The organism is Pseudomonas sp. D1HM, from assembly GCF_019266105.1.
Lineage (GTDB): Bacteria > Pseudomonadota > Gammaproteobacteria > Pseudomonadales > Pseudomonadaceae > Aquipseudomonas > Aquipseudomonas taetrolens.
In genome coordinates this window covers 57,296-114,966 of record NZ_LRMN01000011.1, presented here as the reverse complement: position 1 = coordinate 114,966, position 57,671 = coordinate 57,296, and the positions used below count along the sequence as shown (strand labels likewise).

51 protein-coding genes and 1 tRNA gene (2 of these 52 running past the window's edge) are annotated in these 57,671 nt (G+C 58.6%); 29 read left to right on the top strand and 23 right to left on the bottom strand.

Annotated elements, in window-relative coordinates; all coding sequences use genetic code 11:
- The 5 genes from trpD to rpe all read right to left on the bottom strand — a co-directional run.
- On the bottom strand, positions 1-644 hold the 5' portion of the coding sequence (gene trpD / locus AWM69_RS14240) for an anthranilate phosphoribosyltransferase (RefSeq protein ID WP_048380723.1). Its footprint begins 406 nt before the window's first position; 644 of the gene's 1,050 nt are visible here — the first part of the coding sequence; the start codon lies at positions 642-644; its stop codon lies off the left edge, out of view.
- Positions 645-653: 9 nt separating this feature from the next.
- Entirely contained in the window at positions 654-1,247 is a 594-nt protein-coding gene (locus tag AWM69_RS14235; RefSeq protein WP_218727271.1) for an aminodeoxychorismate/anthranilate synthase component II, read from the bottom strand.
- An 11-nt stretch (positions 1,248-1,258) separates the two neighbouring features.
- On the bottom strand, positions 1,259-2,746 hold the full coding sequence (trpE, locus tag AWM69_RS14230; protein ID WP_218727269.1) for an anthranilate synthase component I: 1,488 nt from the start codon (positions 2,744-2,746) through the stop codon (positions 1,259-1,261).
- A gap of 70 nt (positions 2,747-2,816) precedes the next feature.
- A complete protein-coding gene (locus AWM69_RS14225) occupies positions 2,817-3,635 on the bottom strand; it encodes a phosphoglycolate phosphatase (protein WP_218727267.1) in 819 nt (272 codons plus the stop codon).
- Positions 3,632-4,306 (bottom strand): ribulose-phosphate 3-epimerase, encoded by a 675-nt coding sequence (gene rpe, locus AWM69_RS14220; RefSeq protein ID WP_048380730.1) that lies wholly within the window; start codon positions 4,304-4,306, stop codon positions 3,632-3,634. Before rpe ends, AWM69_RS14225 begins: the two co-directional genes overlap by 4 nt.
- Before the next feature lie 276 nt (positions 4,307-4,582).
- Between rpe and AWM69_RS14215 the strand changes: the two genes are divergently transcribed.
- Positions 4,583-5,041 carry a transposase gene (locus AWM69_RS14215; RefSeq protein WP_218727266.1) on the top strand — a complete coding sequence of 153 codons (459 nt, stop codon included), beginning with the start codon at positions 4,583-4,585 and terminating at the stop codon, positions 5,039-5,041.
- A 4-nt stretch (positions 5,042-5,045) separates the two neighbouring features.
- Here AWM69_RS14215 and AWM69_RS14210 read toward each other — a convergent pair whose 3' ends face one another.
- The 6 genes from AWM69_RS14210 to AWM69_RS14185 all read right to left on the bottom strand — a co-directional run bounded on the left by AWM69_RS14210 (position 5,046) and on the right by AWM69_RS14185 (position 12,677).
- A complete protein-coding gene (locus tag AWM69_RS14210; RefSeq protein WP_218727264.1) occupies positions 5,046-5,870 on the bottom strand; it encodes an ABC transporter permease in 825 nt (274 codons plus the stop codon).
- A gap of 10 nt (positions 5,871-5,880) precedes the next feature.
- Positions 5,881-7,128, bottom strand: a complete 1,248-nt coding sequence (locus tag AWM69_RS14205) for an ABC transporter permease (protein WP_218727262.1) — start codon at positions 7,126-7,128, stop codon at positions 5,881-5,883.
- Between the two features lie 67 nt (positions 7,129-7,195).
- On the bottom strand, positions 7,196-8,236 hold the full coding sequence (locus AWM69_RS14200) for an ABC transporter substrate-binding protein (RefSeq protein WP_131653313.1): 1,041 nt from the start codon (positions 8,234-8,236) through the stop codon (positions 7,196-7,198).
- A 35-nt stretch (positions 8,237-8,271) separates the two neighbouring features.
- On the bottom strand, positions 8,272-9,396 hold the full coding sequence (locus AWM69_RS14195; protein WP_218727260.1) for an ABC transporter ATP-binding protein: 1,125 nt from the start codon (positions 9,394-9,396) through the stop codon (positions 8,272-8,274).
- Between the two features lie 237 nt (positions 9,397-9,633).
- Positions 9,634-10,269, bottom strand: coding sequence for a response regulator transcription factor (locus AWM69_RS14190; protein WP_218727258.1), 636 nt, complete (start codon positions 10,267-10,269; stop codon positions 9,634-9,636).
- Positions 10,270-10,283: 14 nt separating this feature from the next.
- Positions 10,284-12,677: a PAS domain S-box protein gene (locus AWM69_RS14185; RefSeq protein ID WP_218727256.1), complete on the bottom strand. Its 2,394-nt coding sequence runs from the start codon at positions 12,675-12,677 to the stop codon at positions 10,284-10,286.
- Between the two features lie 74 nt (positions 12,678-12,751).
- Here AWM69_RS14185 and AWM69_RS14180 point away from each other — a divergent pair, with 74 nt between their 5' ends.
- Positions 12,752-13,744, top strand: a complete 993-nt coding sequence (locus tag AWM69_RS14180) for an alpha/beta hydrolase family protein (RefSeq protein ID WP_218727254.1) — start codon at positions 12,752-12,754, stop codon at positions 13,742-13,744.
- A 14-nt stretch (positions 13,745-13,758) separates the two neighbouring features.
- On the opposite strand, the gene AWM69_RS14175 is transcribed toward AWM69_RS14180, so the two are convergent.
- Genes AWM69_RS14175 through AWM69_RS14165 form a run of 3 tightly spaced genes read right to left on the bottom strand, consistent with a single transcriptional unit; the run spans position 13,759 to position 16,221 of the window.
- On the bottom strand, positions 13,759-14,526 hold the full coding sequence (locus tag AWM69_RS14175; RefSeq protein ID WP_131653317.1) for a DnaJ domain-containing protein: 768 nt from the start codon (positions 14,524-14,526) through the stop codon (positions 13,759-13,761).
- 1 nt (position 14,527) lies between these two features.
- A complete protein-coding gene (gene murU, locus AWM69_RS14170; RefSeq protein ID WP_218727253.1) occupies positions 14,528-15,199 on the bottom strand; it encodes an N-acetylmuramate alpha-1-phosphate uridylyltransferase MurU in 672 nt (223 codons plus the stop codon).
- A complete protein-coding gene (locus AWM69_RS14165) occupies positions 15,196-16,221 on the bottom strand; it encodes an aminoglycoside phosphotransferase family protein (protein WP_218727251.1) in 1,026 nt (341 codons plus the stop codon). Before AWM69_RS14165 ends, murU begins: the two co-directional genes overlap by 4 nt.
- 131 nt (positions 16,222-16,352) lie before the next feature.
- Here AWM69_RS14165 and AWM69_RS14160 point away from each other — a divergent pair, with 131 nt between their 5' ends.
- The 11 genes from AWM69_RS14160 (at position 16,353) to AWM69_RS14110 (ending at position 30,415) form a co-directional block, all read left to right on the top strand.
- Positions 16,353-19,103 carry an LPS-assembly protein LptD gene (locus AWM69_RS14160; protein ID WP_131653320.1) on the top strand — a complete coding sequence of 917 codons (2,751 nt, stop codon included), beginning with the start codon at positions 16,353-16,355 and terminating at the stop codon, positions 19,101-19,103.
- Positions 19,084-20,418, top strand: coding sequence for a peptidylprolyl isomerase SurA (surA, locus tag AWM69_RS14155; protein WP_131653321.1), 1,335 nt, complete (start codon positions 19,084-19,086; stop codon positions 20,416-20,418). Before AWM69_RS14160 ends, surA begins: the two co-directional genes overlap by 20 nt.
- A complete protein-coding gene (gene pdxA, locus AWM69_RS14150) occupies positions 20,415-21,404 on the top strand; it encodes a 4-hydroxythreonine-4-phosphate dehydrogenase PdxA (protein ID WP_048380751.1) in 990 nt (329 codons plus the stop codon). Before surA ends, pdxA begins: the two co-directional genes overlap by 4 nt.
- Complete coding sequence (gene rsmA, locus AWM69_RS14145; RefSeq protein ID WP_218727248.1) at positions 21,401-22,219, top strand: 16S rRNA (adenine(1518)-N(6)/adenine(1519)-N(6))-dimethyltransferase RsmA; 819 nt, start codon at positions 21,401-21,403, stop codon at positions 22,217-22,219. Before pdxA ends, rsmA begins: the two co-directional genes overlap by 4 nt.
- Positions 22,220-22,336: 117 nt before the next feature.
- Complete coding sequence (gene apaG / locus AWM69_RS14140; RefSeq protein ID WP_048380754.1) at positions 22,337-22,717, top strand: Co2+/Mg2+ efflux protein ApaG; 381 nt, start codon at positions 22,337-22,339, stop codon at positions 22,715-22,717.
- A complete protein-coding gene (locus AWM69_RS14135; protein WP_218727246.1) occupies positions 22,717-23,598 on the top strand; it encodes a symmetrical bis(5'-nucleosyl)-tetraphosphatase in 882 nt (293 codons plus the stop codon). The genes apaG and AWM69_RS14135 overlap by 1 nt, the downstream gene beginning before the upstream one ends.
- A gap of 32 nt (positions 23,599-23,630) precedes the next feature.
- On the top strand, positions 23,631-23,960 hold the full coding sequence (glpE, locus tag AWM69_RS14130) for a thiosulfate sulfurtransferase GlpE (RefSeq protein WP_131653324.1): 330 nt from the start codon (positions 23,631-23,633) through the stop codon (positions 23,958-23,960).
- 299 nt (positions 23,961-24,259) lie between these two features.
- Entirely contained in the window at positions 24,260-26,182 is a 1,923-nt protein-coding gene (locus AWM69_RS14125) for a PrkA family serine protein kinase (protein ID WP_048381676.1), read from the top strand.
- 105 nt (positions 26,183-26,287) lie between these two features.
- Positions 26,288-27,562 (top strand): YeaH/YhbH family protein, encoded by a 1,275-nt coding sequence (locus AWM69_RS14120; protein ID WP_131653325.1) that lies wholly within the window; start codon positions 26,288-26,290, stop codon positions 27,560-27,562.
- On the top strand, positions 27,559-29,121 hold the full coding sequence (locus tag AWM69_RS14115; RefSeq protein ID WP_131653326.1) for a SpoVR family protein: 1,563 nt from the start codon (positions 27,559-27,561) through the stop codon (positions 29,119-29,121). Before AWM69_RS14120 ends, AWM69_RS14115 begins: the two co-directional genes overlap by 4 nt.
- 61 nt (positions 29,122-29,182) lie before the next feature.
- Positions 29,183-30,415: a multifunctional CCA addition/repair protein gene (locus tag AWM69_RS14110; protein ID WP_218727244.1), complete on the top strand. Its 1,233-nt coding sequence runs from the start codon at positions 29,183-29,185 to the stop codon at positions 30,413-30,415.
- 53 nt (positions 30,416-30,468) lie between these two features.
- Here AWM69_RS14110 and folK read toward each other — a convergent pair whose 3' ends face one another.
- Entirely contained in the window at positions 30,469-30,993 is a 525-nt protein-coding gene (gene folK, locus AWM69_RS14105) for a 2-amino-4-hydroxy-6-hydroxymethyldihydropteridine diphosphokinase (protein ID WP_131653328.1), read from the bottom strand.
- On the bottom strand, positions 30,984-31,337 hold the full coding sequence (gene folB, locus AWM69_RS14100; protein WP_131653329.1) for a dihydroneopterin aldolase: 354 nt from the start codon (positions 31,335-31,337) through the stop codon (positions 30,984-30,986). Before folB ends, folK begins: the two co-directional genes overlap by 10 nt.
- Before the next feature lie 75 nt (positions 31,338-31,412).
- Between folB and plsY the strand changes: the two genes are divergently transcribed.
- Positions 31,413-31,982 (top strand): glycerol-3-phosphate 1-O-acyltransferase PlsY, encoded by a 570-nt coding sequence (gene plsY, locus AWM69_RS14095; protein ID WP_048380769.1) that lies wholly within the window; start codon positions 31,413-31,415, stop codon positions 31,980-31,982.
- Between the two features lie 55 nt (positions 31,983-32,037).
- Here plsY and tsaD read toward each other — a convergent pair whose 3' ends face one another.
- Positions 32,038-33,063, bottom strand: coding sequence for a tRNA (adenosine(37)-N6)-threonylcarbamoyltransferase complex transferase subunit TsaD (tsaD, locus tag AWM69_RS14090; RefSeq protein WP_218727243.1), 1,026 nt, complete (start codon positions 33,061-33,063; stop codon positions 32,038-32,040).
- Positions 33,064-33,261: 198 nt separating this feature from the next.
- Here tsaD and rpsU point away from each other — a divergent pair, with 198 nt between their 5' ends.
- The 14 genes from rpsU (at position 33,262) to AWM69_RS14020 (ending at position 49,134) form a co-directional block, all read left to right on the top strand.
- The gene (gene rpsU, locus AWM69_RS14085; RefSeq protein ID WP_002551877.1) at positions 33,262-33,477 is read left to right on the top strand and encodes a 30S ribosomal protein S21; all 216 of its coding nucleotides are present in this window, start codon (positions 33,262-33,264) and stop codon (positions 33,475-33,477) included.
- Between the two features lie 474 nt (positions 33,478-33,951).
- Positions 33,952-35,907, top strand: a complete 1,956-nt coding sequence (gene dnaG, locus AWM69_RS14080) for a DNA primase (RefSeq protein WP_218727241.1) — start codon at positions 33,952-33,954, stop codon at positions 35,905-35,907.
- Positions 35,908-35,974: 67 nt separating this feature from the next.
- Positions 35,975-37,828: an RNA polymerase sigma factor RpoD gene (rpoD, locus tag AWM69_RS14075; RefSeq protein WP_048380775.1), complete on the top strand. Its 1,854-nt coding sequence runs from the start codon at positions 35,975-35,977 to the stop codon at positions 37,826-37,828.
- A gap of 168 nt (positions 37,829-37,996) precedes the next feature.
- Positions 37,997-38,073: transfer RNA gene (locus AWM69_RS14070), tRNA-Ile, on the top strand.
- Between the two features lie 114 nt (positions 38,074-38,187).
- Positions 38,188-38,640, top strand: a complete 453-nt coding sequence (locus AWM69_RS14065; RefSeq protein ID WP_048381678.1) for an Lrp/AsnC family transcriptional regulator — start codon at positions 38,188-38,190, stop codon at positions 38,638-38,640.
- Between the two features lie 172 nt (positions 38,641-38,812).
- The gene (locus AWM69_RS14060; RefSeq protein ID WP_218727239.1) at positions 38,813-40,495 is read left to right on the top strand and encodes an NAD(P)/FAD-dependent oxidoreductase; all 1,683 of its coding nucleotides are present in this window, start codon (positions 38,813-38,815) and stop codon (positions 40,493-40,495) included.
- A 45-nt stretch (positions 40,496-40,540) separates the two neighbouring features.
- Complete coding sequence (locus AWM69_RS14055) at positions 40,541-41,335, top strand: carbon-nitrogen hydrolase family protein (RefSeq protein WP_218727237.1); 795 nt, start codon at positions 40,541-40,543, stop codon at positions 41,333-41,335.
- A 48-nt stretch (positions 41,336-41,383) separates the two neighbouring features.
- Entirely contained in the window at positions 41,384-43,822 is a 2,439-nt protein-coding gene (gene pqqF / locus AWM69_RS14050; RefSeq protein WP_218727235.1) for a pyrroloquinoline quinone biosynthesis protein PqqF, read from the top strand.
- 148 nt (positions 43,823-43,970) lie between these two features.
- Positions 43,971-44,045: a pyrroloquinoline quinone precursor peptide PqqA gene (gene pqqA / locus AWM69_RS14045; protein ID WP_003444522.1), complete on the top strand. Its 75-nt coding sequence runs from the start codon at positions 43,971-43,973 to the stop codon at positions 44,043-44,045.
- Positions 44,046-44,130: 85 nt separating this feature from the next.
- Entirely contained in the window at positions 44,131-45,042 is a 912-nt protein-coding gene (pqqB, locus tag AWM69_RS14040) for a pyrroloquinoline quinone biosynthesis protein PqqB (RefSeq protein WP_131653335.1), read from the top strand.
- A gap of 128 nt (positions 45,043-45,170) precedes the next feature.
- Entirely contained in the window at positions 45,171-45,923 is a 753-nt protein-coding gene (gene pqqC / locus AWM69_RS14035) for a pyrroloquinoline-quinone synthase PqqC (protein WP_218727234.1), read from the top strand.
- Positions 45,920-46,195 carry a pyrroloquinoline quinone biosynthesis peptide chaperone PqqD gene (gene pqqD, locus AWM69_RS14030; protein WP_048380787.1) on the top strand — a complete coding sequence of 92 codons (276 nt, stop codon included), beginning with the start codon at positions 45,920-45,922 and terminating at the stop codon, positions 46,193-46,195. Before pqqC ends, pqqD begins: the two co-directional genes overlap by 4 nt.
- A gap of 7 nt (positions 46,196-46,202) precedes the next feature.
- Positions 46,203-47,339 carry a pyrroloquinoline quinone biosynthesis protein PqqE gene (gene pqqE, locus AWM69_RS14025; protein ID WP_218727284.1) on the top strand — a complete coding sequence of 379 codons (1,137 nt, stop codon included), beginning with the start codon at positions 46,203-46,205 and terminating at the stop codon, positions 47,337-47,339.
- The gene (locus AWM69_RS14020) at positions 47,305-49,134 is read left to right on the top strand and encodes a S9 family peptidase (RefSeq protein ID WP_218727285.1); all 1,830 of its coding nucleotides are present in this window, start codon (positions 47,305-47,307) and stop codon (positions 49,132-49,134) included. Before pqqE ends, AWM69_RS14020 begins: the two co-directional genes overlap by 35 nt.
- 52 nt (positions 49,135-49,186) lie before the next feature.
- On the opposite strand, the gene AWM69_RS14015 is transcribed toward AWM69_RS14020, so the two are convergent.
- A complete protein-coding gene (locus AWM69_RS14015; protein WP_010207008.1) occupies positions 49,187-49,345 on the bottom strand; it encodes a YqaE/Pmp3 family membrane protein in 159 nt (52 codons plus the stop codon).
- A 187-nt stretch (positions 49,346-49,532) separates the two neighbouring features.
- Complete coding sequence (locus AWM69_RS14010) at positions 49,533-50,813, bottom strand: aminotransferase class III-fold pyridoxal phosphate-dependent enzyme (RefSeq protein WP_218727232.1); 1,281 nt, start codon at positions 50,811-50,813, stop codon at positions 49,533-49,535.
- A 229-nt stretch (positions 50,814-51,042) separates the two neighbouring features.
- Here AWM69_RS14010 and AWM69_RS14005 point away from each other — a divergent pair, with 229 nt between their 5' ends.
- A complete protein-coding gene (locus tag AWM69_RS14005; RefSeq protein ID WP_048380794.1) occupies positions 51,043-51,930 on the top strand; it encodes a LysR family transcriptional regulator in 888 nt (295 codons plus the stop codon).
- A gap of 289 nt (positions 51,931-52,219) precedes the next feature.
- On the opposite strand, the gene AWM69_RS14000 is transcribed toward AWM69_RS14005, so the two are convergent.
- The 4 genes from AWM69_RS14000 to bioC form a co-directional block, all read right to left on the bottom strand.
- Positions 52,220-53,998: an acyl-CoA dehydrogenase C-terminal domain-containing protein gene (locus tag AWM69_RS14000; RefSeq protein WP_131653339.1), complete on the bottom strand. Its 1,779-nt coding sequence runs from the start codon at positions 53,996-53,998 to the stop codon at positions 52,220-52,222.
- A gap of 294 nt (positions 53,999-54,292) precedes the next feature.
- Positions 54,293-56,098: a phenylacyl-CoA dehydrogenase gene (locus tag AWM69_RS13995; protein ID WP_048380797.1), complete on the bottom strand. Its 1,806-nt coding sequence runs from the start codon at positions 56,096-56,098 to the stop codon at positions 54,293-54,295.
- Positions 56,099-56,358: 260 nt separating this feature from the next.
- Positions 56,359-57,039: a dethiobiotin synthase gene (bioD, locus tag AWM69_RS13990; protein WP_131653340.1), complete on the bottom strand. Its 681-nt coding sequence runs from the start codon at positions 57,037-57,039 to the stop codon at positions 56,359-56,361.
- Positions 57,036-57,671 carry the 3' portion of a malonyl-ACP O-methyltransferase BioC gene (gene bioC / locus AWM69_RS13985; RefSeq protein ID WP_218727230.1) on the bottom strand. 177 nt of this gene lie beyond the right edge of the window, so only the last 636 of its 813 coding nucleotides appear in the window; the start codon falls outside the window, past its right edge; it ends in the stop codon at positions 57,036-57,038. Before bioC ends, bioD begins: the two co-directional genes overlap by 4 nt.

Below are 57,671 nucleotides of genomic sequence, written 5' to 3'. Positions count from 1 at the left end.
TTGCTGCCCAGACGTTGCAACACTTCAGCCAAAGGCCGGCACAATGCCTGATTGAACACCCCAACCACCTGATGCACTACACCTGCCGGATTCGTAAGCGGGCCAAGCATATTGAACAGGGTACGCAGGCCCAGATCGCGGCGCGGGATAGCCGCATGCTTCATGGCACCATGGTGGGACTGGGCGAACATGAAGCCGATGCCCACGCTGTCGATACAGCGGGCCACTTGCGTCGGGGTCAGGTTCAGATAGACACCGGCCGCTTCTAGCAGGTCAGCGCTGCCGCTTTTACCCGACACCGCACGGTTGCCGTGTTTGGCTACAGTGCAACCTGCTGCCGCAATCACCAGGGCAGAGGCTGTAGAGACGTTAAAGATGTTCGCGCCATCGCCGCCAGTACCAACGATGTCGACAACACCCTCGAGGGTATTAAGCTCAACCTTGTCCGCCAGTTCCCGCATCACCGTCACGGCACCCACGATCTCGTCGATGCTTTCACTCTTCATGCGCATGCCCATCATGAATGCGCCAATCTGTGCCTCGGTACATTGGCCGGTCATGATGTCGCGCATGACATCGCGCATCTCATCGGTGGTCAGGTCGAGGTGGCCGACGATACGGCTCAGGGCAGTTTTGATATCCATATAATGTCCTTAGCGCATGCCGCCGGTTTGTTTCAGAAAGTTGGCGAACAGTTCATGACCCTGCTCGGTCAGAATCGACTCAGGGTGAAATTGCACACCCTCGATGTTCAATGTTTTGTGGCGCAAGCCCATGATCTCGTCCACCGAACCATCGGCATGCTGCGTCCAGGCCGTCAGCTCCAGGCAATCCGGCAAGGTTTCGCGCTTGACCACCAGGGAGTGATAACGGGTCACCGTCAACGGGTTGTTCAAGCCGTGGAACACGCCCTTGTCGAAGTGGAAAACCGGACTGGTCTTGCCGTGCATGACTTGCCGCGCGCGCACCACGTCACCACCAAAAGCCTGGCCAATGGATTGATGGCCCAGGCATACACCCAGAATCGGCAACTTTCCGGCAAAGTGCTTGATGGCCTCAAGAGAGATGCCCGCCTCGTTCGGCGTGCACGGGCCAGGCGAGACCACGATGCGCTCCGGCTTGAGCGCTTCAATCTCGGCCACCGTCAGTTCATCGTTGCGCACCACCTTGACCTCTGCACCCAGTTCGCCGAGGTACTGCACAACGTTATAAGTAAAAGAGTCGTAGTTATCGATCATCAGCAACATGGCAAAGCTCCTCAGGCGTCGGACGCGGGGGTTTGTTCAGCGAGCGCTACGGCACGAAACATCGCGCGGCGTTTGTTCAGCGTCTCTTCCCACTCCAGGGCCGGTACCGAGTCAGCGACAATGCCGCCACCGGCTTGCACATGCAATTCACCGTTCTTGATCACCGCAGTACGAATTGCGATGGCCGTGTCCATGTTGCCGTTCCAGGCGAAGTAACCGACAGCGCCGCCATATACGCCGCGCTTGACCGGCTCCAGTTCGTCGATGATTTCCATCGCGCGGATCTTCGGTGCGCCGGACAACGTGCCCGCCGGCAAAATGGCCCGCAGTGCGTCCATCGCCGTCAGCCCGCTTTTCAGCTGGCCTGTGACGTTGGACACAATATGCATCACGTTGGAATAGCGCTCGATGACCATCTTCTCGGTGAGCTTGACCGAACCGATTTCAGAAACCCGGCCCGTGTCGTTGCGGCCGAGATCGATCAACATCAAGTGCTCGGCGATTTCCTTGTCATCACTGAGCAAGTCTTCTTCCAGCGCCAGATCGGCTTCTTCGGTGGCACCGCGTGGGCGCGTACCGGCAATCGGGCGCACGGTAATCAGATTGTCTTCAACCCGTACCAGCACTTCCGGAGAACTGCCCACCACGTGGAAGTCGCCAAAGTTGAAGAAGTACATATAAGGCGTCGGGTTGAAACAGCGCAGCGCACGATACAGATCGATCGGCGCAGCCTTGAAGTCGATGGACATACGCTGCGACGGCACCACTTGCATGCAGTCGCCCGCGAGGATGTAGTCCTTGATGGTGTCGACCGCTTTTTCGTAGTCGGCCTGGGTGAAGCTGGAGCGAAACACCGGGTCAGCCGCTGGCTGCGCCGAGAAATCCAGACCGCGACGCGGCGCAATCGGTTGGCGCAGTTGCTCGAGCAACGCCTCAAGACGGGCCTGGCCTTCTTCGTAGGCATTAGGCTCTGCGGGGTCGACCAACACAATCGCGTGCATCTTGCCGGCCAGGTTATCGAACACCACGACAGCGTCCGACACCATCAGCAAAATATCCGGAACGCCCAGCGGATCAGGATTCGGGCACTTGCCCAAACGCTTTTCCACGTAACGCACGCAGTCATAACCGAAATACCCCACCAGCCCGCCATTGAAACGCGGTAACCCGGCGATGGTCGGCACGTTGTAACGGGCCTTGAATTCCTCAACGAAGGTCAACGGATCTTGCGCTTCGTGAGCCTCGATTTCGACGCCATCATGGGTCACTCGGACCTGGTGCTCATGCACACGCAGAACCGTGCGGCATGGCAAACCAATGATCGAGTAACGCCCCCATTTCTCACCGCCCTGCACCGACTCCAGCAAATAGGAGTTGGGCTGGTCAGCCAGTTTCAGGTAGATCGACAGCGGTGTATCGAAGTCGGCAAGAGTTTCACGTGCAAGCGGGATACGGTTATAGCCAGCAGCGGCCAAACGCAGGAATTCTTCGCGGATCATGAGGTGCCTCGTGGTCTGAGGGTCAAACTGTCAGGTATGCAAACGTACCGGTTCTCCGGCCAGATTCAAGTCAGGCGCGCCAACGCCAACGGGCCAGGGCCTTGATAACTTTCATCCAGAGTTTGCGGGTGACCACCACGATGGAATCTCTTTGAGAGGGGTGAACTGAATTGCCCAACGTTATCTCAGCCGAAGATTCTAAGCAACCGGCTATCAGCTCTTGCAGGTTGCCAATCACCATATCGGGCGACTCTTCTTCGATCGGCCGGCCATGGTTATAGCCATAGTTCAACGCGACACAGCGTACACCTGCGGCTTTGGCCGCCAGCACGTCATTGCGCGAATCACCGATAAACATTGATTGAGGCGCTGTCACACCGGCCATTTTCATCACAAACAACAACGCCGCCGGATCCGGCTTTTTCTGGGGCAGCGTGTCACCCCCAATGATCCAGCGAAAGAACCGGCCGAGTTTCATCTCATCAAGCAAGGGCGCAACAAAGCGCTCCGGCTTGTTGGTGATCAGGGCCATTTCGACCCCCTGTTTCTGCAACCACTTGAGGCTTTCGCGCACTCCGGCATAGACCCGGGTCAGTTCATGGCCACCGTCATAGGCCTCCATGAATATTTCCAGCGCCCGCTCCGCCTCGGCGTCGTCAATCCCCGAGCCCTGCATGTTGCCGGCCAGCGCACGACGCACCAGCATGGGCGCGCCGTTGCCAATCCACATCTGCACGTTCTCAAGGCCCGCCGGTGGACGACCAAGCTTGAGCAGCATGGTCTCCACGGCAGCGGCCAAATCCGGCACGGAATCGATCAAAGTGCCGTCCAGGTCGAACATGATCAACTTCGGCAGCTGCCCCTGGAGTAGCTGCTCGAAGCCACTCATGCGCGGGCCAACGCTAGCTCGGAACGCATTTTCTGGATCACTTCTTCGTAGTTCGGCGCATTGAAAATGGCCGAGCCCGCGACGAAGGTGTCCGCCCCCGCCTCAGCGATCTCGCGGATATTGCCCACGTTGACGCCACCATCGATTTCGAGGCGGATTTCACGGCCCGAAGCATCGATCAGTGCGCGCGCTTCACGCAGTTTGTCGAGCGTGCCGGGAATGAACTTCTGGCCACCGAAGCCCGGGTTGACGCTCATCAGCAGGACCATGTCGACCTTGTCCATGACGTACTTGAGCACATCCAGCGGGGTCGCCGGGTTGAATACCAGACCGGCCTTGCAACCGCCTTCGCGAATCAGTTGCAGGGAGCGGTCGACGTGCTGCGTGGCTTCGGGATGGAACGTGATGTACGTCGCACCCGCTTCGATGAAGTCGCCGATGATCCGGTCAACCGGGCTGACCATCAGGTGAGCATCAATCGGCGCCGTGATGCCGTACTTGCGCAAGGCAGCACAGACCATAGGGCCAATGGTCAGGTTGGGCACGTAATGATTGTCCATGACATCGAAATGCACGATGTCAGCGCCTGCGGCGAGCACGTTGTCCACTTCTTCACCAAGACGGGCGAAGTCGGCTGAAAGAATCGATGGGGCAATAGCGAAGGGCTGCATAACGCACCTTTTAATGAGCAAATTACGGTGGCGCGCATTGTATACCCCCGATCCCGACCCGCACACCGGGGCCGCGATGATTGACCTCAATCCATGCGGTTGCTCCGCAACCTTATCGCAGCCTTCGGCAGCGGCTACACAGCCTGTAGCCGCTGCCGAAGGCTGCGATAAGGCCCTCATGACCTTCCCGGCAATATCTTGCTAACAAGCGCATCCACCGAGTTCAACTCAGCCGTCTAGGTTTGAAGCACCTATCAAAAAGACACGAGGCAAGGAATGCCAAATTTCTCAAATGGACATCAGCTTTTAAAAGGCCGTGTATCCGAACCAGGCCGAATCTACTTACTCACGACGGTTACCGAACAACGTCGACCGGTCTTCCACGACTTCCACCTCGGGCGTCTTGTGGTCAATCAGCTAAAGCATGCCCACGATGAAGGCATCGTTAATTCCATCGCATGGGTGGTCATGCCTGACCATTGCCATTGGCTTATAGAACTACGTCGTAAAACGCTGGGTGAATTGATGTGCCGTCTAAAATCGCGCAGCAGCGTAGCCGTTAATCAAGCAACCCACGCCTATGGACGGCTGTGGCAAAAAGGCTATTACGACAGGGCACTACGGCAGGAGGACGACGTGAAAGCAGCGGCCCGCTACATCATCCAGAACCCGATTCGCGCTCAAATCGCTTCGCGAATCGGGGATTATCCGTTGTGGGACGCTTGCTGGATCTGACGCCTCAGGCCTGTGCGGTGCGCATTTTTTCGCTACGCCCGCGCAGCCATTCGAGGGTCAGCAGCAAGATCACCGAGAACCCGATCAACAGCGTCGCCGCAGCAGCAATGGTCGGGCTGAGGTTTTCACGAATGCCACTGAACATCTGACGCGGCAAGGTTGCCTGTTCCGGGCCGGCCAGGAACAGCGTGACCACCACTTCATCAAACGATGTTGCAAACGCAAACAGTGCGCCGCTGATCACCCCCGGCGCGATCAGCGGCAAGGTCACCCGGCGAAAGGCAGTCAAGGGCGAGGCGCCCAGGCTGGCAGCCGCTCGCACCAGGTTGTGATTGAAGCCCTGCAGGGTGGCCGATACGGTGATGATCACAAAGGGCACGCCCAATACGGCGTGCACCACAATCAACGAGACGTAGCTGTTGCCCAGACCAAGGGGCGCAAAAAACAGGTAGCTGGCCACACCGATGATCACAACAGGCACCACCATGGGCGAAATCACCAGCGCCATGACCAGCGCCTTGCCCGGAAAGTCGCTGCGTGTCAGGCCAATCGCGGCCAGTGTGCCAAACACCATCGCCAGCACCGTGGCAGCCGGCGCCACAATTACGCTGTTTTTCAGTGCACGCATCCACTCGGCCGAGGCAAAGAAGTCCTGGTACCAATGCAGGGAAAACCCTTGCAACGGGTACACCAGAAAACTCCCGGAGTTGAAAGACAGCGGAATGATCACCAGCACCGGCAAGATCAGAAACAACAGAATCAGCCCACAGAGAATGCGCAAGCTGTAAAACCAGACCCGCTCAACGGGTGACATATAAGGGCTCAGCATGGCGTTCTCCTTAGCTCAAGCGCAGGCGGCTCGCGCCTACCAGCCAGTTGTACATCAGGTAAAGCAGCACGGTGGCCAGCAGTAACAAGCCACCCAAGGCGGTCGCCATGCCCCAGTTGATGCTGGTGTTGGTATAGAACGCTACGAAATAGCTGACCATTTGGTCGTTGGGGCTGCCGAGCAAGGCCGGGGTGATGTAGTAGCCAATGGCGATGATGAACACCAACAGGCAACCCGCGCCGACTCCGGCATAAGTTTGTGGGAAGTACACACGCCAGAAGCTAGCGAATGGATGACAACCCAGCGAGATAGCAGCACGCATATAGGTAGGCGAAATACCTTTCATCACGCTGTAGATCGGCAGGATCATGAATGGCAACAGAATGTGCACCATCGAGATGTAAACCCCAACCCGGTTAAACACCAGTTCCAGCGGTTTATCGATCACCCCCATGCTTATCAGGGCACTGTTGATCAGGCCTCCCGACTGCAGCAGTACAATCCACGCTGCCACCCGCACCAGTACCGACGTCCAGAACGGCAGCAGTACCAGAATCATCAACAGGTTGCTTTGACGGGCCGGCAGGTTAGCCAACAGGTACGCCAGCGGATACGCCAGCACCAGGCAAATGCACGTGATGACAAACCCCATCCAGAAGGTACGGGCGAAGATGTCCAGGTAGATCGCCTGGTCAGGTGTGGCCGGGGCGACTTCGCCCAGGTCATCGATCCGGTGGTCCACCGCTGCCAACAGATAGAACGGTGTCACGCTGGAAGCGTTGCGTTTGATCGCCTGCCAATACGCCGGATCGCCCCAGCGTTCATCAAGGCCTTCCATCGCGTCTTTATACGATTCGGGCACGGCCTTGAACGGCAAGGCCCTGGCGGTTTTCATCAACAGGCTGCGATAACCTGCCAATTCCATATTCAGTCGCTTGGACAAATCGCCCAAGACTTGATTCTTGCGGGCTTCGGCCAGGTCCTCACCGAGCGCCTGGTAGACCGACTCCTCCGGCAAGCCTTTGCCATCCCACGCCGTCACGGCCACCACGGTGCGCGGCAAGCCTTCGACCACTTCCGGGTTGCCCACACTTTTGTAGAGCAGCGCAGCGATCGGCACCAGAAACACCAGCAGCAAAAAAATCACCAAAGGCGCAATCAGCGCTTGCGCCTTCCAGCGGTTAATTCGCTCGGCATGTGCCAGGCGCTTTTTCAAGGTGGGGCTGGAGACCTCGTTCAGGGGAACGGCGATAGCCATGGCGAACTCCGGAAAACTTTAAACGATGGCGGTGCGGCCCGGTCGGCCGCACCGCATGTCAGGGCTGTTACTTGGCAGCCCAGGCGTTGAAGCGTTGCTCCAGTTGCTCGCCGTTATCAGCCCAGAAGCTGACGTCGATCTGCACCTGGTTGACGATGTTTTCCGGAGCCGTCGGCATGTCCGCCAGCAGCGCCTTTGGCAAGAGCGGCATCGCTTCCTTGTTTGCCGGGCCGTAGGCGATGTTTTGCGAGTACAGGCTTTGCTGTTGTGGCTGCAGGGTGAAGGCGATGAACTTCTTCGCAGCTTCAGCCTTGTCCTTGCTCAACCCTTTAGGGATGGCCCAAGCGTCAAAATCGTAGATGCCGCCATTCCACACCACCTTCAGATTGCTTTCCTTTTGCACTGCTGCAATACGGCCGTTGTAAGCCGAACTCATCACAACATCGCCGGAGGCCAGGTACTGCGGCGGCTGAGCGCCCGCTTCCCACCATTGAATGCTCGGCTTGAGCTCATCCAGCTTTTTGAAGGCACGGTTCTGGCCTTCCTTGCTCGCCAGCACGCTGTACACGTCCTTGGGCGCCACGCCGTCGGCCATCAGTGCAAATTCCAGGGTGTACTTGGCACCCTTGCGCAGGCCGCGTTTGCCCGGGAAGGTTTTGGTGTCCCAGAAATCCGCCCAACTGGTGGGTGCGGTTTTCAACTTGTCGGCGTTGTAGGCCAACACCGTTGACCACACGAAGAAGCCGGCACCACAGGTCTGGATCGCGCCTTTGACGTACTGCTCAGGATTGCCGAACAGGGCCGGGTCCAGCGGCTCGAACATATCCTCGTCACACCCGCGGGACAGTTCCGGCGATTCCACTTCTACCAGGTCCCAGGAAATGCTTTTGGTGTCGACCATCGCTTTGATCTTGGCCATTTCACCGTTGTATTCCCCGGCGATGATTTTGCCGTCACCTTTGGCCTCCCAAGGGGCGTAAAACGCTTTGACCTGCGCAGCCTTGTTCGCTCCGCCAAACGACACCACGGTGAGATCGGTGGCTGCCATTGCATTGGCAGCACACAGCATGCCCAGCGTCAGGGCCGTGAACTTGAGGGATTTATGCATTGTTGTTCTCCACAGGGTTGGTGAAGCCGGGGCGATTAATTCGCCTCTAAGAGAGGATCCAGCGCGCGTACATGTTCGACTTGCCAACCAAGTGGCACGACGTCTCCCACCGCCAGGCCCGGATCAAGCTCGGCAATGGGCTGTTTCACAAAAAAATCGTTCTTGCCGCAGACTTCGAGACGCAACCGGACGTGATCGCCCAGATAGATAAACTCTTCAACACGCCCCGAAAAGCGGTTGACGCACGATTCGCTGGAGCCATTGAGGCTGATGCGTTCAGGCCGAATGGACAACGTCACCGGATCGCCTGTGCGTCCCACATTCACCGCCAGCGCCTGAACCTTCTCGCCCCGGCCCAGTTCCACTACGCATCGATCACCGTCCTGGCTGTGCAGGCGGCCATTGAGACGGTTGTTCTCACCGATGAAGTTGGCAACAAATGTGTTTTTCGGTTCTTCATATAAGGTGCGCGGCGGGGCGATCTGCTGGATTTCACCCTGATGAAACACGGCAACACGATCGGACATGGTCAACGCTTCGCCCTGATCGTGAGTCACATAGACCACGGTGACGCCCAGGCGCTGATGAAGGTGCTTGATCTCCATCTGCATGTGCTCGCGCAGCTGTTTATCCAGCGCACCCAGCGGCTCATCCATCAGCACCAGCTGCGGTTCAAACACCAGCGCTCGCGCCAGCGCGACCCGTTGTTGCTGACCGCCCGACAGTTGGGCCGGGTAACGCTGCGCAAAGGCATCCAGCTGCACCATGCTCAGTACACGCTTGACCCGTTCGCTGATATCCGTGCGGTTCAAGCCGCGCACAGATAACGGGAACCCCAGGTTCTCGGCCACGGTCATGTGCGGAAACAGCGCGTAGTTCTGGAACACCATGCCGATGTCGCGTTTATGCGGTGGCACATTGTTGATCGATCGACCCGCAAGCAGGATTTCACCGGCAGTGGGTGTTTCAAAGCCGGCCAACATCATCAGGCTGGTGGTTTTGCCCGAGCCGGACGGCCCGAGCAATGTCAGGAACTCGCCTTTGCGAATATCCAGATTGAGATCTTTAACGATCAGGTTTTCGCCATCGTAGCTCTTTTGCACACCACGAAAGCTGACCAGTATGTCACTCGCCCCAGCGCTTGCACCGACCTCACTCATAGCCACACCTTTTGTTTTGGACTGCCGTAGCCCAAGACTAATGAAGGTGCAAGCCCACAGAAATCGGGGCGAAGGAGATATTCACATCAGGAGGATGGAAGGGTTTTTGTAGGGATTGCCCTACAACGATGTCGTGATCGGAATGGTCATACATCTACCGTGCACCCGACAGGCAAGGGCCGGAGGCAAACCTGTCGTAAACAGATATGTCGGCCCTATCAATACTGAGGGAGAGACTTACAGCAACTTGTGCTCCATCGCATATTTGACCAGCTCCGCCAGCGACGTGACGTGGAGTTTCTGCATCAGACGCGCCTTGTGGGTACTGATGGTTTTGCTGCTCAAGGCCAGTTGCAGGGCGATGTCATTGACGTTAACGCCCTGCGCCAGTCGCTCGAACACCGAAAATTCACGCTCAGACAACAAAGCATGCAATGGCCGGGTGTCGGTCAGGCCGACCTCGAACACCATGCGATCCGCCAGATCCGGGTCGATGTAACGCCCGCCCGCCGCCACTTTACGAATCGCCGTGAGCAGCAGCGCCGGATCACTGTCTTTGGTGGCGTAACCCGCAGCACCGAACTTCAACGCCCGAGCCGCCATTTGCGCTTCATCGTGCATCGACAGCACCAGAATCGCGGGCGGGTTATTCAAGGCGCGGATCCGCGGGATCGCTTCAAGACCATTCACCCCCGGCATCGAAATATCCAGCAGCACCACTTCGCAAGGCACATGCCTCAAGGTTTCCAGCAGTTGCTCGCCGTTACTCGCCTCACCCACGACCAGCAAGTCCTTGGCCAGGCCGATCAACTGCTTGATCCCTTCACGCACGATGGTGTGGTCTTCAGCTACCAGTACACGGATCACGGGCATTTCCTCATCAAAAATCACTCAAGGCTTTGGCTCAACGGCACGCGCACACTCAGTGTGGTGCCCGCTCCCGGTTCGCTTTGCAGCGACAACGTACCGCCCAGCATCAATACACGCTCACGCATGCCGACCAAGCCGAAGGATGCCGGCCGGCCCGCTGAGGGTTCAAAACCCTGACCATCATCGCTGATGCTCAAACACAGTTCTTTGCCCTGCACACTCAGCGTCAACTCCACGGTCTGGGCCTGAGCATGACGGATCACGTTGGTCAGTGCCTCCTGCAAAATCCTGAACAGCCCGACTTCCTTCGCGGCACTCAGCGGCGGCAGGTGTTCCGGCACCTGAACCAGACACGGAATCTGAGTCCGCGCTTCAAACCGCCGGGCCTGCCATTCAATCGCCGAGCAGATACCGGCATCCAGAATCGGCGGGCGTAACGCCGTCGCGACATCCCGTACCAGCTGGAACAACTGGGCAATCAGCTTTTTCATGCTATTGAGCCGCTCGCGCAACCCTGGATCAAGGTCGGCGTAGGCCAGCTCGCACATCGAGGTTTCAAGTTTGAGTACCGTCAGCATCTGGCCCAGCTCATCATGCACCTCGCGGGCGATGCGGGCCTTTTCTTCTTCTCGCACACTCTCAAGGTGCGCCGAGAGTTCGCGCAGTTGGCCCCTCGAGCTGTCCAGCGCCAGCTCGATGCGCTTACTCTCGCTGATATCCCAGACAATGCCGTCCCACACCACCGTGCCATCTTTGAGACGACGGGTAATGGCCTTGATTTCAGCCCAACGCTGCTGTCCTTGGCTGGTCAAGATCCGTCCTTGCCATGACCAGTCACTGTCACTGTCCAGCGCGATGTCCTGCACTCGATGGTAATCCGCCTTGTCATCCGGGTGTACCAGGCTGCGTAAACCCACCTCACGCTGACGCAATGTGGCCGGGGAAAACCCGGCCAGACTTTCACTGCCTTCGCTGATGTAAGGAAAGTCCAGTTCACCAGTCAGCAAAGAGCGTTCCAGACGAAAGACCAGCCCCGGGACGTTAGCGGCAATCCCCTGCAAGCGTGCATCGCTTTCTTGCAGCGCCGCCTGTACCCGCCGCCGCTCAGTGAGGTCATTGAGGTACACGACCAAATACTCGGCCTCCTGAAACCGCAAAAAGCTCAAGGTCACATCGGCCGGAAACTGGCTGCCATCGGCGCGGACACAGTGGGTTTCGATACGCTGAACACCCTCCTCGCTGGCGCGTGCACGCCGCCACAAACTCAACCAGCGGTCCATGCTCAAGCCGGGTTCGAAGTCGCTCAAGGGGCGTTCCAGAACAGCCCCGGGTGTATAGCCGAGCATGTCTTCCGCAGCGCGATTGGCATAGCGCACATGGCTGTCCCAATTCACCCACAGAATCCCCATGGGGCTTTGATCAATTGAAAACTGAGTCAAGCGCAACGCTTCAGCGCTGGCGGCGCGCAAGGCGATGTCTTCCCGGGCCCCGAGCAAGGTGCGTTCAAGCGCCGTCTGCTGGCGGCGCTGCCAGAACACAATGGCCATGCACGCCAGCAGCACCACACCGAGCAATGCGCACAGATTTTGCCAGAAGCCCGGCGAAGGGCCGGCTCGCGGATATTTGGGCTGTAGCCAACGAGCATGCAATTGCTCCATGTCTCGCGCCGGAATCGCATGCAGCCCACGCTCGACAATGCCCGCCAACTCGGGCCAGTCTCGGCGGGTCGCAACGCGCAGCAGTTGCGGCAGCCCGATATCACCGACCACGGCCAACTCCGCAAACTCGGGCTCGATCGACAAACGGCTGAGCTGAGCTTCATCGACCACGGCATACGTGGCTTGCTGGCTGAGCAATAACTGCAAAGCCTGGCGTTCCAATGGCACGCCTTGCAGGTTCAGACCCGGATAGCTGCTGCGCAAGAAGTCCGCAGTGGCGCTGGGCATGCGCACCGCAACGCGGGTTTGACTGTCGATGCTTTCCAGATCAACCGAACCCGTGCCGTTGCGCACCCCCACCAGCAATTGCGGAACCCGCATATAGGGATCGGAAAACATCCACAAACGCAAACCTGCCGGGGTTTGCGTCAACCCCGGAACCAGATCGATCTCCCCGGCGCGGGCAGCCGCTTCCACGCTTTTCAGGTCGGGGTAGTTTCGCCAGACCAGTTCGACATTCAACGTGCTCGCCAGCCACTTCATCAGCTCGACGTTGGCCCCCGACAATTGCTGCAAGCGCTGGTCGAACCTGGCGTAAGGGGCCTGCAGCACCAGCCCGACACGCAACGCCTGATGTTGCGCCAGCCACTGTTGCTGATCCGCCGACAACTGCGCCGCCGGCAAAGGCGCTGCCGTGCCCATCAAGGGCAGCCATAACCAGCCGATAACCCACCAATAGCAAAAACGTGTCATCTGGACGCTCACACCCTGACAAATATGGATCAACCCTTTAGGCTGCCGGGATTACTTCTGGCCTGGAATAACCGATGCTTCTTTACCGCCTGGTACTGCCAGCCCTGTGCCTGTCGTTACTGCTACCCCTCGCCTTGCCAACGCAGGCAGCCGAGCCAGAGCCTGCCGCCGAGGCTGCACTTCCTCAGCCGCTGGTGCGCCAGCCACTGCCAGAGCGCAGCCAGGAGGATGCCATGGCGCTTGAACGAAGCATCCCAAAACACGAACAGCAACTGCTGCAGGCCGGAGACGACAGTTTTCTCACTCTCTGGAAGCCTGCCAACAGCAGCGACCCCAGCGGACTGGTGATCATTGTGCCGGGTAACGGAGAAACGGCTGACTGGCCGCTGGCCGTCGGGCCACTTCGCAACAAACTCCCCGATGCCAACTGGGCCAGCCTGAGCCTGACCTTGCCGGACATCCAAAGCACGGCCAGCCTGACGCGAGAGACCGAACCAGAAAGCCAGCCTGTCACGCCAGACAGTAGCAGCAAAGACGCCAGCACCACAGCCAAACCCATCGAACAAGCGGCCAGCGCCGGCACTGAAAACCCCGGAAACGATCCAGTTCCCGTTTCGACGCTTGAAGCGTTAAGCAAGGCCGATGCCGAGCGCATTTTCGCGCGCATCGACGCCGCGCTGGCCTTTGCGCTGCAACAGAACATGCGCAGCATTGTCCTGCTCGGTCATGGCACAGGCGCCTATTGGGCAGCACGTTATCTGGAAGAAAAACAGCCCGCGCAAATCCCCAAGCTGATCATGGTCGCGGCACAAACACCGGCCCAGGCACAACCTGAACTGAGCCAACTGATCTCGTCACTCAACATTGCGCAGCTGGACCTGTTCTATAAAGACACGCCACTCACACGCGAAGCCGCCTTGCAGCGGCGACAGGCCAGCAAGCGGGTCAAGGGTTTGACATTCAATCAAGTGGCACTGACGGCTATCCCGGGCAACCGGGCCGCCGAGCAGGAACTGCTGTTTCGTCGAATCCGTGGCTGGCTTAATCCGCAGCCTGTGGATAAATAGCCCCGGCCCTGCGCTTAACGAAAGCCGCGCCGCTCACTGATCAAGGCATAAGCGTGATGCAGCTCGCGGGTTTTTTCAGTGGCGTCACGCACCTGCGAAAGAGTCGCCCCGGTGCCGGCGATCTTGTCCGGGTGATGCCGACTGAGCAAACGCCGGTAGGCACGCTTTATCTGCACCGGATCACTGCTGTCCGTGACGCCAAGCAACGCCAGCGATGCCTGATAAGTGCCGCCGCGAGTGAGCAACGATTGCGAAGGCACTTCGTACTCCGCACCCAGTGCCTCAACCTGTTGTGGTGTCCAGCCCAGCCAGCGCCCCCAGAGCATGATCAGTTGTCGCTCTGCGGGATCGACCCGCCCGTCGGCAACACACATCCGCCAGCAGGCGCGCAACACACGTTCAGCTACCGCCGGCTCGGCTTTCAGACGCTGCAGATCGCCGCGCACCGAGTCACTACCCGACTTGCCACGGTTAAACGCAGCAACGGCCCGCTCCTGTGCACTGGACGTCATGTCGAGCAGGCGCATCTCTTGACGTGCCTGTTCGATATGCGGGGCCATCACACGGCCCCCGCTCTTGGCCAGGCGACCCAGCAAAATGAACAGCAGTTCATCGTTGTCCCGCATCGGGCGACCGCCCAAGCGCTCACGCACATCCGCCCAACTGTGCAACTGCAGACGCCGATCCAGCACCTGCCCCAGCAAGGCGCCGAGCATGGCTCCCGGAATACTGGCAATGAGAAGGCCTGCTCCAGCTCCGATCAGCGTCCCTGGCCACAACATATCAGTGTGGATCCCTGATCAGCGCCTCGACCTCAGCCAGCCGCTCATGTGTTCCCACATCGACCCAACGCCCTTGCAAGCGTTCGCCTGTGACCCGGCCTTCGGCCATGGCCGCGCGCAACAGCGGTGCCAACTTGAAGGCTCCGGCAACAGCCCCCTTGAACAATTCCGGACTGAGCACCGCGATCCCGCTGTAGGTCAACGTGTCGGCACCGGCGCCGCCATCCTGAACCTGCGCATCATTGAGGCAGAAGTCGCCTGCCTGGTGGTGCGCCGGATTATCGACCAGCACCAAATGCGCCAACCCCGACAACGGTCGACGCAAGGCGGCAAAGTCGTAATCGGTCCAGATGTCGCCATTGACCACCACAAACGGGCTATCGCCCAGCAGCGGCAGCGCCTTGAAAATCCCGCCGCCCGTTTCCAGTGGCTCACCTTCGGCGGAATACCGGATGCTGACGCCCCAGCGTGAGCCGTCGCCCAGATGGTCTTCTATTTGTTGGCCCAGCCAGGCGTGGTTGATCACAATCTCGGTAAACCCCGCAGCAGCCAAAGCCCGCAGGTGATACTCGATCAGCGGCACGCCTCCTGCACGAATCAGCGGTTTGGGTGTGTGCAGGGTCAATGGCCGCAAGCGCTCACCCTTACCTGCCGCCAGGATCATCGCCTTCATACGGGGGCCTCGACAGATTTGGGCAGGCTGGCGAACAACTCACCCAGCTCCGCCAGTTCAGGACGACGTGCCAGCACGGCTTCTATATAGGCAAAGAAGCGCGGCACATCCGCCAGATAACGCGGCTTGCCATCCCGATGGCAAATGCGGGCAAAAATCCCGATCACTTTCAAGTGACGCTGCACGCCCATCAGGTCACTGGCACGCAGGAAGTCTTCGAAGTCAGGCTGCACTGGAATGCCCAGCGGCAGCGCCAACTGCCAATAATCCTTCAACCAGGCCTGGACACGCTCTTCGGGCCAACTGAGAAAGGCATCCTTGAACAAGCAGGTAATGTCATAGGTCACCGGGCCGTAGACCGCATCCTGGAAATCCAGTACCCCGGGGTTGGGGATACTGAGCATCAGGTTGCGCGGCATAAAGTCGCGGTGCACCAGCACCTGTGGCTGCGCCAGAGCACTGTCAATCAGCAGCGCGCTGACCCGCTGCCAGGCCGCTTGTTGCTGCTCATCGAACTCGACACCCAAATGAGCACGCACATACCACTCAGGGAACAATTCAAGCTCGCGGCGCAGCAATGCCACGTCGTAGCTGGGCAATGGCGCGGTCATCGGCAAATGCTGAAAGGCCAGCAAGGACTCAATCGCGTCCTTGAACAGCTCGTCGGCGTTGCTGCTGTTAATCACGTCGAGAAAGGTTTTATTGCCCAGGTCGTTCAGCAGAAGAAAGCCGCGTTCAAGGTCCTGGGCATAAATTTTCGGCACGTTTATCTGGCTGGTACGCAGTAATTGCGCAATATCGACGAAAGGTTTGCAGTTTTCCTGAGGCGGCGGCGCGTCCATGACGATAAAGCTGCGGCCTTCGCCTTCCCAGCGAAAATAACGTCTAAAACTCGCGTCGCTACTGGCCGCAGTCAGCGTGGCCGGGGGCACGGCACCCCAGCCCTCGTTCGCAAACAGGTCTGGCAACTGCTCATCGAGCCAAACTTTCAGGTGTTGCAGGCGTACATCTTGGTCAGGCATTACAAGGGTCTCCGACGGCGCTAGCCGTCAAGCGGGTCATGCTTTATTATCCAGAATCTTTTCCAGACCATCGATAGGCGTGCGGTCCCCCACCGCGGGCTGATGGCACGCAGGAAGCCCGGACTAATAAGATGGCATTGAAATCCCCCGCGTTTCGTAAAAAATTTCCGTTGCTGGTAACCGGCAGTCTGCTGGCCATGCAACCTTTAGCCACGCCATTCGCTGTTGCCGAGGAGCAGTATGACTGTTCCGTGTCGGCTACGGGAGGCTGGGATTGCGCGCCAAAAACGAATGTAGCGCAATTGCCACCTCGTCCGACGCATGCAGGCGCTGTGGTCGATGCTTCCGGCGAAACAGCCGAGCAAGCCGCACAGACCCCGCTGGTGACTGAAGCCAAGGGCCGCGGGCTGAAGTCACGCAGCGAAGACTACAGTCACCTCGACTGGGTCCCGCGTGACAAGCTGACACCTGCGCAACTGGCCGAAACCGGTCCGTACTGCGCTGGCTCCTACGTCGAGCCAATCCGTCCGGGCATGAACGACACCACCAGCAAAAGCGATGCCCCAACCTTTATTGGTGCCAAGGCCTCACGCTATCAGCAGGAAGAACAGGTCGCGACCCTGGCCGGTGACGTTGTCATGCGTCAGGGCAGCATGCAGATCGAAGCCGACGAGGCCAGCCTGTATCAGGCCGAAAGCCGTGGCGAGCTCAATGGCAAGGTCCGCCTTCGCGACAACGGTGCATTGATTGTCGGCGATCACGCCGATGTTCAACTGGACACCGGTGCTGCCAAGGTCGATAACGCCGAATACGTTTTGCACAAGTCGCGCATTCGCGGCAGCGCGCTGTACGCCAAGCGCGGTGAAAACGCGATCATCCGCCTCAAGGATGGTACGTACACCACGTGCGAGCCGAACAGCAACGCCTGGCAGCTCAAAGGCAACAACATCACGTTGAACCCGGCCACCGGCTTCGGTACGGCAACCAACGTGACGCTGCGGGTCAAAGACATCCCGATTTTCTACACCCCGTACATCTACTTCCCGATCGACGATCGCCGTCAGTCCGGTTTCCTGCCGCCGTCCTTCAGCAGCAGTTCCGACACCGGCTTCATGCTCGTGACCCCGTACTACTTCAACCTGGCACCTAACTACGATGCCACGTTGTACCCGCGCTACATGACCAAGCGCGGCCTGTTGATGGAAGGCGAGTTCCGCTACCTGACCGAGTCCAGCGAAGGGCAGTTCGGCGCCGCGTACCTCAACGACGACAACGACGACCGCAAGCTGCAGACCGACTACACCGACAAGCGCTACATGCTCAACTGGCAGCACAAGGGCGGCCTGGACTCCCGTGTAATGACCGAGGTCGATTACACCAAGATCAGCGACCCGTACTACTTCCAGGATCTCGAGAGCGATCAGATCGGCGTTGAAAGCCAGGACTTCGTCAACCAGCAGGGCGCCGTCAGCTACCGTGGCGACAATTACACCGCCCGACTGAACGCCCAGGCCTACCAGCTGGCAACGGTTACCCAGATCACGCCGTACAACATGCTGCCGCAGCTCACCTTCAATGGTGCCCTGCCGTATCACCCGGGCGGTCTGGACTTCAAATACGACACCGAGCTGGTGCGTTTTGACCGCGATCTGGAAAACGGCAACTTCGTTGATGAAGACGGGAAGGTCTCGTCCCGCCTGGACAACAACGTTACCGGCCTGGCACGTGCCAACGGTACACGGATGAATGTCGCACCGGCCATGAGCCTGCCGATGAACTGGAGCTACGGCTTCCTGACGCCATCCCTGAAGTACATGTACACCCAGTACGACCTTGATCTGGATGGCAAGGGCAAGGCTCAGTTAGCTACCGGTGATAATTTCGACAGCTCGGTTAACCGCAGCGTACCTATCGCCAGCATCGACAGCGGCCTGTACTTCGACCGCAACACCCAATGGTTCGGCACCAACTTCCGCCAGACCCTGGAACCGCGGGCGTTCTACCTGTATGTCCCGGAACGCGATCAGGACGACATCCCGATCTTCGACACCAGCGAAAGCACCTTCAGCTATTCCTCGCTGTGGCGTGACAACCGCTTCACCGGCACTGACCGCGTGGGTGACGAGAACAAACTGTCCCTGGGCGTCACCAGCCGCTGGATTGAAGAAAACGGCTTTGAGCGTCAACGCGTCAGCGTGGGCCAGGCTTACTACTTCAAGGACCGCAAGGTTCAACTGCCAGGTATTGACGCCGATCGTGCCGACGCAACGGCCGGTGTGTCGCCGTACGCACTCGAGTATGCCTACCGCTTCAACCGCGACTGGCGTGCAACCGCCGACTTCAACTGGGATCCGGACAGCCACAGCACTCGCTCTGGCAGTGCGATGATGCACTACCAGCCGGAAGACAACCCGAACAAGGTCGTCAACCTCGGTTACCGTTATCGTAACGACCAGGTTCGCTATGACCAGTACACCGGCAAGTGGACAGTGGGCGGTGGTGACTACCTGTCGCCGGGCGATCCTGGCTATATCAAGGATTACTACAAGATCAAGCAGCACGACTTCTCGGTTATCTGGCCGATCGTGCCGCAATGGAACGTCATCAGCCGCTGGCAGTACGACTACAACCGCGACCGTACCCTGGAAGCCTTTGGTGGCTTCGAGTATGACAACTGCTGCTGGAAGCTTCGTCTGATCAGTCGTTATTGGGTTTCCAACGACGAGTACTCCCAAGAAGCCCCGGAAAACGAAAAGGGCGATCATGGGGTCTTCCTTCAAATTGTGCTGAAAGGTCTCGGTGGCGTTGTTGGCACCAAAGTAGAGAGCTTCCTCGACAAAGGCATCCAAGGTTATCGTGAACGTGAAGATCAAGCTTTCTGAGTGTCTGCGCCCGCTAGTGCTGGGCGCGCTGTTCCTGGGTACTGCAGCTCACGCTGCGGTACAGCCCCTTGATAAGGTTGTGGCCATCGTCGATAACGACGTGATCATGCAGAGCCAGCTGGACAACCGTGTCCGCGAAGTTCAGCAAACCATTGCCAAGCGTGGTCAGGGCGTTCCGCCGGCCAGCGTTCTGGATCAGCAGGTGCTTGAGCGTCTTATCGTCGAAAATCTGCAATTGCAGCTCGGTGAACGTGCAGGCATCCGCATCACGGATGAAGAACTGAACCAGGCCATTGGCACCATTGCCCAGCGCAATAACATGACCCTCGATCAGTTCCGTCAGGCCCTGGCTCATGACGGCCTGTCCTATGAAGATGCCCGCGAGCAGGTACGTCGCGAGATGATCATCAGCCGTGTGCGTCAACGCCGCGTGGCCGAGCGCATTCAGGTCACGGATCAGGAAGTTAAAAACTTCCTGGCATCCGACCTGGGCAAAATGCAAATGTCCGAAGAGTTCAACCTGGCCAACATCCTGATTCCAACGCCGGAAAGCGCGAATTCGGAAGCAATCCAGACCGCCTACAAGCAAGCTGAAGAGGTGTACAAACAGCTCAAGCAAGGCGCGGACTTCGGTCAAATGGCGATCGCCCGCTCAGGCAGCGATACGGCACTTGAAGGTGGCGACATGGGCTGGCGTAAAGCTGCTCAGCTACCGCCTCCATTCGATCGCATGCTGAGTGAAATGCCAGTGGGCGACATCACCCCACCGGTACGTACACCCGGCGGCTTCATCATCCTCAAGCTCAACGCGAAACGTGGTGGCGAGTCCGTGGTGGTTGACGAAGTACATGTTCGTCACATCCTGATCAAGCCGAACGAAATTCGCAGCGAAGCGGCGACCAAGACACTGGCAGACAAACTCTACGAGCGCATCACCTCGGGTGAAGACTTTGCCGAGCTGGCCAAGAACTATTCGGAAGACCCGGGTTCCGCCCTTAACGGCGGCGACCTGAACTGGATCGACCCTAACTCGCTGGTACCTGAGTTCCGGGAAGTCATGGCCGATACCCCGCAGGGTACTTTGTCCAAGCCGTTCCGCACCCAATACGGCTGGCATGTCCTGGAAGTCCTGGGCCGTCGCGCCACGGACAGCACCACCCAGGCTCGCGAGCAGCAGGCAATGAACGCCTTGCGTAACCGCAAGTACGACGAAGAGCTGCAAACCTGGCTGCGCCAGATTCGCGACGAAGCCTACGTAGAGATCAAACTCCCTGCTGCAAACCCGGCAGAGAGCGCCGACCAGGCTGCGCAGTGAACACACAGCGTTTTGCCCTGACACCCGGCGAACCGGCAGGCATAGGTCCCGACCTGTGCCTGCTACTCGCCTCGCAACGCCAGCCACATCCCCTGATTGCCATCACCAGCTGCGACCTGCTCCTTGAGCGGGCCGCCCAGCTCGGTGTGGCTGTCAGTCTGCTACCTGTCAGCCCGGGCAACTGGCCAGAGCAACCGGCACCGGCAGGCAGCCTGTACGTATGGGACACCCCACTGAGTGCAGCTGTTACCCCCGGCACGCTGAACAAGGCCAACGCTGCGTTCGTGTTGCAAACCTTGACCCGAGCCGCACAAGGCTGCCTGGACGGGGATTTTGCAGGGATGATTACTGCACCGGTACACAAGGGCGTGATCAACGAAGCGGGCATTCCGTTTTCCGGACACACTGAGTTCCTTGCCGACCTGACCCGCACCGAGCAAGTCGTAATGATGCTCGCTACCCGCGGGCTGCGCGTCGCGCTGGTGACCACTCACTTGCCGCTGCGCCAGATCGCCGATGCCATTACCCCCGAGCGGCTGATGCGGGTGACCCGTATCTTGCACGCCGACCTGCAACAAAAATTCGGCATCGCCCAACCGCGCATCCTGGTTTGCGGGCTCAACCCCCACGCCGGTGAAGGCGGTCATTTGGGTCATGAAGAAATAGACATCATTGAACCAACCCTGGAGCGCCTGCGCAGCGAGGGCATGGACCTGCGTGGCCCGCTGCCTGCCGACACTCTGTTTACCCCCAAATATCTGGAGCACTGCGATGCAGTGCTGGCGATGTACCACGACCAAGGCCTGCCCGTACTGAAATACAAAGGGTTTGGTGCCGCAGTCAACATCACCCTGGGCTTGCCGATCATCCGTACCTCCGTCGACCATGGCACTGCCCTGGATCTGGCGGGCAGCGGCAAGATCGATACCGGCAGCCTGCAAGTCGCCCTGGAAACCGCCTACCAGATGGCCGAGACCCGTATATGAACGAGCAATACCAACACAAGGCGCGCAAGCGCTTTGGCCAGAACTTCCTGCACGATGCAGGTGTAATCGACCGTATTCTGCGCGCCATCAGCGCCAAGGCCGGCGACCGCCTGCTGGAGATCGGCCCGGGCCAGGGTGCTCTGACCGAGGGCATTCTCAACAGCGGCGGTCAACTCGACGTTGTCGAGCTCGATAAAGACCTGATCCCGATCCTCAACCAGCAGTTCGCTGGCATGAGCAACTTCACCCTGCATCAAGGCGATGCACTGAAGTTCGACTTCAAGACCCTCAACGCAGCACCGCGCACCCTGCGGGTTGTCGGTAACCTGCCGTACAACATCTCCACGCCGCTGATTTTTCACCTGTTGAAAAATGCCGACATGATCCGCGACATGCACTTCATGCTGCAAAAAGAAGTGGTTGAGCGCATGGCTGCCGGTCCTGGCGGCGGTGACTGGGGTCGTCTGTCGATCATGGTTCAGTACCACTGCCGTGTCGAACACCTGTTCAACGTAGGCCCCGGTGCGTTCAATCCGCCGCCTAAAGTCGATTCGGCGATTGTCCGCCTGGTGCCCCACGAAGTACTGCCACACCCCGCCAAAGACCATCGCCTGCTTGAGCGCGTGGTTCGCGAAGCGTTCAACCAGCGTCGCAAAACGCTGCGCAACACTCTCAAGGCCCTGCTCAGCAACGCTGAAATCGAAGCCTGCGGCGTTGATGGCAGCCTGCGTCCTGAGCAACTCGACCTGGCCGCCTTTGTGCGCCTGGCCGACAAACTCAGCGAACAACCAGTCCCGGCACCCGCTGTCGACTGATTGTCAGGTACATATGCGGTTACCAGGTCGACATCTGGCCTAGTACCCGCAACTTGGCCTAGACTCAGGCATCAGTTTTATTCCGAACTGTCTCCGCTTTCACGTAAGGCCTTTCGCATGCCCGATCCCCGTTATCAGGTCGACGTCAGCGTCGTCACGCGTTACCTGCCAGAACAATCCCAACCTGAACATCAGCGTTTTGCTTTCGCGTACACCATTACAGTACGCAACAAGGGCTCACTGCCCGCGAAGCTGCTGTCCCGACATTGGGTGATCACCGATGGCGATGGTCATGTCGAAGAAGTCCGTGGCGCAGGTGTAGTCGGTTTGCAGCCAGAGATCGAACCCGATGGCGAGCACACGTACAGCAGCGGCTCGGTCATCACCACCAAAGTCGGCACCATGCAAGGCAGCTATCTGATGCATGCCAGTGACGGTCACGAATTCAAAGCCATCATTGCGCCCTTTCGTCTGGCCGTGCCCGGGGCTCTGCACTAATGTCGGTGTACGCCGTCGGGGACTTGCAAGGCTGCCTGCAGCCGCTTAAATGCCTGCTTGAACGCGTCGCCTTCAACCCCGCCAAAGACAAACTGTGGCTGGTGGGGGATCTGGTCAACCGCGGCCCGGAATCGCTGGAAACCCTGCGATTCCTTTACCGCATGCGCGAATCCCTGGTGTGCGTGCTGGGCAACCATGACCTGCACCTCCTCGCCGTGGCCCACAACATCGAACGCCTGAAAAAAGGCGACACGTTGCGCGAGATCCTGGAGGCCAGCGATTGCGATGAACTGCTGTCCTGGCTGCGCCAGCAACCCTTGTTGCATTACGACCTTGAGCGCAATACCGCGCTGGTGCATGCCGGAATACCGCCGCAGTGGTCACTGAAAAAAGCCCTCAAACATGCCAGTGAAGTCGAACACGCCTTGCGTGACGACAATCTCCTGGCGCCTTTTCTCGATGGCATGTACGGCAACGAACCTGCCAAGTGGGACAATGAACTGACTGGCGTGACGCGTTTACGGGTGATCACCAACTATTTCACCCGTATGCGTTTTTGCACCCGGGACGGCAAGCTCGACCTTAAAAGCAAAGAAGGCCTCGGCAGCGCTCCGGCGGGTTATGCACCGTGGTTCAGTTATAAAGAGCGCAAAACCCAGGACCTCAAGATCATCTTTGGGCACTGGGCAGCTCTCGAAGGGCATTGCAAGGAACCGGGCATTTTCGCACTCGACACCGGCTGTGTCTGGGGCGGAGCGCTGACCCTGCTCAATGTCGACACGGGCCAGCGCCTGAGCTGCGACTGTGACGATCTCGGCCTCGCTGTGCCCTCCGGCCCTCCATTGACCGATCAATCCTCCACTCCCGTGGGCGCCCGTTAACGGCGTCCGTCGTCAGGCTACAGGAACCTCAAATGACCGAATTCAAACGTATTCCGCCGGAGCAAGCCCAAGCCTTGCGCGAGCAAGGTGCCGTCGTGGTTGATATCCGCGATGCACAGGCTTATGCCTCCCGCCATATCACCGGCGCCCGGCATCTCGACAATCACTCGCTGCATGACTTCATCACCCAGGCCGACCTGGATGCCCCGCTTATTGTCGCCTGCTACCACGGCAACTCCAGCCAGAGTGCTGCCGCTTACCTAGTCGGCCAGGGCTTTAGCGATGTATACAGCCTTGATGGCGGCTTTGAGTTATGGCGTGCGACTTATCCGAACGAAACCTCCGAAGGCACCGCCGAATAAATTTTTATTAGCGCCAAGCCCACGTGATCAAAGGGCTGGCGCCCCTCCTGACCAACGGTCGATCGTAACAATTCACGCATCTCGCCTTGACCTCCCTGATTACCAACTATCCTTTAGCTCAGGCCATCCAAATCTGGGGAGAGCCGGTACACCGGCGAATGGATCATCGGTAGTAACTTCAAGGGCTTAGCCACCTTGATGGTGTCCTGGGGGGTACACAGCAGCTGAAATGCTGCTGCATGCCAGCACTCGAACTGACCGATCTGTTGCCGGCTCCACGTATCGAGCGAGGTGACGTCATGAGTATTTTTAGCCACTTCCAACAACGCTTTGAGTCCACGCGCCAGGAGGAGCTCACGCTTCAGGAATATCTGGAGCTGTGCAAACAAGACAAAAGCGCATATGCCTCAGCAGCTGAAAGGCTTCTGCTGGCCATCGGCGAACCGGAACTGCTGGACACCTCGAACAATTCCCGTTTGTCACGGATCTTCTCCAACAAGGTGATCCGTCGCTATCCGGCCTTTGAAGACTTCCACGGAATGGAAGAATGCATCGACCAGATAGTCTCCTACTTCCGCCACGCCGCGCAGGGCCTGGAAGAGAAGAAACAGATCCTCTACCTGCTGGGCCCGGTAGGGGGCGGCAAATCATCGCTTGCCGAAAAACTGAAACAACTGATCGAAAAGGTCCCGTTCTATGCCATCAAAGGCTCGCCGGTCTTTGAATCACCCCTGGGCCTGTTCAACGCCACCGAAGATGGCGCGATTCTCGAAGAAGACTTCGGCATTCCAAAACGCTACCTGAGCACCATCATGTCGCCGTGGGCCACCAAGCGCCTGGCCGAATTTGGTGGCGATATCAGCCAGTTCCGCGTGGTCAAACTTTATCCGTCGATCCTCAATCAGATCGGGGTGGCCAAAACCGAGCCCGGGGATGAAAACAACCAGGATATTTCAGCCCTGGTAGGTAAGGTCGATATCCGCAAGCTGGAAGAATTCCCGCAGAACGACGCCGATGCCTACAGCTACTCGGGCGCACTGTGCCGTGCCAACCAGGGCCTGATGGAATTCGTAGAGATGTTCAAGGCACCGATCAAGGTGCTGCACCCATTGCTGACGGCCACGCAAGAAGGCAACTACAACAGTACCGAAGGTCTGGGGGCGATTCCGTTTACTGGCATCTTGCTGGCCCACTCCAACGAATCGGAGTGGCACACCTTCCGCAACAACAAGAACAACGAAGCTTTCATCGACCGGATCTACATCGTCAAAGTCCCGTACTGCCTGCGTGTCAGTGACGAGGTGAAGATCTACGACAAGCTGCTGTTCAACAGCTCACTGGCCAATGCTCATTGCGCACCCGACACCCTGAAAATGCTGGCACAGTTCACGGTGCTGTCACGCCTCAAAGAGCCCGAAAACTCCAACATCTACTCCAAGATGCGGGTCTATGACGGCGAGAACCTGAAAGACACCGACCCGAAAGCCAAATCCATTCAGGAGTACCGCGACAGCGCTGGCGTCGATGAAGGCATGAACGGTCTTTCTACCCGTTTTGCGTTCAAGATCCTGTCCAAGGTTTTCAACTTCGACCCGCATGAAATCGCCGCCAACCCGGTTCACTTGCTGTATGTGCTCGAACAACAGATCGAGCAGGAACAGTTCCAGGCTGAAACCCGCGAGCGCTACCTGCGGTTCCTCAAAGAGTATCTGGCACCGCGCTACATCGAGTTCATCGGCAAAGAGATCCAGACCGCTTACCTCGAGTCCTACAGCGAATACGGACAAAACATCTTCGACCGTTATGTGTTGTATGCAGACTTCTGGATTCAGGATCAGGAATACCGCGATCCGGAAACCGGTGAAATTCTCAACCGCGTGGCCCTTAACGAGGAACTGGAGAAAATCGAGAAACCGGCCGGTATCAGCAACCCGAAAGATTTCCGAAACGAAATCGTCAACTTCGTGCTGCGCGCCCGCGCCAACAACAACGGCAAAAATCCGACCTGGCTCAGCTACGAGAAGCTGCGCGTGGTTATCGAGAAGAAAATGTTCTCCAACACCGAGGACCTGCTTCCCGTCATCAGCTTCAACGCCAAGGCGAGCAAAGAGGACCAGCAAAAACACAACGACTTTGTTACACGAATGGTCGAGCGTGGCTACACCGACAAACAAGTACGACTGCTCTCCGAGTGGTACCTGCGGGTCAGAAAGTCGCAGTAATCCAGCGACTGGCTTCAAGCCTCAAGCGGCAAGAAAGCGTTCGCCTGCCTGGCGGTTCGCCCTTGCAGCTTGAGGCTTACCCTTTGAAGCTCCCCGGAGGGGCCTATGAGCTATGTGATCGACCGACGCCTCAATGGCAAGAACAAGAGCACGGTAAACCGTCAGCGTTTTCTGCGGCGTTATCGTGACCACATTAAAAAGGCCGTAGAAGAGGCCGTAGGCCGCCGCTCCATCACCGACATGGAACATGGCGAACAAATCAGCATTCCCGGCCGGGATATCGATGAGCCCGTGCTGCACCATGGCCGTGGCGGCAAACAAACGATAGTTCACCCGGGCAACAAGGAGTTCACCAGCGGCGAGCATATTCAACGCCCGCAAGGCGGGGCTGGAGGCGGTGGCGGCCCGGGCAAGGCCGGCAATTCCGGCGAAGGCATGGACGAGTTCGTGTTTCAAATCACCCAGGAAGAATTCCTCGAGTTCATGTTCGAAGACCTCGAGTTGCCAAACCTGGTGAAGCGCAACCTGACCGGCACAGACACGTTTAAAACCGTACGCGCTGGGATCAGCAACGAGGGTAACCCGTCACGCATCAACATCATCCGTACTCTGCGCTCCGCTCACGCGCGGCGTATCGCCCTGTCCGGCAGCAGCCGGGCCAAACTCAGGGAGGCCAAAGCCGAACTGGAGCGGCTGAAACGCGAAGAGCCGGACAACTTCGGTGACATCAAGGACCTGGAAGCCGAAATCGAAAAACTCAGCGCCCGGATCCACCGCGTGCCGTTTCTCGACACCTTTGACCTCAAGTACAACCTGCTGGTCAAACAGCCCAATCCCAGCTCGAAAGCCGTCATGTTCTGCCTGATGGACGTTTCAGGCTCCATGACCCAAGCCACGAAAGACATCGCCAAGCGCTTTTTCATCCTGCTGTACCTGTTCCTGAAACGAAACTACGACAAGATCGACGTTGTGTTCATTCGCCACCACACCAGTGCCCGCGAAGTCGACGAAGAAGAGTTTTTCTATTCCAGGGAGACAGGCGGCACCATTGTGTCCAGCGCACTCAAACTGATGCAGGAGATCATGGCCGAGCGCTATCCCACCAATGAGTGGAACATCTACGCGGCGCAGGCTTCAGACGGTGATAACTGGAACGACGACTCCCCTATTTGCCGCGACATCCTGATCAACCAGATCATGCCGTTCGTGCAGTACTACACTTACGTGGAGATAACTCCGCGCGAACATCAGGCGCTCTGGTACGAATACGAACGCATTGGCGAGGCATTTTCCGACACCTTCGCTCAACAGCAACTGGTCTCGGCCGGGGATATCTATCCGGTCTTCCGTGAACTCTTCCAGCGCAGGTTAGTGACATGACCGCCAAAGAGAATAAACGCCATCCCATCTCCACTGGCTCTGAGTGGACCTTTGAACTGATCCAGGCTTATGACCGCGAAATCGGCCGCCTGGCCGAACGCTATGCGCTGGACACTTACCCCAATCAGATCGAGGTCATCACCGCCGAGCAAATGATGGATGCCTATGCCTCTGTGGGCATGCCGCTTGGCTATCACCACTGGTCCTACGGTAAGCACTTCCTGAGTACCGAGAAATCCTACAGCCGAGGCCAGATGGGGCTGGCCTACGAAATCGTCATCAACTCTGACCCGTGCATTGCTTATCTGATGGAAGAAAACACCATCTGCATGCAAGCACTGGTGGTTGCCCATGCCTGCTATGGCCACAACAGTTTCTTCAAGGGCAACTACCTGTTCCGGACCTGGACCGATGCCAGCTCCATCATCGATTACCTGGTATTCGCCAAGCAGTACATCATGCAGTGCGAGGAGCGTCATGGCATCGATGCGGTCGAGGATCTGCTGGACTCCTGCCATGCACTGATGAACTACGGTGTCGACCGCTACAAACGCCCTTATCCGATTTCGGCCGAAGAAGAGCGTCGCCGGCAAAAGGATCGCGAAGAGCATCTGCAAAAACAGATCAACGATTTGTGGCGAACCATCCCAAAAAGCGCTGACAAGTTCAGCGAAAAAGACAATGCACGCTTCCCGGAGGAACCTCAGGAAAATATTCTGTACTTCATCGAGAAACATGCGCCATTACTGGAGCCATGGCAGCGTGAAGTGGTGCGTATCGTGCGCAAAATAGCCCAGTACTTTTACCCTCAACGCCAAACCCAGGTGATGAACGAGGGCTGGGCGACCTTCTGGCACTACACCCTGATGAACGACCTCTATGACGAAGGCCTGGTGACTGAGGGCTTCATGATGGAGTTCCTGACCTCCCACACCAGCGTTGTGTTCCAGCCCGGCTTTGACAGCCCCTACTACAGCGGGATCAACCCCTACGCACTGGGGTTTGCAATGTATCGCGACATCCGTCGCATTTGCGAAAACCCCACCGAGGAAGATCGGCGCTGGTTCCCGGACATGGCTGGCAGCGACTGGCTATCCAGCATCAAGTTCGCCATGAGCAGCTTCAAGGACGAGAGTTTCATCCTGCAGTACCTGTCACCCAAGGTCATCCGCGACCTGAAGCTGTTCAGCATCATGGACGATGATCAAAAGGACGACTTGCTGGTGCCCGCCATTCATGATGAGAACGGCTACCGCATCATCCGTGAAACCCTGGCCGCTCAGTACAACCTGGGCAATCGTGAGCCCAACGTACAGATCTGGAGCATTGACCGCCGCGGCGACCGCTCACTGACCCTGCGTCACCAGCAACATGACCGCAAACCCCTGGGCGACTCAACGGACGAAGTACTCAAGCACCTGCATCGCTTGTGGGGCTTCGACATCCACCTCGAAACCCTCCAGGGCGATCAAGTCATGAAGGTGCAACACGTTCCGCCCAAAGGCGATCATGGCGATGCCGAGTACGGACGCCTGGACATGAGCGCCATCCACCTTTGACATACAGGAGCCTCCGTTAGCGTGGCACACGGGTTATTCTGTCGCGCTAACGGAGGTTTTTATGAAGATTTATAAAGTGGGCGGCGCTGTACGTGATCGCCTTCTGGGCATCCCCGTCACCGATATCGACCGGGTGGTGGTTGGCGCTACAGCCGAACAGATGCTCGCCAAAGGGTATCGCCCTGTGGGCTCTGACTTCCCGGTATTTCTTCACCCAAAAACCGGCGAAGAATATGCACTGGCACGCACCGAGCGCAAAAGTGGCCGCGGTTATGGCGGCTTTGTGTTTCATGCGAGCCCCGACGTCACCCTTGAAGAAGACCTGATCCGCCGCGACTTGACCATCAATGCGATGGCAGAAGACGACGAAGGTAATATCACCGACCCCTATGATGGCCAGCGCGATCTCGAAGCGCGGATTTTGCGTCATGTTTCTCCCGCATTCGCCGAAGATCCTCTCAGAGTCTTGCGTGTAGCCCGATTTGCCGCTCGCTATGCCGGGCTCGGCTTCAGCATCGCCCCCCAGACACTGGAACTCATGCGTCAACTGGCCAGATCCGGCGAGCTGCAAGCCCTGACGCCGGAACGCTGCTGGAAAGAGATATCTCGCGCACTGATGGAAAAGCATCCTCACGTGTTTATTGAGGCACTGCGCAGCTGTGATGCACTTGAAGTGTTACTGCCTGAGGTCAACGCCCTGTTCGGGGTGCCGCAACCTCCCGCTCACCATCCGGAAATCGATACCGGCCTGCATACCCTGAGCGTACTGGAGCAATCTGCACTGCATGAGCAGCCGCTGACGGTACGCTGGGCGTGCCTGCTGCATGATCTTGGGAAGGGGCTGACACCCACGAGCGAGTGGCCACGACACATTGCCCACGAGCACAAGGGTTTGCGTCTGATCAAAGCAGTGAACGACCGCTACAAAGTGCCCCGTGATTGTCAGGAGTTGGCACTGCTGGTGGGTGAATATCACACCCACGGCCATCGTGCCCTGGAGCTTAAGGCCTCGACCCTGCTGGAATTGCTGCAGCGCTTTGATGTGTACCGTCGGCCACAGCGTTTTGAGGAGTTTATCGTCGCGTGCGAAATGGACGCCAAAGGACGTCAGGGGCTGGAAAATCGACCGTATCCGCAAGCCGATTACTTACGCGGCGCAGCCTTGGCGGCCCAGGCGGTGGCCGTGCAACCCTTGCTGGAGCAAGGTTTCAAAGGCCCGCAGCTCGGCGAAGCCCTGAAACACGAACGCCTCAAGGCACTGCAGGCCTACAAGAACGCGAGGCAACCTCTGTAGACGCTGCCGAAGGAAGGTCCGAGGGACCTTCAAGAGCCGGCAGCGGCAACGGGTTAACCAATAAGCATGCGCTCCGGCGTTAATTGCACGCCTCGCCACTCAAATGCCACTGGGGCGAGCACTTGGTCAATCTGCGCATCCGCCCACATCCGGGCCAGGGTTTCGCCTGTGCCCGGATGGACTTTGTCCGCAGCCATCAATGACAACGGCCAGAGCACGAATGCATTTTTGAGGATCTCGGCACGCGGCAGGATCAGTCCATCAAAATTGCCCTCCAGATCGCCGTAGAACAACACGTCGATATCCAAAGGCAATCCTTTACGATCTTGCGCATAACGACCGTTATCAGCCTCGATCAGTTTCAAACGTCGGCTTAGTTCGGCCAGTGGCAAATCCGTTTTAGCAGACACCACCAAGTTGAAAAAAGGCCCGCTTTTGATCCCTACCGGCTGACTTTCGAACACCGGTGAACACTGCATGTCCCGCAAGAAAACGGCCAGCGCTTCGAGACCGGCATCCAAATGCTTTTCACGCTCGACATTGCTGCCCAGCCCGAGAAAAATCCGAGTCAGCGACATCCGCGCTCTATCTCCACGCCCACGCCTGTGGCCGCCGCAACCGCGCCGGGCTTGGTCAGCTTGAGGTGCAACCAGGGAATATTGAATTCACTCATCAAGACCTCGGCCAGACGCTCGGCGAAGGTTTCAACCAGTTGGAATTGCGCCTCTTCGGCAAAAGCCTGAATTCGCGACGAAACACTCGCGTAATCCAGTGCCAGGGTCAGATCATCGCCCGCAGCAGCAGGACGGTTATCCCACGCAAAACTCAAATCCAGCCGCAGGCACTGACGGATGCCACGCTCCCAGTCATAGGCACCAATGACAGTGTCGACTTCCAGGCCTTCGATAAACACTCTGTCCAAGCACTTTTCTCCGCAGCACGACAAGGGCGCAATGCGCCGTTAGAATCAGGGGCATCCTCGCCCGGAATAGTTAGCATGTTTTGGTTACTGGCGATCCTCGCCTACCTGCTCGGCTCTCTGTCCTTCGCCATTTTGCTCAGCCGTGTGACGGGAAATCCCGACCCGCGAATGAGTGGATCAGGCAATGCTGGCGCGACCAACATGTTGCGTCTGGCTGGTAAAAAGCTCGCCATCCTGACTCTGTTCGGCGACTTCTGCAAAGGCCTGCTGCCCGTATTACTGGCCAACCAGATCGGTCTCCCGCTCCAGCAACAAGCCTGGATCGGCATCTGCGCCGTGATCGGACACATGTACCCGGTGTACTTCCGCTTCAAGGGCGGGAAAGGCGTCGCCACGGCTGCCGGCATGCTGCTGGGGCTTTACCCGCCCGCCGCACTGCTGGCCGTTGCTGCCTGGCTGCTGACCTTCCAGCTAAGCCGTACCAGCTCGCTGGCGGCCCTGATTGCCACACCCCTGACCCTGCCACTACTGGCCTGGCAAGAATCGGCCGCCTTGCTACCGATGTGCGCCTTGACGGCATTGATCGTCTGGCGACATCGCAGCAATTTACGCGACCTGGTGGCCGGGCGCGAACGGCATTTCTGAATTATCCGGGTGAACAGAACTCACGCACCCGCTCAAACCCCGCTCACGCACACCCTCACAAGGGTTTTAACTGCTCCATCGGCCAGCGCGCCTGCACACAGATTGCCAGACTTTCGTGCTGGCCAGCCTGCAAACGCTGACAGCCGGCAAAGGCGATCATCGCGCCATTGTCCGTGCAGAACTCTGGACGAGCGTAGTAAACATTGCCATTCATGTCGCCCAGCATTTTCTCGAGCGAAACGCGCAAAGCCTTGTTGGCGCTAACGCCACCGGCAATCACCAGCCGCTTCATGCCAGCGTGCTTCAGCGCCCGCTTGCACTTGATGGTCAGTGTTTCAACCACCGCTTGCTGGAACGCCAGAGAAATATCACAACGGGTCTGCTCGGTATCGTCCCCCGCCGCTACGCAGCGCTGCCATGTATTCAGGGCAAAGGTCTTGAGGCCGCTGAAGCTGAACTCCAGCCCCGGACGATCCGTCATGGGCCGAGGGAACACGAACCGCCCAGCAACGCCCTGAGCCGCCAGCCGCGCGATCTCCGGGCCACCCGGATAATTGAGCCCCATCATCTTCGCCGTCTTGTCGAAGGCTTCCCCGGCAGCATCGTCCAGGGTCTCGCCCAACAATTCGTATTGGCCGATGCCATCAACGCGAACCAGCTGCGTATGACCTCCCGATACCAACAAAGCGACGAACGGAAATTCCGGTGGCTGCTCTTCGAGCATCGGGGCCAACAAGTGCCCTTCCATGTGATGCACGCCAAGGGCCGGAATGCCCCAGGCAAACGCCAGCGCCTGAGCGCAAGAAGCCCCAACCAGCAGGGCTCCGACCAATCCAGGCCCGGCGGTGTAGGCAATCGCGTCGATCTCGGTAGGCACACAGTCGGCCTCGGCCAACACCTGACGAATCAACGGCAGCATGCGCTTGACGTGATCCCGCGAGGCGAGCTCCGGCACCACACCGCCATAAGCGCGGTGCAGGTCGATCTGACTGAACAGTGCATCGGCCAAAAGCCCGCGCTCACTGTCGTACAGCGCGACGCCGGTTTCGTCGCAAGAGGTTTCTAATCCCAGTACTAGCATGGGTTTACGCCTTGTAGAGGCTAAATTCGAAGGCGCGCATAATAGTCGCCACTTCCGCGCCCGGCCAGCGGTTTTCGATCAGAGGCTTTGCATTCCGGGCGATGAGGGGTTAACATCCGCAACCCTTAAAAACCGACGTCTTCCAACGCGATTTTGCCTTGAGACGTTGACCCCGGTAATGAATGAAGGTAGCTCTGGATGCCAGCCGTCAAAGTAAAAGAGAACGAACCCTTCGACGTAGCTCTGCGTCGTTTCAAGCGCTCCTGCGAAAAAGCCGGTGTACTGGCTGAAGTTCGCAGCCGCGAATTTTACGAGAAGCCGACTTCTGAGCGTAAGCGTAAAGCAGCAGCCGCTGTTAAGCGTCACGCGAAGAAAGTTCAGCGCGAGCAGCGCCGCGCCGTTCGTCTGTACTAATACACAGACGTTCGTAGCAAGCTTCTGCCAAGCCCGGCCTAAAGCCGGGCCGTAGGCAGTTGCAACACGTTACAAGCTTTACCGTCAAGGCCGCAGATGCGACCGCGACAAAACGCTATATCACGTCAGACCTGGTCTAATAGCCAGCGGTGCACGTCTTTACTGACGAGCCTTCCAAGGCTACCGACGAGCACACTTCTCTGATTTTCCCAAAGACGATCAGCCCAAGACACCTCTCCAGTGTCTGCTTATGAGCTATCCGAGGCCAGCCATTGGTCAATGCCGGACTCAGAGCGCAACACCTATCGAACCCCATTCACCCTGATTAAAAATGAGTCAGCGGAGTTTCGACAGTTACACTTCCCCTAAATGATTGAGCTGACGTCCCACGATCGAGCAGAGCCTTCGCCTGCACGCCTTGATGACCACGCCCTTTATACGGGTTAATTTCTGCGCAGTGATGACGAGAACGCCATGGCCGGGTTAATCCCCCAGAGCTTTATTGACGACCTTCTGAACCGTACCGATATCGTCGATGTCGTCAGCTCGCGCGTGCAAATGAAGAAAGCCGGCAAGAACTACACCGCCTGCTGCCCCTTCCACAAAGAAAAAACCCCCTCCTTCAGCGTCAGCCCGGACAAACAGTTCTACTACTGCTTTGGCTGCGGCGCTGGCGGCAATGCCCTCGGCTTCATCATGGACCACGACAACCTGGATTTCCCCCAGGCCGTCGAAGAACTGGCCAAAGCCGCAGGCATGGAAATACCCCGGGAAGAAAGCGGACGCCCACATAAACCACGGCAACCGACCGACTCTCCGCTCTACCCCCTTCTGACCGCCGCAGCTGACTTTTATCGCCAGGCCTTGAAAAGCCATCCGGCACGCAAAGCCGCTGTGGACTACTTGAAAGGCCGAGGCCTCACCGGCGAAATAGCCCGCGACTTCGGCCTCGGCTTTGCTCCGCCCGGCTGGGACAATCTGTTCAAGCACTTGAGCAACGATACCCTGCAGCAAAAAGCCATGATCGATGCCGGCCTGCTGGTTGAAAACGCCGAGACAGGAAAACGCTATGACCGCTTCCGCGATCGCGTCATGTTTCCAATCCGCGACAGCCGTGGCCGCATCATTGCCTTTGGCGGACGAGTTCTGGGGGACGACAAACCCAAGTACCTGAACTCCCCGGAAACACCGGTGTTCCACAAAGGCCAGGAACTGTACGGGCTGTTCGAGGCCCGCAAATTCAATCGCAGCCTCGATGAAATCATCGTGGTCGAAGGCTACATGGACGTTATCGCGCTCGCCCAGCAAGGCCTGCGCAACGCCGTCGCAACACTGGGTACCGCAACCAGCGAAGAACACATGAAGCGCCTGTTTCGCGTGGTACCCAGCGTTTTATTCTGCTTTGATGGCGACCAGGCAGGCCGCAATGCCGCCTGGCGCGCACTCGAAGCCACCCTGCCCTGCTTGCAGGACGGTCGCCGCGCACGCTTTCTGTTCCTGCCCGAAGGTGAAGACCCGGATACCCTGATCCGCTCCGAAGGCACTGACGCTTTCAAGGCACGCATCAACCAGCACGCACAACCGCTGGCCGATTACTTCTTCCAGCAATTGACCGAAGAAGCCGATCCGCGCTCCCTGGAGGGCAAAGCCCACATGGCCACGCTGGCGGCCCCGCTGATCGACAAAGTCCCGGGCGCCAACCTGCGGACCTTGATGCGTCAGCGCCTCAGCGAAATCACCGGACTCAACAGCGAGGCCGTGAGCCAGCTGGCGCAGAATGCGCCCGCAAAGACCCAGGCCCAACCCACGTACGACCCCGGCATTGACTATGATGCCATGCCCGATTACAGCGACTTCCAGCAACCGGACTCCTACCTCCCGCAGCAAGAGTGGACGCCGAAGAAACCCGGCGCCGGCGGCAAAAAATGGGAAAACAAACCGTGGGACAAAAAAGGCAAGCGCACAGGCGAGCGCGAACAGGCCTGGATCCCGGTAGGGGTTGAACCGCCCACGCTGACCGCACTGCGCACGTTGCTGCATCATCCGCAGCTGGCCAAGAAAGTTGAAGACGCCGGGCACTTTGCCGCAGAAGACCAGACTAACAATCAACTATTGATCGCTCTGGTCGAGGCCGTACAGAAAAATCCTAAGCTAAGCTCTATCCAGTTGCTGTCCCGCTGGCACGGCACTGAACAGGGTCGCTTGCTGCAAAGACTGCTGGAAAAGGAATGGCTAATTGATGCCGACAACCTTGAACAACAGTTTTTCGACACCATAACTAGCTTGTCAGCTCGCCAACGTGAGCGAAATCTAGAGCAACTTCTTCGAAAAGCACGTCAAGGCGAGCTTAGTACCGAGGAAAAGAAACAGCTACTCGACCTCTTGGGTCGTAATAATCCTGCATCGAACCCGACCTCAACTGGCGCGTGAGGTCATAGCTAAGGTATAATCCTCGGCTTGTTTTTTGCCCGCCAAGACCTTCAGTGGATAGGGTGTTATGTCCGGAAAAGCGCAACAGCAGTCTCGTATCAAAGAGTTGATCACCCTCGGCCGTGAGCAGAAGTATCTGACTTACGCAGAGGTCAACGACCACCTGCCCGAAGATATTTCAGATCCGGAGCAAGTGGAAGACATCATCCGCATGATTAATGACATGGGGATCCCCGTACACGAGAGTGCTCCGGATGCGGACGCCCTTATGCTGGCCGATGCTGACACCGATGAAGCAGCTGCTGAAGAAGCAGCTGCCGCGTTGGCGGCAGTAGAGACCGACATTGGTCGTACTACCGACCCAGTGCGCATGTATATGCGTGAAATGGGCACGGTAGAACTGCTGACACGTGAAGGCGAAATCGAAATCGCCAAGCGTATCGAAGAAGGCATCCGCGAAGTGATGGGCGCAATTGCGCACTTCCCTGGCACGGTTGACCATATTCTCTCCGAGTACACTCGTGTCACCACCGAAGGTGGTCGCCTGTCCGACGTTCTGAGCGGTTATATCGACCCAGACGACGGCATTGCACCGCCCGCCGCCGAGGTTCCGCCTCCTGTCGACCCCAAGACGGCCAAAGCCGCCGAAGGCGACGACGAAGAGGAAGAGAAGGACGACTCCACCGATGAAGAGGAAGAGGTCGAAAGCGGCCCCGACCCGATCATCGCGGCACAGCGCTTTGGCGCCGTCTCCGACCAGATGGAAGCCGCTCGCAAGGCCCTGAAAAAGCACGGTCGTGACAGCAAGCAGGCAATTGCCGAGCTGGTTGCACTGGCTGAGCTGTTCATGCCGATCAAACTGGTTCCGAAGCAATTCGAAGGCCTGGTTGAACGTGTTCGCAGCGCCCTGGAGCGTCTGCGTGCACAAGAGCGCGCCATCATGCAGCTGTGTGTACGTGATGCACGCATGCCGCGTACCGATTTCCTGCGCCTGTTCCCGGGCAACGAAGTCGACGAAAGCTGGAGCGACGCGCTGGCCAAAGGCAAAAGCAAATACGCTGAAGCCATTGGTCGCCTGCAACCGGACATCATCCGTTGCCAGCAAAAGCTGTCGGCTCTGGAAGCTGAAACCGGCTTGAAGGTTGCCGAGATCAAGGACATCAACCGTCGCATGTCGATCGGTGAGGCCAAGGCCCGCCGCGCGAAGAAAGAGATGGTTGAAGCCAACTTGCGCCTGGTGATCTCCATCGCCAAGAAGTACACCAACCGTGGCTTGCAGTTCCTCGACCTGATCCAGGAAGGCAACATCGGCTTGATGAAAGCGGTAGACAAGTTTGAATACCGCCGCGGCTACAAATTCTCGACTTATGCCACCTGGTGGATCCGTCAGGCGATCACTCGCTCGATCGCCGACCAGGCCCGCACCATCCGTATTCCGGTGCACATGATCGAGACGATCAACAAGCTCAACCGTATTTCCCGCCAGATGTTGCAGGAAATGGGCCGTGAACCGACCCCGGAAGAGCTGGGCGAACGCATGGAAATGCCTGAGGATAAAATCCGTAAGGTATTGAAGATCGCTAAAGAGCCGATCTCCATGGAAACCCCGATCGGTGATGACGAAGACTCCCATCTGGGCGACTTCATCGAAGACTCGACCATGCAGTCGCCAATCGATGTTGCCACCGTTGAGAGCCTTAAAGAAGCGACACGCGATGTACTCGGCGGCCTCACTGCACGTGAAGCCAAGGTACTGCGCATGCGTTTCGGTATCGACATGAATACCGACCACACCCTTGAGGAGGTTGGTAAGCAGTTCGACGTTACCCGTGAGCGGATTCGTCAGATCGAAGCCAAAGCGTTGCGCAAGCTGCGCCACCCGACGAGAAGCGAGCATCTACGCTCATTCCTCGACGAGTGATCCCAAAACCCCCGGCCCTGCCGGGGGTTTTGCTTTCTGACCGAAAAACCTTCCCCGCGCCCGCCCTCATCCGCCGCAGATTTCTCAGCTATAGCCCTTCACCCGCCTATTTCAGACTTTTCGGATAGCACTACCGAGAAAGCATCGTTATAATCCGCGGCCTACTGAGGGCCTATAGCTCAGTTGGTTAGAGCAGGGGACTCATAATCCCTTGGTCGTAGGTTCGAGTCCTACTGGGCCCACCATCTTGAAAGCCGCGCACTGCGCGGCTTTTTTGTTTGTGCGATTTGAGGTTTCAACCTCTGCAGCCAAGCCATGTACCATGATCGCCCTGCCCGTTCATGCCATTGGAGCTTCTCTTGCTTGATACTCGCCCGCCCGCTCTGGATGAAATAGACCGTCAATTGATTGCGGCCTTGCAGCTCAATGCCCGTGAAAGTGTGGCGATGCTTGCGCGTCAGTTGGGGATTGCGCGTACCACCGTGACGTCTCGGCTGGCACGGCTGGAGAAGACCAAGGTGATCACCGGGTACGGGGTGCGTTTGGGGCAGCGTCTGATTGATGGCGGCCTGCAGGCTTATGTGGGGATTACGGTGCAGCCGCGCTCCGGTAAGGATGTGGTGCGTCGCTTGAGTGCAATGGCTCAGGTGCAGCAGTTGTGTGCGGTCAGTGGCGAGTTCGATTACGTGGCCTGGCTGCGCAGCGAGTCCCCTGAGCAGCTGGATCAGTTACTCGACCAGATCGGTAGCGTGGAAGGGGTGGAGAAAACCACGACGTCTATCATCCTCAGTAGCAAAGTCGATCGCGGATAAGCCGTTATGTCCGCCAGATAGAACATTATGTAATCCATATTCGTCATATTGACTAAAATAAAGTCACAACGACGGCAGTTTGTGTCTTATTACCGTCTTCCATGCTCCCTATCATGGTGCCTGCCTTTTCCTATACTCAGCCTTACAGCGCGGGTCACCAGCAAGGTCAGCCATGAACAAGAATAATCGCCACCCCGTCGACGGTAAAAAACCCATCACCATCTTTGGCCCGGATTTTCCGTTTGCCTTCGATGACTGGATCGAGCATCCGTCAGGCCTGGGCAGTATCCCCACGGGCAAACATGGCGCTGAAGTGGCGATTGTCGGGGCCGGGATGGCCGGGATGGTAGCGGCTTATGAGCTGATGAAGCTGGGCCTCAAGCCCGTGGTGTATGAAGCCTCGAAAATGGGCGGACGCCTGCGCTCCCAGGCCTTTGAAGGCACTGAAGGGGTGATCGCCGAGTTGGGCGGCATGCGTTTTCCGGTGTCCTCGACAGCGTTTTACCACTACGTCGACAAACTGGGCCTCGAGACCAGCCCCTTTCCCAATCCGCTGACGCCCGCTTCGGGCAGCACCGTGATCGATCTGGAAGGTCAGACGTTCTACGCTCAAAAACTGTCGGACTTGCCAGCGCTGTTTCAGGAAGTGGCCGACGCCTGGGCCGATGCCCTGGAAGCAGGCTCGCGCTTTGGCGATATTCAACAGGCGATCCGCGATCGCGACGTACCGCGCCTGAAAGAACTGTGGAACACCCTCGTTCCGCTGTGGGACGACCGCACGTTCTATGACTTCGTAGCCACCTCCAAAGCCTTCGCCAAGCTTTCGTTCCAGCACCGTGAAGTGTTTGGGCAGGTTGGATTTGGCACCGGCGGCTGGGACTCGGACTTCCCCAATTCGATGCTCGAGATTTTCCGCGTGGTGATGACCAACTGCGATGATCATCAGCATCTGATCGTGGGCGGTGTCGAACAAGTGCCGCTGGGCATCTGGCGCCATGTCCCTGAGCGTTGCGCTCACTGGCCAGCCGGGACCAGCCTCAGCTCGCTGCACCACGGCGCACCTCGCACCGGGGTCAAAAGTATTTGCCGCGCACCGGACGGGCAATTTTCGGTGACCGATAACCTGGGTGTCACACGCCCTTACGAAGCCGTACTGGTCACCTGCCAAAGCTGGTTGCTGACGACGCAGATCGAGTGCGAAGAGTCGCTGTTCTCGCAAAAAGTGTGGATGGCGCTGGACCGCACGCGCTACATGCAGTCCTCCAAAACCTTTGTCATGGTCGACCGCCCGTTCTGGAAGGACAAAGATCCCGAGACCGGCCGCGACCTGATGAGCATGACCCTCACCGACCGCCTGACCCGTGGTACGTATCTGTTCGATAACGGCGACGACAAACCGGGTGTGATTTGCCTGTCGTACTCGTGGATGAGTGATGCATTGAAAATGCTCCCTCACCCGGTCGAAAAGCGCGTCAAGCTGGCACTCGATTCGCTGAAGAAAATCTACCCCAAAGTCGACATCGCCAGCCGCATCATCGGCGATCCGATCACTATTTCCTGGGAGTCCGACCCGCATTTCCTCGGTGCTTTTAAAGGCGCACTGCCGGGTCACTACCGTTACAACCAGCGGATGTATGCGCACTTCATGCAGCAGGATCTGCCCAGCGAGCAACGCGGGATCTTCATTGCCGGCGATGATGTGTCATGGACACCGGCCTGGGTTGAAGGCGCGGTGCAAACCTCATTGAACGCCGTGTGGGGCATCATGAATCACTTCGGCGGCAAGACGCCTGCCGACAACCCGGGGCCTGGCGATGTGTTCCATGAAATCGGCCCCATCGCGCTGCCGGATTGACCCCGGACTCCGTCTACAGGCTCGGCTAACCACAGGAAGCTCCCCATGCGCGTTGCACTTTATCAATGCCCGCCCTTGCCACTGGATGTGGCCGGTAACCTGCAACGCTTGAAAGCATGGGCGCTGCAGGTACGTGACGTCGATCTGCTGGTGCTCCCGGAAATGTTCCTCAGCGGCTACAACATCGGAGCCCGGGCCGTGGCCGAGCGTGCGCAGCCCCAGGATGGCGATGCCGCACAGCAGATTGCCGAGCTGGCCAAGACCTGCAACATGGCCATCGTCTATGGCTACCCCGAGCGCGGCGAAGACGGGCGCATCTATAACAGTGCTCAATTGATCGACGCCAGGGGCCAGCGCCTGCTCAATTACCGCAAGACCCATCTGTTCGGTGAACTCGATCGCACCATGTTCACGCCCGGGCCCGATGCATTTCCTGTGGTTGAGCTCAATGGCTGGAAGCTCGGTTTGCTGATCTGCTACGACCTCGAGTTCCCGGAAAACGCCCGCCGACTGGCCTTGGCCGGTGCCGAGCTGATCGTGGTGCCCACCGCCAATATGACGCCTTACGACTTCATCGCCGACGTCACCGTGCGCAGCCGGGCCTTTGAGAACCAGTGCTACGTGGCCTATGCCAACTACTGCGCAAATGAAGGTGACATTCATTATTGTGGGCAAAGCAGTATCGCCGCGCCCAATGGCCAGCAAATAGCCCTCGCGCAACACGAGCCCGGCCTGATTGTCGCGACCCTGGAACACGCGCAGCTGGCTGCCGCCAAGGCGGGGAATACGTACCTTGCCGACCGCCGTCCCGAACTTTACCGTGAGCTGAGCAAGCGCTGATTACCCGTAATCCGCTAGCATATGGGCTTCTCTGCTCCGGAAGTGCCCATGCCTGCGCTGAACCACCCTCACACCCAACGCTTGACCCTTGAAAACGGTCTGACTCTATCAGTGCGCCATGTGCCACGGCTCAAGCGTTGCGCGGCTGTTTTGCGGGTCGCCGCCGGCAGCCATGACGTGCCTGCGGCCTGGCCGGGCCTGGCACATTTTCTGGAGCACCTGCTGTTCCTGGGGACCGAGCGCTTCCCGGCCCCGGACAACTTGATGGCTTACGTGCAACGTCACGGCGGCCAGGTGAATGCCCGGACCAGCGAGCGGCATACCGATTTCTTTTTTGAACTGCCGCCCACGGCGTTTGAAGGCGGCGTTGAGCGCCTGTGCGATATGCTCGCGCATCCACGCATGAATCTGGATGAGCAGTTACGCGAACGTGAAGTGCTGCACGCCGAGTTCATTGCCTGGGCTCGCGAACCCGCGGCGCAGCGTGAGATCAAACTGTTTCAACCCCTGAACCCGGCCCACCCGCTCCGTGCATTTCACGCCGGTAACCGTTACAGCCTGCCCGTGCCGCGCGCGAGCTTTCAGCAGGCACTGAGCGGTTTCTACCAGCAGTTTTATCACGCTGGGCAGATGAGCCTGAGCCTGGCGGGGCCACAGACCGCGAACGATCTCAAAGCCTTGGCACAACGCTGTGGTGCTCAGTTGCGCCCCGACCAGAGCGTGCCACAGCTTGACCCGCCTACGCTAATGACGGACGCGGAGCACGCATACCTGCATCTCGACGGTCAATGGTTGAGCGTGATGGTTGCGTGCGAAGAGTTACCTCCCGGCGCTCCCGAGGCCCTGGATTTCCTGTGCCACTGGATCAATGCCGATAAGCCGGGCGGGCTCATCGCTCATCTGCGCCAGCAACACCGGGTCGACACCCTCAAAGCCGTACCGCTGTATCAATTCAAGGCGCAGGCACTGCTGCAGATTGAATTCAGCGCAACCGCCGACATCGCTCAACACGCCACACAGATCCATGAGGCGCTCGCTGACTGGCTGGCCTTTTTCAATGCGCAAGACTGGTCAGCCCTGCGCGATGAATACCTATTGCTGCAACAACGTCGCCAGGACGTCAGTGGTGCGCTGGAACTCGCCCGCCGTGATTGTGAACAACAATCGCCGGAGCTGACGGAGCACGGTGTGATAGCGCTTAAAGCGCTGCTGGAGCAGCTGCAACCCGCCTCGACATGGCAACAGGCTTGGCAACTGCCAACGCCAAACCCCTTCCTGCGCGCCGCGAAAGAACCGCTCAGTGCGGGCCTGATTCGCGGTCAGACCAGTGCTCACCGGGGCTTGCGCACGTTTGCGCAGGATCGTTTGCGCAACCGCCGAGACCTGTCCGCCATGAGCTTCAGCACTGCGCTGCCCAGCCACAGCGGTGAAGCAGCGATCTATCTGCGTTGGCAGTTGGCGGTTAACCCCGCCGCCGAGGTGCTGCCACAACTGCAAAGTCAGCTGCGCTCACTTCAGCACGATGCACGTCAGGCCGGCGTCGAGTTGTCGTTCAGCGCCGCGGGCCAGGACTGGCTGCTGAACCTGCAGGGCTTCCACGAGCCGATGCCGGCGATTCTGGAGCAGGCACTGCGTACGCTCGGCGCGGCGGCTGCCGAGCCGCGGGTCAGCAGCCCCCCGGCCATACCGTTAATACCTATTCGCCAACTGCTCAAGCGTTTGCCGGATATGTGCCAGCCTTGTGCCGAGCTCTCCGTTGGCGACCTGGAGCACTGCTGGGCCTCTGCTCGCTGGGACGGTTTGGCCGTCGGCCTGCCCGCCGCCACGCAGGCCTTGATCACACCGGTGCTGAGCAAAGTCCCCGGAACCCCGGATGCGCACCTGGCGCAGCCCCGCGAACACACTGCACGGCATCACTGGCACACCGAAGCCTGCGGCTCCAACGAACAGGCCGTGCTGGTGTTTTGCCCCGTACCGCAAACGGATATCGCTGACGAAGCGGCCTGGCGCCTGATCGCTCACGTGGCGCAAACCCCGTTTTACCAAAAACTGCGTGTCGAGCAGCAACTGGGTTACGCCGTATTCAGCGGGTTGCGTCAATGCCACGGGCAAACAGGCCTGCTGTTCGGCGTGCAATCGCCTCACGCCTCTACGTCTGAAATCTTTGAACACATCCGAACCTTCATTCGCGCCCTGCCGAATTTAATGACAGCACTCGATGAAAAATCTTTTGCAGAAGCCCGAGCAGCCTTGGCCCAACAGTTCTCGATCGAAGCATTGAGCGTGGCCCGGGGCAGTGAACTGTTGTGGCATGCAAAGCTCGCAGGCCATCCGTCGGATTACCTGAAGACCCTCTATACCGCGCTTATGGAGCTGGATACAGGCACTACACTGAACGCTGCGCAGCGGATCAATCAGGATGAATGCAGCTGGCTGTGCTTGGCGACAGATCCAGAACCTGAATCGTTTATTCAAGGAAGAAGCTGATCGTTACCAACCATGTAATGAGCTTTCTTTATCTTGAGGCGTTCACACGCAGACAAATTTAGTAAGATAGCCACCTAAGCATTTGAACAACTCCTACGGGAGCTGGACTAAATTACTACACCCACCCTACCGCTGAAGGAGTCAACTCATGGCTTGGACTAAACCGGCTTACACCGATTTGCGCATTGGCTTTGAAGTTACCATGTACTTCGCAAGCCGTTGATCTGCGACGTTTCTGAGCAGAGCAACCCAACGCCTCGGTTCGCCGGGGCGTTTTTATTTTCAGATTTGCAAGAGAACAGCCTCCCATGTTCGTCCAGATTCTAGGTTCCGCCGCCGGCGGCGGTTTCCCGCAGTGGAACTGTAACTGCGTCAACTGCGCGGGTTTTCGCGAGGGTAGCCTGCGCGCCACCGCACGCACCCAGTCCTCGATTGCGATTTCCGATGATGGCGTGAACTGGGTTCTGTGCAACACGTCACCCGATATCCGCGCCCAACTCCAAGGCTTTGCGCCGATGCAGCCGGGCCGCGCCCTGCGTGATACCGGGATCAGCGCCATCATCTTGATGGACAGTCAGATCGATCACACCACCGGTTTGCTCAGCTTGCGCGAGGGCTGCCCGCACGAAGTGTGGTGCACCGACATGGTCCATGAAGATTTGAGCACCGGCTTCCCGCTGTTCACCATGCTCAAGCACTGGAATGGCGGTTTGAACTGGAACCGTATCGAACTGCAAGGCACGTTTACCATCCCGGCCTGCCCCAACCTGCGTTTCAGCCCGCTGCCTTTGCGCAGTGCCGCGCCCCCCTATTCGCCACACCGTTTCGACCCGCACCCGGGCGACAACATTGGCCTGATCGTTGAAGACCTGCGCACCGGCGGCAAACTGTTCTATGCCCCGGGCCTGGGCAAAGTCGATGCCCCTTTGCTGGAAATCATGGCCGGCAGCGACTGCCTGCTGGTAGACGGCACGATGTGGGACGACGACGAGATGCAACGCCGTGGCGTCGGCACCCGCACCGGTCGCGAAATGGGCCACCTGGCGCAAAACGGCCCGGGCGGCATGCTTGAAGTGCTGGAACAATTGCCCGAGCAGCGCAAGGTGCTGATCCATATCAACAACACCAACCCGATCCTCGACGAAGACTCTGCCGAGCGCGCCGAACTGGTTCGCCGGGGCGTTGAAGTGGCTTTTGACGGCATGAGTATCGAGCTGTAAATCTCGCATAAACCCTGTAGGAGCGAGTTTGCTCGCGATTCAGACAACTCGGTGCATCTGTGACACCGAAGCGATCCGATCGCGAGCTTGTTCGCTCCTGCAGGAGAATCATCTTCTGGAGGCATTGCATGACCCAAGCCCCTCTCTCCACCGCCGAATTCGAAGCAGCCCTGCGCGCCAAAGGTGCGTACTACCACATCTACCATCCGTATCAGGTAGCCATGTATGAGGGTCGCGCCACCCGCGAGCAGATTCAAGGCTGGGTCGCCAACCGCTTCTACTATCAGGTGAACATTCCCCTGAAAGACGCAGCGATCCTGGCCAATTGTCCGGACCGCGAAGTCCGTCGCGAATGGATCCAGCGCCTGCTCGACCACGATGGTGCGCCGGGAGAGGATGGCGGCATCGAGGCCTGGCTACGCCTTGGCCAGGCCGTTGGCCTGGACCCGGATCAGTTGCGCTCTCAAGAGCTGGTGGTGCCCGGCGTACGTTTTGCGGTCGATGCCTACGTCAACTTCGCCCGCCGCGCCAGTTGGGAAGAAGCGGCCAGCAGCTCGCTGACCGAAATGTTCGCGCCGCAAATCCACCAGTCGCGCCTCGACAGCTGGCCGCAGCATTACCCGTGGATCGATCCCGCCGGGTATGAGTATTTCCGCACTCGCCTGGGCCAGGCCCGACGCGACGTGGAACATGGGCTGGCGATTACGTTGCAGCACTACACGACCTATGAAGGCCAGCAGCGCATGCTGGAAATTCTCCAGTTCAAACTGGACATCCTTTGGAGCATGCTCGATGCCATGACCATGGCGTATGAGCTGGATCGTCCGCCCTATCACAGCGTGACCGACCAACGGGTCTGGCACAAAGGAATCACCCTATGAGCTTCGATCGCAGCAAAATTCCGACCTGGCGCCCTGGCTACCGCTTTCAATACGAGCCCGCGCAAAAAGGCCATGTGCTGCTGTATCCCGAAGGCATGATCAAACTCAATGACAGCGCCGCCTTGATCGGAGGTCTGATCGACGGCCAACGCGATGTTGACGCTATCATTGGTGAACTGGACAAACAGTTCCCCGGCGTACCCGAGCTCGGCGCTGACATCGAGCAATTTATGGAGGTCGCTCGTGCAGAGCACTGGATCGAACTTGCCTGACAGCCTGATGCCCTTACCGCCCAAGCCAGAGGTCGGCCTGCCACTGTGGCTGCTGGCCGAGCTGACTTATCGCTGCCCGTTGCAATGCCCGTACTGCTCCAACCCGCTGGACTTCGCCCAGCAAGGCAAAGAGTTGAGTACCGAGCAGTGGATCAAGGTGTTTCGCGAAGCGCGGGAGATGGGCGCGGCACAGCTGGGGTTCTCCGGTGGTGAACCGCTGGTGCGTCAGGACCTGGCTGAACTGATTGCCGAGGCACGCAAGCTGGGCTTCTACACCAACCTGATTACTTCGGGCATCGGCCTGACCGAGCAGAAGATCAGCGACTTCAAAAAAGCCGGGCTGGACCACATCCAGATCAGCTTCCAGGCCAGCGATGAGCAGGTGAACAACCTCCTGGCAGGCTCGAAAAAAGCCTTCGCGCAAAAGCTTGAAATGGCCCGGGCCGTGAAAGCCCACGGGTATCCGATGGTGCTGAACTTCGTCACCCATCGGCACAACATCGACAAGATCGACCGCATCATCGAGCTGTGCATCGCCCTTGAAGCCGACTTCGTCGAACTCGCCACATGCCAGTTTTACGGGTGGGCCCAGCTCAACCGTGTCGGGCTGTTGCCGACCAAGGAACAACTGGTACGCGCCGAACGCATCACCAACGAATACCGGGCCAAGCTTGAGGCCGAAGGTCATCCCTGCAAGCTGATTTTCGTGACGCCGGACTATTATGAAGAGCGCCCGAAAGCCTGCATGAACGGTTGGGGCAGCATCTTTTTGACCGTCACCCCGGACGGTACTGCCCTGCCGTGCCATGGCGCCCGGCAAATGCCGATCGCCTTTCCCAACGTGTGCGATCACAGCATGCAGCACATCTGGTATGAGTCATTCGGCTTCAACCGTTTTCGCGGTTACGACTGGATGCCTGAGCCTTGTCGCTCATGTGACGAGAAAGAAAAGGACTTCGGCGGCTGCCGCTGCCAGGCCTTTATGCTCACTGGCGATGCCAGCAACGCCGACCCGGTGTGCAGCAAGTCAGCGCAACACGACGTGATCCTCAAGGCGCGCGAAGAAGCCGAGCATGCCACTCAAACCATCGAACAACTGGCCTTCCGAAATGATCGAAACTCCCGACTCATCGCTAAAGGCTGAACCATTCAGCGCCGCCCTCGCGGTGGCCGCCGGGGTAGACTTCGCCGAGCTGCGGACCAGCGCTCTTGGGCTGTTCTGGAATGAATACCGCCCCTCAGACGCCGCCTGCCGTATCTGGCACTGGCGCAACGGCCAGGCCTGTTGCCTGACACCGACTGGCTTCAGCGTGCGTAGCCGGGTTTACGAGTATGGGGGCGGGGCCTTTTGCCTGAGCGACGACGCGGTCGTGTTCGTTAACGAGTCCGATCAACAGCTGTACCTGCAACCGCTGGATGGCAGTACCCCGCACGCCCTGACCCACGGCAACTGCCGTTATGGCGACGTGAACCATGCGCAAGGGCAGGTGCTGGCCATTGAAGAGAACGCCGATCAACATCGACTGATCAGCCTCAACCTGAGCTCACGTGAGCGCCAGGTGCTGGCCGAAGGGGCTGATTTCTATACCGCCCCCTGCCTCAGCCCAAACGCCCAACGCCTAGCCTGGATTGAATGGAGCCGGCCGCACCAACCGTGGACGTCCACCCGCCTGATGCTCGCTGAGCGCCGGAGCGATGGCGGCTGGCACTCCGCACGCTGCGTTGCCGGAGACAACCGGGAAGAGTCGCTGCAACAACCCCGCTTCGATGCACACAATCGTCTGTACTGCCTGACCGACCGCGCGGGTTTCTGGCAACCCTGGGTCGAATCAGCCGAAGGTCTGGAGCCTGTGCCGAGCGCCGCTGCCGATCATGCCCCGGCTCCCTGGCAATCCGGCGGCTGCACCTGGCTGCCTCTGGAAGGCCACGCGTATCTGGCCAGCTGGACCGTAGAGGGTTTCGGCCGCTTGGGCATCCGCCATGCTGATGGTACCCAAGAAGACCTGACGGGCAATTACAGCCGCTTCCGCAGCCTGGCGCTGGATGACGCGTTTATCTATGCCATCGTCGCGTCGCCGGTCAGCCCGTCGGCGGTGATCCGTATTCGCCGCAGCGATCAACAGGTCGAGGTGCTGGCCGGTGGCATCGCGCCGCTGCCGCCCGAGCAGATCAGCCGCCCGCAGACTCTGCGCTACCCCTCGGGCAATGGCGAAGCACACGGTTTTTTCTACCCCTCGATGCACAATGAGGTCAAACCGCCCTTGGTGGTGTTTATCCACGGCGGCCCGACCTCCGCCTGTTACCCGATGCTCGACCCGCGCATTCAGTACTGGACCCAGCGCGGGTTTGCCGTGGCCGACCTTAACTACCGCGGCAGCACGGGCTATGGCCGTGATTATCGTCAGGCCCTGCATTTGCAATGGGGGGTCGTGGATGTCGAAGACGCATGTGCGGTCGTCAGCTACCTCGCCGAACAGGGGCTGATCGACGGTCAAAACGCATTTATTCGCGGCGGCAGCGCAGGCGGCTACACCACGTTATGCGCCCTGGCATTCCAGGATGTGTTCCGCGCGGGCGCCAGCCTGTACGGCGTCAGCGATCCGGTGGCCCTGGCCCGGGCCACCCACAAGTTTGAAGGCGACTACCTGGACTGGCTCATCGGTGATCCCGAGCGCGACGCCGAGCGTTATGCCGCCCGCACCCCGGTGCTGCATGCCAGTCAGATCCACGTCCCGGTGATTTTCTTCCAGGGCGAGCTGGATGCGGTCGTAGTCCCCCAGCAGACCCGGGACATGCTCAAGGCCTTGCAGGACAACGGCATCCCGGCCAGGGCTTATTACTATCCCGACGAGCGCCACGGTTTTCGCAAGGCCAGTAATCAGGCACATGCCCTGGAGCAGGAATGGTTGTTTTATCGCGAGGTGATGGCTGCTCGATAGGCGCTGCGCAGGCGGCGCCTACCGGCGTTATTCATCGCTCAGCAGAGGGGCGTTAACGTTTAGCAATGATGTAGACCGCGTGGATGATCCCCGGGAAATAACCGCACAAGGTCAGCAGAATGTTCAACCAGAATGCCCCCGCGAAACCCACTTGCAAGAACACCCCCAGCGGTGGAAGCAGGATGGCGATGATGATTCGAATAATGTCCATCAAGTAACTCCCCAATTAAAAGTGGGCTTAATCAAGCCCTACGATCAATCGACTCCGCCGGCGTGCAGAAGGTTCAGTCCGCACGTTTTCTCCAGGCAAAAAAACGCCCCGTGCCGAACGAAACAGGCACAGGGCGACGCGTTATACCGCGAGACGGTTCTTTAAATTCTGTATACGGCGACGAGGTTCAGACGGCGACTCCACGACGGCACTGCAACTGCGCAGTACGAACCCGGGCAAACGCACGGGCCAGACGCAGCAGCATCTCATCGATGTTGCCTTTGCTGACGCACAGCGCCGGTGTGAAACGTAAACAATCAGGCTGTGGCGCGCTGAGCAACAAGCCTTCATACCGTGCAGCCTTGACCACCTCTTCCGCCGATTTATCCGACAAGGTCAGGCCCCAAAACAACCCTTGGCCACGCAGTTCACCGTGAGCATAACGATTGGCCAGCCGGCTCAGCCCTTCACCCAGGTATTGGCCGGCGTCCCGCACCTGCTGCAAAAAACCTTTTTCCAGCAGCGTCGCGAGCACGGCACCGCCAGCCGCTGTCATCAAGGCGTTGCCATGATGGGTACCGCCCAGCTCACCCGGTTCCAGGCAACAGGCTTTGCCGCGTGCCAGCAACGCGGCCAGGGGGACACCGCCGCCCAAGCCTTTGCCCAACGTGATGATGTCGGCGCGAACGCCGTAGTTCTGCTCAGCCAGCAAGGTGCCGCAACGGCCCATGCCGGTCTGGACCTCATCCAGAATGAGCAGGATTCCCAACTCACGACACAACCGCTCCACACCCTTGAGATAGTGTTCCGTTGCCGGAATCACACCCGCATCGCTCTGCACGGGCTCCAGCATGATGGCCACGGTTTGCGCATCGACTGCCGCGTGCAATGCTGGCAAGTCGTTAAACGGCACATTGATGAATCCCGGCATTTGCGGTTCGAAGCGATTGTCAAAAGTGCCGCTTCCCGAAGCCGACATCGCCCCAAAACTGCGACCGTGACAGCTGTGGGTCGCGGTGATGATCCGATGCGCTCCGCCACGATGCAGCTGGCCCCACTTACGCGCCAGCTTGATCGCACCTTCGTTGGCTTCAGCGCCGGTGTTCAGAAAATGCACCTGGTCGCTTGCGGTGCTTTCACACAAACGCTCGGCCAGATCCAGCATTGCCCGGTTATAAAAGCCCGCGCCCGGATTCACCAACGACTGCGCCTGCTCGGCCATCGCCTTGATCAGCACGGCCGGGCTATGCCCCAGGCTATTCACAGCCCCACCCTGGGTGAAGTCCAGATAGGCACGGCTGTCGCTGTCCCACATCCACGAACCCTGACCGCGTACAAACACCTGCTCCGCACGCTCGACGCCAGGCATCAGGCATTCGCGGGGATGGCGACTGGGCACCGAGGGAGCGGATGGCGCAGCCAGCTCATCCAGATGGGTAGGGGGGCGACGCAGGTTAAACAGGTTCATGCACGCGGACCTTGTGACCATAAACAGCTTCTATTTGCAATGGACAGGTTCCAGCCAGAGGGGCTGAATCCAGGGCAGGTTGTGTTGCCTTTCCTATGCAAATCACCTCAAAAATAACGCTATTCATCTGCAACCAGGGCTCTATGGCCCCTGTGGAATGGGCGTAGACTAGGCGCGTCCGGCGCTTTGAGCCATTTCGTTTTTTAAGCATTTTCGATAAGTAATACTTATGGATTTTAAACAACTGCGTTATTTCGTCGCGGTGTATGAAGAAGGCCATGTCGGCCGTGCCGCGGAACGTCTCTCCATCTCGCAACCGGCGCTGTCACAGCAGATTCGTCACCTTGAACATAACCTCGACGTGCGTCTGTTCGAGCGCAGCAGTAAGCGCCTGCTGCCCACCCTGGCCGCTCACACCTTGTACAACCACGCGCTGCCGCTGCTCGACGGCTTGCAGCGGGCGAAAGAAGCCCTGCGCAATTTCCAGGGCCAGGCGTTACGAACCATTGCCATTGGTGTGCTGCAAACTGTCCACACCAGTCTGGTGCCACAAATGCTGGAGCGGGTACGTCAGGCCCAGCCGCATCTGGTGGTACAAATCTACGAACTGACCGGGCTGGAGATCGAACGACGCTTGCTCAATGGCTCGCTCGACATCGGCATCAGCTATCTGCCGCCACGGCAGCCGGGTCTGCATGGCTTGCCGTTATATGAAGACGAGCTGCAACTGGTGATCCCGGCCGATCATCCCTTGCGGGAATTCAAAAAAGTTTCTTTGAGTCAGGCCGCCGAGCTGCCGATGTTGTTGCTGGGGGAGGAGTTTCAGGTCCGGCAAATCTGGCAAACCCAGCTCGCCAGCCTGGGACGCCGCCCGCAGGTTCAGGCTGAGCTCAATACCATGGCCGGGATTCTCGACAGTTTGCCCCATAGCAAGCTGTCCACCGTGCTGCCTGGACGTTCTCGGCATGAGCACGATAATCCGGCACTGCTCTGGAAGCCCCTGAGTGAACCGAGGGTGCCGCTCAAAGTGGGATTGGTGTGTCGCGATGTGCAGCGCCAGCAGGCCACATTGGAGCTGCTGCGTACGTTGCTTGAGGATGTGAAGAACCCGATGTAACCCTTGCTTGTGCAGGAGCCGAACGATGGCCTCTAAGGGTTTGGGCTGTCAGGGAGTGATAATTTTCAGACGCAGAAAAAAGAAAACCCCGCCTAGGCGGGGTTTTGCAGACTGTTTCCCTGACATCCTTTTCACTCCGCCTTCCTGGCAGAATCCTACGTGTCCGTGTTGTTGCTTTGAGCTTCCTGCTCTACGTCCATGTGAAGTAGATTAACCGTGGATCCAATCTGGCGATATGGGCGAATGTCGCTGCGTAATGTAAGCAAATGCTTACAAACGACTCAACACATTAAAAATGTGCTTCATCCAGCAAGTAAAGCGACTCGCTGCCGGCTTTTACCGAGGCACTCAATGAGTGAATACGGGGCAGCAAACGTGCGAAATAGAAGCGTGCCGTTCCCAGCTTGCTGGCGTAGAACGCTTCGTCCGCGTCTTTTCCCAGCGCCGCACGCGCCATCAGTGCCCACATGTACGCATACGTCGTGTAACCAAAAACCTGGAGATACTCGACCGAAGCTGCGCCGATTTCATTCGGGTTATTCTTTGACTGTTCCAGAACCCAGGCCGTCAACTGGTCAAGTGTGTCCAGAGCCTCGGCCAACGGTTGTGTGAACTCATTCAAGTCACTGTGCGCCGAGGCAATGAAGCCGCGAATTTCGTCAGCCAGCAAACGGTAGTACGCCCCCTGATTCGCTACGATCTTGCGGCCCACCAGATCCAGCGCCTGAATGCCATTGGTGCCTTCGTAAATCTGGGTGATGCGCACATCGCGTACCAGTTGCTCCTGGCCCCACTCCCGAATGTAGCCATGACCACCAAACACTTGCTGGCCATGTACGGTGGTTTCAAGCCCGAGGTCTGTCATAAAGGCCTTGGCCACAGGGGTCAGCAAAGCTACCAGGCCATCGGCACGTTCACGGGCTGTCGGATCGTCACTGAACTTGGCGATGTCCAGCTGGTTCGCCACGTAGGTCGAAAAGGCCCGACCGCCTTCGTTGCACGCTTTCATGGTCAACAGCATGCGACGTACGTCTGCGTGCACGATGATCGGGTCCGCCGCTTTGTCCTTGGCCTGAGCACCGGTTGCAGCACGCCCCTGCAACCGGTCGCGAGCGTATTCAATAGCGTTCTGATACGAGCGCTCGCCCGAGGCCAGGCCCTGGATACCTACCCCGAGGCGCTCGTAATTCATCATGGTGAACATCGCGGCCAGACCCCGGTTGGGCTCACCAACCAGATACCCGACCGCTTCATCGAAATTCATCACGCAGGTGGCTGAAGCCTGGATCCCCATCTTGTGCTCGATCGATCCGCAGCTCACCGGGTTACGCTCACCCAGGCTGCCATCGGCATTGACCATGAACTTGGGCACCAGGAACAGCGAAATGCCTTTGGGCCCCGCGGGGGCATCCGGCAGCTTGGCCAGTACCAGGTGGATAATGTTTTCGGTCAGGTCGTGCTCACCGCCGGTAATGAAAATCTTGGTGCCACTGATTTTGTACGCGCCATCGGCCTGAGGCTCGGCCCGGGTCCGAATGATACCCAGGTCGGTGCCGGCGTGAGGCTCGGTCAAACACATGGAACCGGCCCACACGCCGGCGTACATGTTCGGCAGGTAAATGGCTTTCAGCTCATCGCTGGCGTGGGCATTGATCGACACACAGGCCCCGGCAGTCAGCATCGGGTACAAGCCGAAGGACAGGCTGGAGGAGTTGATCATTTCTTCGACCTGGGCCGACACCGCTTTGGGCATGCCCATGCCGCCGAACTCAGGATCGCCGCCAACACCGACCCAGCCGCCTTCGGCGTAGGTCTGGTAGGCCTCGACAAAACCGGCTGGCGTGGAGACAGCACCGTTGTCCCAATGGCAGCCTTCTTCATCGCCGCTGCGGCTCAACGGAGCAATGCTTTTAGCGGTTACTTTGCCCGCTTCTTCAAGAATGGCTTCAACCGTTTCGGCGTCTACAGTTTCAGCCAATGCAGGTAATTGCGCCCAAAGTGTGGCGACCTCAAATACTTCATTGAGGACGAAGCGCATATCGCGCAGGGGCGCTTTGTAATCAGCCATGGCAAACCTCGTAATCTCTAAACGGTGAAGCCCTGATGGGCCGTTGAATACAGGGGCAGTCTAGCCCAACAACGAATGCGATACATAGGGTCATGCCGTGACCATAAAGACACAAAAGGTCACGGTCTATAGGGGCGAGCTTGCTCGCGATAACCTCTCCCCGGTGACCCGGATATACCGAGTGGGTTGCATCGCGAGCAACCCTGCGCCTACAGAGAATCAATGCGCGGCCACAACCAAAAAAGCCGCTTCACCCAAGGGGAGAAGCGGCTTTTAAAGGTGACTCACCGAGACTTAGTAGCCCAGGTCGAAGTCTTCTTCTTTCATGTCCATCAGGTTGCTGGCACCCGAGAGCATGGTCACTACGTGAGAACGCGTACGCGGCAAGATCCGCTGGAAGTAAAAGCGCGCAGTTTGCAGCTTGGCTTTGTAGAACGCCTCTTCCGACGTGCCGGCTGCCAGCTTCTCAGCTGCCAGACGGGCCATGTCAGCCCAGAAGTACGCCAGGCAGGCATAACCGGAATACATCAGGTAGTCGACCGAAGCCGCCCCCACTTCTTCACGGTCCTTCATGGCCGCCATGCCGACCTTCATGGTCAGCTCGCCCCATTCTTTGTTCAGCGCCGCCAACGGTGTGACGAACTCCTGAACGGCTTCGTTGCCTTCGTTGGTCTGACAGAACTTGTGCACGATCTTGGTAAAGCCTTTCAGGGCTTCGCCTTGGGTCATCAACACTTTGCGGCCCAGCAGGTCGAGTGCCTGAATACCGGTGGTGCCTTCGTACAACATCGAAATACGGCTGTCGCGAACGTTCTGCTCCATGCCCCACTCAGCGATAAAGCCGTGACCGCCGTAGATTTGCACGCCGTGGTTGGCGGATTCAAACCCGACTTCCGTCATAAAGGCTTTGGCAATCGGCGTCATGAAGGCCAGCAGTGCGTCAGCCTTTTTCTTCTCGTCTTCATCAACGCCGTATTTCACGATGTCGACTTGCTTGGCGGTGAAGTAAACCATCGCCCGGTTGCCCTCGGCGAAAGCCTTGGTGGTCAACAGCATGCGACGTACGTCAGGGTGAACAATGATCGGGTCAGCTGCTTTTTCAGGCGCTTTAGGGCCGGTCAGCGAACGCATTTGCAGGCGGTCACGGGCGTATTTCAAGCCACCCTGGAAAGCGATTTCAGCGTGGGACAGACCCTGCAGCGCGGTGCCCAGGCGTGCAGTGTTCATAAAGGTGAACATGCAGTTCAGGCCTTTGTTCGCCGGGCCGATCAAGAAACCGGTAGCGCCGTCGAAGTTCATCACGCAGGTCGCGTTACCGTGGATACCCATTTTGTGCTCAAGGGAGCCGCAGGAAACCGCGTTGCGCTCGCCGAGCACACCCTCTGCCTTCGGCAGGAACTTGGGCACGATGAACAGCGAAATACCTTTGGTACCGGCCGGTGCATCCGGCAGGCGGGCCAGTACGATGTGGACGATGTTCTCGGCCATGTCGTGTTCACCGGCCGAGATGAAGATCTTGGTGCCCGAGATTTTGTACGAACCGTCCGCTTGCGGCTCGGCCTTGGTCCGCAACATGCCCAGGTCGGTACCGCAATGCGATTCGGTCAGGCACATGGTGCCGGTCCATTCGCCGGTAACCAGTTTGGTCAGGTAGGTGTCTTGCTGCTCGGGGGTGCCGTGCTCGGAGATAGTGTTCATCGCGCCATGCGACAGGCCGGGGTACATGCCCCATGACCAGTTGGCTGCGCCGACCATTTCACTGACCGCCAGGCCCAGGGATTCTGGCAGGCCCTGTCCACCGTGTTCGATGTCATGGGCCAGGCTCGGCCAGCCGCCTTCAACGAATTGTTGGTAGGCTTCTTTGAAGCCGGTCGGCGTTTTAACCCCGGATTCGCTCCAGGTGCAGCCTTCGATGTCACCCACGCGGTTCAGCGGTGCCAGCACCTGCTCACAAAACTTGGCGCCTTCTTCAAGAATGGCATCGACCATATCTGGAGTAGCGTCCTGGCAAGCCGGCAGGCTCTGATAGTGCGCTTCGTAACCGAGCAGTTCGTCACGAACGAAGCGAATATCACGCAAGGGGGCCTTGTAGTCAGGCATAGCGATAAACCTCTGCTGATGAATCCGGGGATGAACAACCGCGTGGATTTGTTATAGCGGTCAAACAGTTGTTTGAAACATACGTTTACGCCCTTTTATTGTCAAGCAGTGCAATGCCTCCGTTCGTCCCATGCCGGGCACATACCTGCAGACACGAGCATGCTCGCGATACAGGCACCGTGGTCTGTCAGGCAGACCAGCGGTGAGGCAATCGCGAGCAAGCTCACTGTTAAAAAGTCAGGACTGAGGTGTAACGACGGTTAATCCAGCAAATCCAGCTGCAGGTATTCGGCCACCGATTGTGCCGACGCTGTCTTGAGTTTTGGCACACGGCCCAGGCAGGGAGCCGGGAGACGTTCGGCCAGGGTGGCGAGGTTTTCTTCGAGACGTGAGGTTTTCGGGCCAATGATGTTGGCCACCCAGCCCGCTAATTGCAGACCATCCCGCGCAATGGCCTCGGCGGTCAACAAGGCGTGGCTGATACAGCCCAGACGCACACCCACCACGAGAATCACGGGCAGATCCAGCGCCTGTGCGAGGTCCGACAGACTGTCCTGCCCGGACAACGGCACACGCCACCCCCCGGCACCTTCAATCAGGGTGAAATCCGCTCGCCGGTCCAGTACAGACCGCATCGGGTCCAGCAATGAGCGCACCGTAAGCACCACCCCGGCTTCCCGCGCTGCAATATGCGGGGCGATCGCCGGCTCGAATGCCACAGGGTTCACTTCGTCATAGGTCAGTGTGATCGACGATTCAGCCATCAACGCCAGTGCATCGGCATTGCGCAGGCCTTCGGCAGTCATTTCGCAGCCCGACGCCACCGGCTTTCCCGCGGCCGTGCTCAACCCGGCTTCGCGGGCCGCATAGAGCAATCCGGCGGCAATGGTGGTTTTACCCACGTCAGTGTCAGTGCCTGTAATGAAGTACGCAGGACTCATCGCGTTTTCTCCAAAATGCCATAGACCACCTGATACGTCGCCGGTAGCCCTTGTGGCTGACGAAACTGCTCATAGGCACTCAACAACCCTTGAAGCCGGGCCCTGCCGGTCAGTCCTTCAGGGCGACCCGGATTCAGGTTGTGCGCGCCCAGCGCCTTGAGTTCATGGGTCAGTTGCCGTACCTGCGGGTAGTGCAGCACATGCGGCTGGTTCTGCAAGCTCACAACCTGTAAAGCGCTGCCTGCACACAGCTGCCGATAGGTTTCGAGCTCACGAAAGCGGTTCACGTGAACCTGACCATCGACCGCCTGCCAGCTCTCGCGCAGTTCGTACAAGGTGCCCACGCACAAACTGGCAAACGCCAGCACACCGCCCGGCCTGAGCACACGCCGGGCCTCGCTGAGCACCGCGCTGAAGTCCGCGCACCACTGCAGCGCCAGGCTGGAGAAAATCACATCGCAACTGTTGGCCTGCAACGGCAGGTTTTCAGCATCGCCGGCCACAAAATGCTGCGCCCCACCCAACGGCCGGGCAAACGCCAGCATGCCTTGGGCGATGTCCAGCGCCAGCCCTTCACTGCCCGCAAAACGCTCACCCAGCACCCGGCTGAAATACCCCGTGCCGCTGCCCAG

Bases quoted from the DNA above. Each gene is read 5' to 3' on its own strand.
- folK (WP_131653328.1), bottom strand. From the start codon at position 30,993: ATGTCGCTGACTCGGATTTTTCTCGGGCTGGGCAGCAATGTCGAGCGT.
- bioD (WP_131653340.1), bottom strand. From the start codon at position 57,039: ATGAGTCCTGCGTACTTCATTACAGGCACTGACACTGACGTGGGTAAA.
- AWM69_RS14180 (WP_218727254.1), top strand. From the start codon at position 12,752: ATGCTTCTTTACCGCCTGGTACTGCCAGCCCTGTGCCTGTCGTTACTG.
- apaG (WP_048380754.1), top strand. From the start codon at position 22,337: ATGCCCGATCCCCGTTATCAGGTCGACGTCAGCGTCGTCACGCGTTAC.
- pqqB (WP_131653335.1), top strand. From the start codon at position 44,131: ATGTTCGTCCAGATTCTAGGTTCCGCCGCCGGCGGCGGTTTCCCGCAG.
- AWM69_RS14165 (WP_218727251.1), bottom strand. From the start codon at position 16,221: ATGCCTGACCAAGATGTACGCCTGCAACACCTGAAAGTTTGGCTCGAT.
- AWM69_RS14020 (WP_218727285.1), top strand. From the start codon at position 47,305: ATGATCGAAACTCCCGACTCATCGCTAAAGGCTGAACCATTCAGCGCC.
- AWM69_RS14015 (WP_010207008.1), bottom strand. From the start codon at position 49,345: ATGGACATTATTCGAATCATCATCGCCATCCTGCTTCCACCGCTGGGG.
- AWM69_RS14115 (WP_131653326.1), top strand. From the start codon at position 27,559: ATGACCGCCAAAGAGAATAAACGCCATCCCATCTCCACTGGCTCTGAG.
- AWM69_RS14235 (WP_218727271.1), bottom strand. From the start codon at position 1,247: ATGTTGCTGATGATCGATAACTACGACTCTTTTACTTATAACGTTGTG.
- AWM69_RS14055 (WP_218727237.1), top strand. From the start codon at position 40,541: ATGCGCGTTGCACTTTATCAATGCCCGCCCTTGCCACTGGATGTGGCC.
- rpe (WP_048380730.1), bottom strand. From the start codon at position 4,306: ATGCAGCCCTTCGCTATTGCCCCATCGATTCTTTCAGCCGACTTCGCC.
- AWM69_RS14205 (WP_218727262.1), bottom strand. From the start codon at position 7,128: ATGGCTATCGCCGTTCCCCTGAACGAGGTCTCCAGCCCCACCTTGAAA.
- AWM69_RS14120 (WP_131653325.1), top strand. From the start codon at position 26,288: ATGAGCTATGTGATCGACCGACGCCTCAATGGCAAGAACAAGAGCACG.
- pqqC (WP_218727234.1), top strand. From the start codon at position 45,171: ATGACCCAAGCCCCTCTCTCCACCGCCGAATTCGAAGCAGCCCTGCGC.
- trpE (WP_218727269.1), bottom strand. From the start codon at position 2,746: ATGATCCGCGAAGAATTCCTGCGTTTGGCCGCTGCTGGCTATAACCGT.
- rsmA (WP_218727248.1), top strand. From the start codon at position 21,401: ATGAACGAGCAATACCAACACAAGGCGCGCAAGCGCTTTGGCCAGAAC.
- AWM69_RS14005 (WP_048380794.1), top strand. From the start codon at position 51,043: ATGGATTTTAAACAACTGCGTTATTTCGTCGCGGTGTATGAAGAAGGC.
- rpoD (WP_048380775.1), top strand. From the start codon at position 35,975: ATGTCCGGAAAAGCGCAACAGCAGTCTCGTATCAAAGAGTTGATCACC.
- AWM69_RS14000 (WP_131653339.1), bottom strand. From the start codon at position 53,998: ATGGCTGATTACAAAGCGCCCCTGCGCGATATGCGCTTCGTCCTCAAT.
- AWM69_RS14135 (WP_218727246.1), top strand. From the start codon at position 22,717: ATGTCGGTGTACGCCGTCGGGGACTTGCAAGGCTGCCTGCAGCCGCTT.
- AWM69_RS14215 (WP_218727266.1), top strand. From the start codon at position 4,583: ATGCCAAATTTCTCAAATGGACATCAGCTTTTAAAAGGCCGTGTATCC.
- pqqE (WP_218727284.1), top strand. From the start codon at position 46,203: ATGCCCTTACCGCCCAAGCCAGAGGTCGGCCTGCCACTGTGGCTGCTG.
- AWM69_RS14210 (WP_218727264.1), bottom strand. From the start codon at position 5,870: ATGCTGAGCCCTTATATGTCACCCGTTGAGCGGGTCTGGTTTTACAGC.
- AWM69_RS14195 (WP_218727260.1), bottom strand. From the start codon at position 9,396: ATGAGTGAGGTCGGTGCAAGCGCTGGGGCGAGTGACATACTGGTCAGC.
- murU (WP_218727253.1), bottom strand. From the start codon at position 15,199: ATGAAGGCGATGATCCTGGCGGCAGGTAAGGGTGAGCGCTTGCGGCCA.
- AWM69_RS14190 (WP_218727258.1), bottom strand. From the start codon at position 10,269: ATGCCCGTGATCCGTGTACTGGTAGCTGAAGACCACACCATCGTGCGT.
- pqqD (WP_048380787.1), top strand. From the start codon at position 45,920: ATGAGCTTCGATCGCAGCAAAATTCCGACCTGGCGCCCTGGCTACCGC.
- AWM69_RS14110 (WP_218727244.1), top strand. From the start codon at position 29,183: ATGAAGATTTATAAAGTGGGCGGCGCTGTACGTGATCGCCTTCTGGGC.
- AWM69_RS14225 (WP_218727267.1), bottom strand. From the start codon at position 3,635: ATGAGTGGCTTCGAGCAGCTACTCCAGGGGCAGCTGCCGAAGTTGATC.
- tsaD (WP_218727243.1), bottom strand. From the start codon at position 33,063: ATGCTAGTACTGGGATTAGAAACCTCTTGCGACGAAACCGGCGTCGCG.
- AWM69_RS14185 (WP_218727256.1), bottom strand. From the start codon at position 12,677: ATGACACGTTTTTGCTATTGGTGGGTTATCGGCTGGTTATGGCTGCCC.
- AWM69_RS14160 (WP_131653320.1), top strand. From the start codon at position 16,353: ATGGCATTGAAATCCCCCGCGTTTCGTAAAAAATTTCCGTTGCTGGTA.
- AWM69_RS14125 (WP_048381676.1), top strand. From the start codon at position 24,260: ATGAGTATTTTTAGCCACTTCCAACAACGCTTTGAGTCCACGCGCCAG.
- plsY (WP_048380769.1), top strand. From the start codon at position 31,413: ATGTTTTGGTTACTGGCGATCCTCGCCTACCTGCTCGGCTCTCTGTCC.
- AWM69_RS14010 (WP_218727232.1), bottom strand. From the start codon at position 50,813: ATGAACCTGTTTAACCTGCGTCGCCCCCCTACCCATCTGGATGAGCTG.
- AWM69_RS14175 (WP_131653317.1), bottom strand. From the start codon at position 14,526: ATGTTGTGGCCAGGGACGCTGATCGGAGCTGGAGCAGGCCTTCTCATT.
- glpE (WP_131653324.1), top strand. From the start codon at position 23,631: ATGACCGAATTCAAACGTATTCCGCCGGAGCAAGCCCAAGCCTTGCGC.
- AWM69_RS14060 (WP_218727239.1), top strand. From the start codon at position 38,813: ATGAACAAGAATAATCGCCACCCCGTCGACGGTAAAAAACCCATCACC.
- pqqF (WP_218727235.1), top strand. From the start codon at position 41,384: ATGCCTGCGCTGAACCACCCTCACACCCAACGCTTGACCCTTGAAAAC.
- dnaG (WP_218727241.1), top strand. From the start codon at position 33,952: ATGGCCGGGTTAATCCCCCAGAGCTTTATTGACGACCTTCTGAACCGT.
- rpsU (WP_002551877.1), top strand. From the start codon at position 33,262: ATGCCAGCCGTCAAAGTAAAAGAGAACGAACCCTTCGACGTAGCTCTG.
- AWM69_RS13995 (WP_048380797.1), bottom strand. From the start codon at position 56,098: ATGCCTGACTACAAGGCCCCCTTGCGTGATATTCGCTTCGTTCGTGAC.
- AWM69_RS14200 (WP_131653313.1), bottom strand. From the start codon at position 8,236: ATGCATAAATCCCTCAAGTTCACGGCCCTGACGCTGGGCATGCTGTGT.